46 protein-coding genes and 1 pseudogene are annotated in these 47837 nt (G+C 72.3%); 24 read left to right on the forward strand and 23 right to left on the reverse strand.

Annotation, left to right across the window (positions count from 1 at the left end; translation table 11 throughout):
• Nucleotides 1–351: 351 nt before the first annotated feature.
• From ABZ215_RS26770 to ABZ215_RS26830, 13 genes and pseudogenes are all read left to right on the forward strand, one after another.
• Nucleotides 352–3258 carry a glycosyl hydrolase gene (locus ABZ215_RS26770; RefSeq protein ID WP_354952509.1) on the forward strand — a complete coding sequence of 969 codons (2907 nt, stop codon included), beginning with the start codon at nt 352–354 and terminating at the stop codon, nt 3256–3258.
• Between the two features lie 216 nt (nt 3259–3474).
• Nucleotides 3475–5919, forward strand: coding sequence for a beta-L-arabinofuranosidase domain-containing protein (locus tag ABZ215_RS26775; protein ID WP_354952511.1), 2445 nt, complete (start codon nt 3475–3477; stop codon nt 5917–5919).
• Between the two features lie 54 nt (nt 5920–5973).
• Nucleotides 5974–6456, forward strand: coding sequence for a DUF1203 domain-containing protein (locus tag ABZ215_RS26780; protein ID WP_027936002.1), 483 nt, complete (start codon nt 5974–5976; stop codon nt 6454–6456).
• Nucleotides 6457–6495: 39 nt separating this feature from the next.
• On the forward strand, nt 6496–7290 hold the full coding sequence (locus tag ABZ215_RS26785) for an SDR family oxidoreductase (protein ID WP_354952513.1): 795 nt from the start codon (nt 6496–6498) through the stop codon (nt 7288–7290).
• An 18-nt stretch (nt 7291–7308) separates the two neighbouring features.
• Nucleotides 7309–8598 carry an NAD(P)/FAD-dependent oxidoreductase gene (locus ABZ215_RS26790; protein ID WP_354952515.1) on the forward strand — a complete coding sequence of 430 codons (1290 nt, stop codon included), beginning with the start codon at nt 7309–7311 and terminating at the stop codon, nt 8596–8598.
• 88 nt (nt 8599–8686) lie between these two features.
• A pseudogene (locus ABZ215_RS26795) lies at nt 8687–9353 on the forward strand (restriction endonuclease); the annotation flags it as partial.
• 179 nt (nt 9354–9532) lie between these two features.
• Nucleotides 9533–10042: a DoxX family protein gene (locus ABZ215_RS26800; RefSeq protein ID WP_354952517.1), complete on the forward strand. Its 510-nt coding sequence runs from the start codon at nt 9533–9535 to the stop codon at nt 10040–10042.
• Between the two features lie 3 nt (nt 10043–10045).
• The gene (locus tag ABZ215_RS26805; RefSeq protein WP_354952519.1) at nt 10046–11485 is read left to right on the forward strand and encodes an amidohydrolase family protein; all 1440 of its coding nucleotides are present in this window, start codon (nt 10046–10048) and stop codon (nt 11483–11485) included.
• Nucleotides 11486–11490: 5 nt separating this feature from the next.
• Nucleotides 11491–12633, forward strand: a complete 1143-nt coding sequence (locus ABZ215_RS26810) for a CaiB/BaiF CoA-transferase family protein (RefSeq protein ID WP_354952571.1) — start codon at nt 11491–11493, stop codon at nt 12631–12633.
• Nucleotides 12626–13420, forward strand: a complete 795-nt coding sequence (locus ABZ215_RS26815) for a citryl-CoA lyase (RefSeq protein ID WP_354952521.1) — start codon at nt 12626–12628, stop codon at nt 13418–13420. The genes ABZ215_RS26810 and ABZ215_RS26815 overlap by 8 nt, the downstream gene beginning before the upstream one ends.
• Nucleotides 13413–14273, forward strand: a complete 861-nt coding sequence (locus ABZ215_RS26820) for an extradiol ring-cleavage dioxygenase (protein ID WP_020418881.1) — start codon at nt 13413–13415, stop codon at nt 14271–14273. The genes ABZ215_RS26815 and ABZ215_RS26820 overlap by 8 nt, the downstream gene beginning before the upstream one ends.
• Entirely contained in the window at nt 14270–14629 is a 360-nt protein-coding gene (locus ABZ215_RS26825) for a hypothetical protein (protein ID WP_354952523.1), read from the forward strand. The genes ABZ215_RS26820 and ABZ215_RS26825 overlap by 4 nt, the downstream gene beginning before the upstream one ends.
• Before the next feature lie 134 nt (nt 14630–14763).
• Entirely contained in the window at nt 14764–15138 is a 375-nt protein-coding gene (locus ABZ215_RS26830) for a VOC family protein (RefSeq protein ID WP_237339106.1), read from the forward strand.
• Nucleotides 15139–15174: 36 nt separating this feature from the next.
• On the opposite strand, the gene ABZ215_RS26835 is transcribed toward ABZ215_RS26830, so the two are convergent.
• Nucleotides 15175–15972, reverse strand: a complete 798-nt coding sequence (locus ABZ215_RS26835) for an IclR family transcriptional regulator C-terminal domain-containing protein (RefSeq protein WP_020418884.1) — start codon at nt 15970–15972, stop codon at nt 15175–15177.
• Nucleotides 15973–16019: 47 nt separating this feature from the next.
• Between ABZ215_RS26835 and ABZ215_RS26840 the strand changes: the two genes are divergently transcribed.
• The gene (locus ABZ215_RS26840; RefSeq protein ID WP_027936003.1) at nt 16020–16634 is read left to right on the forward strand and encodes a class I SAM-dependent methyltransferase; all 615 of its coding nucleotides are present in this window, start codon (nt 16020–16022) and stop codon (nt 16632–16634) included.
• Here the strand turns inward: ABZ215_RS26840 and ABZ215_RS26845 are convergent.
• Nucleotides 16631–17506, reverse strand: coding sequence for an NAD-dependent protein deacetylase (locus tag ABZ215_RS26845; protein ID WP_354952526.1), 876 nt, complete (start codon nt 17504–17506; stop codon nt 16631–16633). The genes ABZ215_RS26840 and ABZ215_RS26845 overlap by 4 nt on opposite strands.
• Nucleotides 17507–17569: 63 nt before the next feature.
• Between ABZ215_RS26845 and ABZ215_RS26850 the strand changes: the two genes are divergently transcribed.
• A complete protein-coding gene (locus ABZ215_RS26850; RefSeq protein WP_354952528.1) occupies nt 17570–18076 on the forward strand; it encodes a DinB family protein in 507 nt (168 codons plus the stop codon).
• Here ABZ215_RS26850 and ABZ215_RS26855 read toward each other — a convergent pair.
• Complete coding sequence (locus ABZ215_RS26855) at nt 18058–18435, reverse strand: MerR family transcriptional regulator (protein ID WP_020418888.1); 378 nt, start codon at nt 18433–18435, stop codon at nt 18058–18060. The two genes, ABZ215_RS26850 and ABZ215_RS26855, sit on opposite strands and share 19 nt — an antisense overlap.
• 59 nt (nt 18436–18494) lie before the next feature.
• Here ABZ215_RS26855 and ABZ215_RS26860 point away from each other — a divergent pair, with 59 nt between their 5' ends.
• A complete protein-coding gene (locus ABZ215_RS26860; RefSeq protein WP_354952530.1) occupies nt 18495–19655 on the forward strand; it encodes an MFS transporter in 1161 nt (386 codons plus the stop codon).
• On the opposite strand, the gene ABZ215_RS26865 is transcribed toward ABZ215_RS26860, so the two are convergent.
• Nucleotides 19645–21513, reverse strand: coding sequence for an MFS transporter (locus tag ABZ215_RS26865; protein ID WP_354952532.1), 1869 nt, complete (start codon nt 21511–21513; stop codon nt 19645–19647). The two genes, ABZ215_RS26860 and ABZ215_RS26865, sit on opposite strands and share 11 nt — an antisense overlap.
• Before the next feature lie 177 nt (nt 21514–21690).
• Between ABZ215_RS26865 and ABZ215_RS26870 the strand changes: the two genes are divergently transcribed.
• Complete coding sequence (locus ABZ215_RS26870; protein ID WP_237339112.1) at nt 21691–23262, forward strand: SIR2 family protein; 1572 nt, start codon at nt 21691–21693, stop codon at nt 23260–23262.
• Here the strand turns inward: ABZ215_RS26870 and ABZ215_RS26875 are convergent.
• Both ABZ215_RS26875 and mftD read right to left on the reverse strand, forming a co-directional pair.
• Nucleotides 23259–23456 carry a hypothetical protein gene (locus ABZ215_RS26875; RefSeq protein ID WP_237339113.1) on the reverse strand — a complete coding sequence of 66 codons (198 nt, stop codon included), beginning with the start codon at nt 23454–23456 and terminating at the stop codon, nt 23259–23261. The genes ABZ215_RS26870 and ABZ215_RS26875 overlap by 4 nt on opposite strands.
• Nucleotides 23457–23686: 230 nt before the next feature.
• Nucleotides 23687–24868, reverse strand: a complete 1182-nt coding sequence (gene mftD, locus ABZ215_RS26880) for a pre-mycofactocin synthase MftD (protein WP_354952534.1) — start codon at nt 24866–24868, stop codon at nt 23687–23689.
• A gap of 123 nt (nt 24869–24991) precedes the next feature.
• Here mftD and ABZ215_RS26885 point away from each other — a divergent pair, with 123 nt between their 5' ends.
• A complete protein-coding gene (locus ABZ215_RS26885; protein ID WP_020418892.1) occupies nt 24992–25351 on the forward strand; it encodes an STAS domain-containing protein in 360 nt (119 codons plus the stop codon).
• On the opposite strand, the gene ABZ215_RS26890 is transcribed toward ABZ215_RS26885, so the two are convergent.
• Complete coding sequence (locus ABZ215_RS26890; protein WP_354952536.1) at nt 25320–25730, reverse strand: DUF6463 family protein; 411 nt, start codon at nt 25728–25730, stop codon at nt 25320–25322. The two genes, ABZ215_RS26885 and ABZ215_RS26890, sit on opposite strands and share 32 nt — an antisense overlap.
• The gene (locus tag ABZ215_RS26895; RefSeq protein WP_354952538.1) at nt 25715–26296 is read right to left on the reverse strand and encodes a DUF2867 domain-containing protein; all 582 of its coding nucleotides are present in this window, start codon (nt 26294–26296) and stop codon (nt 25715–25717) included. The genes ABZ215_RS26890 and ABZ215_RS26895 overlap by 16 nt, the downstream gene beginning before the upstream one ends.
• Before the next feature lie 166 nt (nt 26297–26462).
• Between ABZ215_RS26895 and ABZ215_RS26900 the strand changes: the two genes are divergently transcribed.
• A complete protein-coding gene (locus ABZ215_RS26900; RefSeq protein ID WP_354952540.1) occupies nt 26463–26915 on the forward strand; it encodes a TetR/AcrR family transcriptional regulator in 453 nt (150 codons plus the stop codon).
• Between the two features lie 257 nt (nt 26916–27172).
• Here the strand turns inward: ABZ215_RS26900 and ABZ215_RS26905 are convergent, their stop codons facing one another.
• The 3 genes from ABZ215_RS26905 to ABZ215_RS26915 are packed head-to-tail and all read right to left on the reverse strand — an operon-like array spanning nt 27173 to nt 28853.
• Nucleotides 27173–27463, reverse strand: coding sequence for a DUF6191 domain-containing protein (locus ABZ215_RS26905; protein WP_354952542.1), 291 nt, complete (start codon nt 27461–27463; stop codon nt 27173–27175).
• A gap of 27 nt (nt 27464–27490) precedes the next feature.
• A complete protein-coding gene (locus ABZ215_RS26910) occupies nt 27491–28375 on the reverse strand; it encodes a hypothetical protein (RefSeq protein ID WP_354952544.1) in 885 nt (294 codons plus the stop codon).
• Nucleotides 28368–28853: a hypothetical protein gene (locus tag ABZ215_RS26915; protein ID WP_237338576.1), complete on the reverse strand. Its 486-nt coding sequence runs from the start codon at nt 28851–28853 to the stop codon at nt 28368–28370. The genes ABZ215_RS26910 and ABZ215_RS26915 overlap by 8 nt, the downstream gene beginning before the upstream one ends.
• Nucleotides 28854–29125: 272 nt before the next feature.
• On the opposite strand from ABZ215_RS26915, the gene ABZ215_RS26920 reads away from it, so the two are divergent.
• The 3 genes from ABZ215_RS26920 to ABZ215_RS26930 are packed head-to-tail and all read left to right on the forward strand — an operon-like array spanning nt 29126 to nt 31486.
• Nucleotides 29126–29362 (forward strand): hypothetical protein, encoded by a 237-nt coding sequence (locus tag ABZ215_RS26920; RefSeq protein ID WP_354952546.1) that lies wholly within the window; start codon nt 29126–29128, stop codon nt 29360–29362.
• A gap of 43 nt (nt 29363–29405) precedes the next feature.
• Entirely contained in the window at nt 29406–30743 is a 1338-nt protein-coding gene (locus tag ABZ215_RS26925) for an MFS transporter (protein WP_354952548.1), read from the forward strand.
• Complete coding sequence (locus tag ABZ215_RS26930) at nt 30740–31486, forward strand: N-acyl homoserine lactonase family protein (protein WP_354708880.1); 747 nt, start codon at nt 30740–30742, stop codon at nt 31484–31486. Before ABZ215_RS26925 ends, ABZ215_RS26930 begins: the two co-directional genes overlap by 4 nt.
• A gap of 20 nt (nt 31487–31506) precedes the next feature.
• Here the strand turns inward: ABZ215_RS26930 and ABZ215_RS26935 are convergent, their stop codons facing one another.
• From ABZ215_RS26935 to ABZ215_RS26955, 5 genes are all read right to left on the reverse strand, one after another.
• The gene (locus ABZ215_RS26935; protein WP_354952550.1) at nt 31507–32682 is read right to left on the reverse strand and encodes an FAD-dependent oxidoreductase; all 1176 of its coding nucleotides are present in this window, start codon (nt 32680–32682) and stop codon (nt 31507–31509) included.
• 71 nt (nt 32683–32753) lie between these two features.
• Entirely contained in the window at nt 32754–33953 is a 1200-nt protein-coding gene (locus ABZ215_RS26940) for a cytochrome P450 (protein WP_354952552.1), read from the reverse strand.
• Nucleotides 33950–35113 carry a cytochrome P450 gene (locus ABZ215_RS26945; RefSeq protein WP_354952554.1) on the reverse strand — a complete coding sequence of 388 codons (1164 nt, stop codon included), beginning with the start codon at nt 35111–35113 and terminating at the stop codon, nt 33950–33952. Before ABZ215_RS26945 ends, ABZ215_RS26940 begins: the two co-directional genes overlap by 4 nt.
• Nucleotides 35110–36420 carry an MFS transporter gene (locus ABZ215_RS26950; RefSeq protein ID WP_354952556.1) on the reverse strand — a complete coding sequence of 437 codons (1311 nt, stop codon included), beginning with the start codon at nt 36418–36420 and terminating at the stop codon, nt 35110–35112. Before ABZ215_RS26950 ends, ABZ215_RS26945 begins: the two co-directional genes overlap by 4 nt.
• A gap of 82 nt (nt 36421–36502) precedes the next feature.
• Nucleotides 36503–37447 carry a PaaX family transcriptional regulator C-terminal domain-containing protein gene (locus tag ABZ215_RS26955; protein WP_237338584.1) on the reverse strand — a complete coding sequence of 315 codons (945 nt, stop codon included), beginning with the start codon at nt 37445–37447 and terminating at the stop codon, nt 36503–36505.
• 98 nt (nt 37448–37545) lie between these two features.
• Here ABZ215_RS26955 and ABZ215_RS26960 point away from each other — a divergent pair, with 98 nt between their 5' ends.
• Together ABZ215_RS26960 and ABZ215_RS26965 are read left to right on the forward strand one after the other, a co-directional pair.
• A complete protein-coding gene (locus ABZ215_RS26960) occupies nt 37546–38469 on the forward strand; it encodes an alpha/beta hydrolase (protein ID WP_020418922.1) in 924 nt (307 codons plus the stop codon).
• Nucleotides 38466–39788 (forward strand): hypothetical protein, encoded by a 1323-nt coding sequence (locus tag ABZ215_RS26965; protein WP_354952559.1) that lies wholly within the window; start codon nt 38466–38468, stop codon nt 39786–39788. Before ABZ215_RS26960 ends, ABZ215_RS26965 begins: the two co-directional genes overlap by 4 nt.
• Here ABZ215_RS26965 and ABZ215_RS26970 read toward each other — a convergent pair.
• The 7 genes from ABZ215_RS26970 to ABZ215_RS27000 form a co-directional block, all read right to left on the reverse strand.
• Nucleotides 39760–41205, reverse strand: a complete 1446-nt coding sequence (locus ABZ215_RS26970) for an MDR family MFS transporter (protein ID WP_354952561.1) — start codon at nt 41203–41205, stop codon at nt 39760–39762. The genes ABZ215_RS26965 and ABZ215_RS26970 overlap by 29 nt on opposite strands.
• Before the next feature lie 289 nt (nt 41206–41494).
• The gene (locus ABZ215_RS26975) at nt 41495–42724 is read right to left on the reverse strand and encodes a 2-hydroxyacyl-CoA dehydratase family protein (RefSeq protein WP_354952563.1); all 1230 of its coding nucleotides are present in this window, start codon (nt 42722–42724) and stop codon (nt 41495–41497) included.
• Complete coding sequence (locus ABZ215_RS26980) at nt 42721–43734, reverse strand: 2-hydroxyacyl-CoA dehydratase family protein (protein WP_354952565.1); 1014 nt, start codon at nt 43732–43734, stop codon at nt 42721–42723. Before ABZ215_RS26980 ends, ABZ215_RS26975 begins: the two co-directional genes overlap by 4 nt.
• Nucleotides 43734–44972 carry a CoA transferase gene (locus ABZ215_RS26985; protein WP_237338589.1) on the reverse strand — a complete coding sequence of 413 codons (1239 nt, stop codon included), beginning with the start codon at nt 44970–44972 and terminating at the stop codon, nt 43734–43736. Before ABZ215_RS26985 ends, ABZ215_RS26980 begins: the two co-directional genes overlap by 1 nt.
• Complete coding sequence (locus ABZ215_RS26990) at nt 44969–46108, reverse strand: CapA family protein (RefSeq protein WP_354952567.1); 1140 nt, start codon at nt 46106–46108, stop codon at nt 44969–44971. The genes ABZ215_RS26985 and ABZ215_RS26990 overlap by 4 nt, the downstream gene beginning before the upstream one ends.
• Nucleotides 46105–46890 (reverse strand): amino acid ABC transporter ATP-binding protein, encoded by a 786-nt coding sequence (locus ABZ215_RS26995; protein ID WP_354708894.1) that lies wholly within the window; start codon nt 46888–46890, stop codon nt 46105–46107. The genes ABZ215_RS26990 and ABZ215_RS26995 overlap by 4 nt, the downstream gene beginning before the upstream one ends.
• The gene (locus tag ABZ215_RS27000) at nt 46887–47747 is read right to left on the reverse strand and encodes an amino acid ABC transporter permease (protein ID WP_354952569.1); all 861 of its coding nucleotides are present in this window, start codon (nt 47745–47747) and stop codon (nt 46887–46889) included. Before ABZ215_RS27000 ends, ABZ215_RS26995 begins: the two co-directional genes overlap by 4 nt.
• Between the last annotated feature and the right edge of the window lie 90 nt (nt 47748–47837).

A 47837-nucleotide genomic window follows, 5' to 3' on the forward strand; every position in this document is an offset into this window, starting at 1 on the left:
CTCGACGGCCCCCTCGCCCATCGAGAACGCCAGCAGCTCCGCTTCGGTGGTGTTCGCCGTGTCCAGTTCCCGCACGCTGCGGCCATCCCGCAGCATCCCCATCCCCGGAGTCTCCCCAATGACCGTACTCAACCGCTGCACCTTTACCCAGTGGACGCCACACCGTTGAAGCCTGGCGAGAACACGATCCTGTCGCCTGGCCTGGCCGGCCCCTTGGTGCTGCGGCCGCAGGCCGTGGTGACCGCGCGCCTCGACCAGGGCCGCTGACCGGCTCGATCCACTGAACCGGTGCCGCCCTCGGCCGGGGGCGGCACCGGCGCCTCCTTCGATCCCCAACCCCCGGAGTTTCCCATGACCAGACTCACCCGCCGCACCTTCCTCGGCGCCAGCGCCGCCTTCGGGCTCGCCGCGGCGCTTCCTTCCATCCCGCCCGCGCTGGCCGCGCCCGGCAGACCCTTCGCGCAGCGCTTCGCCACTCCCGGCACCGACACCGCCGCCAAGTTCCGCTGGTGGTGGCCGCACGGCCTGGTCGATCTGCGCGAGATCGCCCGCGAGGTCGACCAGATCGCCGACGCCGGTTTCGGCGGCGTCGAGATCCAGGACGTGCACCACAGCGCCCGCGCGGACCTCGACCCCGCCGGCCACGGCTGGGGCACCCCGGCCTGGCTCGCCGCCGTGGAGACCGCCCTGCGCCGCGCCAAGGACCGCCACCTGCGCGTCGATCTGGCGCTCGGCCCGTGCTGGCCGACCGCCGTCCCCACAATCACCCCCGACGACCCCGCCGCCTGCAAGGAACTCGCCCACGGCGTGACCTACGCGCAGGGCGGCACCGTCTACTCCGGACCGCCGCCGGCCGCCGTCGAGCCGCCCGAGGAGGGCGTGCACAAGCAGGGCCTCCTCGCCGTCCAGGTCGCCAAGGTCATCGGATCCACCACGGCCGCCACCGTCACCCTCGACCCCGCGACCGTCCGCACCCTCGGCGACGGCGAGACCTGGACCGCGCCCGAGGGCACCTGGGCCGTCATCGCCTACTGGTTGCGGGGCTCCGCGCAGCAACCGGAAGCCGGCCCGCACACCGAGCCGGCGTCCTACGTCGTCGACCACTTCAGCCGCGCCGGCGTGCAGGCCGTGATCGACGTGTGGAACTCGGTCATCCTCACCCCGGCCATCCGCCGCCTGCTCCGCGAGACCGGCGGCGACCTGTTCGAGGACTCGCTGGAGATCGAGACCGAGGCGACCCCCTGGACGCCCGATCACCTCGCCGAGTTCCGCCGCCGCGCCGGCTACGACCTGCTGCCGTACCTGCCGGTCATCGTGCAGCGCAACGAGAAGTACCCGTTCACCTTCGACGCCGAGACGACCAACCACGTCCGCGACGACCACAACCAGGTCCTCTCCGACCTCTACCACGACAACCACCTGCTCCCGCTGCGCGACTTCGCGCACAGCCTCGGCATGACCCTGCGCGTGCAGCCCTACGGCCTGCCCACCGACGCGATCCGCAGCGCCGCGCTGCTCGACGTGCCGGAGAGCGAGTCGCTGGGCTTCAAGAACCTCGACGACTACCGCGTGCTCGCCTCCGGCCGCGACATGGGCGGGCGGCAGCTGCTGTCCTGCGAGTCCGCCGCCTACGCCAACGGCGCCTACAGCACCACCTGGGACAAGGTGCTGCAGACCATGGGCAGCGTCTTCGCCGGTGGCGTCAACCAGGCCGTCCTGCACGGGTTCTCCTACGCGTCCGCGCCCGGCGCGGCGTGGCCGGGCTTCGCGGCGTTCTCGCCGTACAACGGCAATGGCATCGGCTACGCCGAGGCGTGGGGGCCCCGCCAGCCGACGTGGGGCCACGTCCCCGACATCGCGGGCTGGTTCGCCCGCACGCAACTGGTGCTGCGCGCCGGTGTGCAGAAGACCGACATCGCGTTCTTCCGGCAGAAGGGCTGGACGTCCACCGGCATCGGCGCGCCGTGGGCGACCAACGACGGCATCCCCGTCGGCTGGACCCACGGCTTCCTCAGCGAGGCGATGCTCGACCTGCCCAGCGCGGTCGTGCGCGACGGCCGCCTCGCCCCCGACGGTCCCGCGTACAAGGCGCTGGTCCTCGACGGCGACATCTTCCGCAACAAGGAACACACCCTGTCCGTGCACGCCGCGCGGCGGTTGCTCGACCTCGCCCGCGCCGACCTGCCGATCGTGGTGGTCGGCAGCTGGACCGACGTGCACGCGGCCGGCATCGCCCTGCCCGGCGAGAACGACCAGCTCCGGACCCTGCTGGCCCAGCTCGCCGCCCTGCCGCGGGTGCGGGTGGCCGCGGACGCCAACGGCATTCCCGGCGCGCTCGCCGACCTCGGCGTGACCCGCGACGTCGAGTACGACCGGTCGACGATCATGACCGTGCACCGGGTCGAGGACGGCGTGGACTACTACTACGTCGCCAACGCCCGGCATGCCGAGAACCGCCGGATCACCGCCGTGGACCAGGACGTCTGGCTCACCTCCCGCGACCGCTCGGCGGTGCCGTACCTGCTCGACGCGTGGACGGGGCGCGTCGAGCGCATCGGCCGCTTCGAGCGCGCCGGAGACCGGGTGCGCGTGCGGGTCGCGCTCAACCCGGGGCAGTCGATGCTGGTCGGCTTCGGCCCGGGCGGCGCCCCGCACGCCACCGCCTCCGACGGCGACGTCCGGTTCGACGGCGGCAAGCTGGTCCTGCGCGCCACCGCGGCCGGCGCCTACTCGACCACGTTGTCCACCGGTCGTGTCGTCCGCACCACCGTGGACGCGGTGCCCGCGCCCGTGCCGCTCACCGCGTGGGACCTCGAGGTCGAGGACTGGCACCCCGGCGCGACGCCCACCGAGACGGTCAAGACGACGCACCGGCTCAGCCTGACCGCCCTGGCCCCGTGGACGGCGATCCCGGAACTGCAGGACGTCTCCGGCGTCGGCCGCTACCGCACGACGGTGGACCTGGGCTCGTGGCGTCCCGGCCTCGGCGCCTACCTCGAACTCGGCGAGGTGTTCGACACCTACCGCGTCAAGGTCAACGGCCGCGCCCTGCCGCCGGCCGACGTGCTCGACCCGGTGGTGGACGTCGGGCCGTGGTTGCGCCCCGGCCGCAACAGCATCGAGGTCGAGGTCGCCACGACGCTGCTCAACCGGCTGCGCGTGAGCAATCCCGCGGTGTTCGGCATCGCCACCCGCCAGGCCTACGGGCTGGTCGGGCCCGCCCGGCTCGTGCCGTACCGCCAGGAGGAAATCCGATGACGGGGTTCACCCGGCGTGGTGTGTTCGGGCTGGTTGCCGCGCTGTCACCCGCCACGGTGGTCGCGGACATCGCCTGGCTGGTGCCGTATCCCGGGGAGGAGATCCGATGACCGTGTTCACCCGGCGTGGTGTGTTCGGGCTGGTTGCGGGGCTGCCCTCCGCCGCCGCGGCCGCGCACACCGCCCGGCTGGTGCCGTATCCCGGGGAGGACATCCGATGACGGCCTTCACCCGGCGCGGTGTCTTCGGGCTGGTTGCGGCGGCGGGGCTGGTCGCGGCGCTGCCACCGGCCACCGCGGTCGCGGACACCGCCCGGCCGCGCCCGCTCGAACTCGGCCGCGTCCGCCTGCTCGACTCGCGCTACCGGCAGAACATGGAGCGGACCGTCGCGTACCTGCGGTTCGTCGACGCCGACCGGCTGCTGCACATGTTCCGGGTCACCGCGGGCCTGCCCAGCACGGCCGAACCCTGCGGCGGCTGGGAGGCGCCCGACATCCAGCTGCGCGGCCACACCACCGGCCACCTGCTGTCCGGTCTCGCGCTGGCGGCCGCCAACACCGGCGACACCGAGCTGGCCGCCAAGGGCGCGAGCATCGTCGCCGTGTTGGCCGAATGCCAGGCTGCCGCGCCCGCAGCCGGGTTCACCGAGGGCTACCTCTCGGCCTTCCCCGAGCGGGCCTTCGCCGATCTCGAAGCGGGCAAGGTGGTGTGGGCGCCCTACTACACGATCCACAAGATCATGGCCGGGCTGCTCGACCAGTACCGCCTGCTCGGCAACCGGCAGGCGCTCGACGTGCTGCTCGGCATGGCGCGGTGGGCCCGCGCCCGCATGGTGAACCTGACGCGCGAGGCGCAGCAGAAGGTGCTGCACACCGAGTTCGGCGGCATGAACGAGACCCTGGCTAGCCTCGCCCTCATCACCGGCGACCGGCAGCACCTGGAGACGGCGAAGCTGTTCGACCACGACGAGATCTTCGTGCCGCTGTCCCAGCGGCGGGACACGCTCGCCGGGCGGCACGCCAACACCGACATCGCCAAGATCGTCGGCGCCGCGGTCGAATGGGACGCCACCGGGGAGGAGTACTACCGCACGATCGCGACCTACTTCTGGGACCAGGTCGTGCACCACCACACCTACGTCATCGGCGGCAACGCCAACGCCGAGTTCTTCGGCCCGCCGGACCAGATCGTCAGCCAGCTCGGCGAGAACACCTGCGAGAACTGCAACAGCTACAACATGCTCAAGCTGAGCCGTCTGCTGTTCCTGCGGGATCCGTCGCGCACCGACTACCTGGACTACTCGGAGTGGACCCTGCTCAACCAGATGCTGGGGGAGCAGGACCCGGACTCCGCGCACGGGTTCGTCACCTACTACACCGGCCTCGTCCCCGGCGCGCAGCGCAAGGGCAAGGAAGGCGTGGTGTCGGACCCCGGCACGTACTCCAGTGACTACCGCAACTTCACCTGCGACCACGGCACCGGCCTGGAGACGCACGTGAAGTACGCCGAGAACATCTACTACGCCGCCGACGACGGACTGTGGGTCAACCAGTTCATACCGTCCGAAGTGGACTACGGCGGTGTCCGGATCCGGCTGGAGACCGAGTACCCCTACGACGAAACCGTGCGGCTGCACGTTTCCGGTGCCGGTGCTTTCGCGCTGCGGGTGCGGATCCCGTCCTGGGCGACGCACGCGAAGCTGTTCGTCAATGGCGAGGCGGTGCGCGCCGAGCCCGGCCGGTTCGCCGTGGTGCGGCGGCGGTGGCGCGACGGTGACGTGGTGGAGCTGCGGCTGCCGATGACCGTTCAATGGCGGCCGGCGCCGGACAACCCGGCCGTGCACGCCCTCACCTACGGCCCGCTGGTGCTCGCCGCCCGCCACGGCGACTCCGTGCCCGCGGTGATCCCCACGGTCGACCCGCGGTCGCTGCGGCGCGAGCCGGGGCGGGCGGAGTTCAGCGTGCAGGCCGGGGACCGGCGACTGCGGCTGAGCCCGTTCCCGGACGTGCACCACGAGCATTACAGCGTGTACTTCGCGCTGCCGCCGTCGCGTCCCGCGCCGCGGACGGTCGCCGTGTTCCCGCTGCGCGACGCGCGCGAGAGCACCGGCCGGTGGCCGGACGCGGAGCTCGCCGGCGGCGCGGTGTTCGGCGATCGCGGCGTGGAGCTCGACGGCGCCGGTGCGCACGTGCGGCTGCCGTCCGGGCTGCTGGCGAACCTCACCGCGGCGACGATCGCGATGTGGGTGCGGGCCGACACCATCGTGAACTCCACGCGCGTTTTCGACCTCGGGTTCAACGCCCAGTCCTACGCCTTCCTCACGCCGCGCACCGGCCTCGGTCGGGCCCGCTTCGCGATGAAGCTGGCCGGCATGGAGGGCGAGGACTTTGCAGACGCCGCGGTGCCCTTGACCGCCGGGGTGTGGACGCACGTCGCGGTGACGCTGGGCGAGCGGATCCGGCTGTACTTCGACGGCGAGCTGACCGGGGAGAACCCGGCGCCCCGCATGAGCCCGCTGCTGCTCGGCGCGACGCAGCTGAACTACCTGGGCCGCTCGCAGAACGTCAAACACCCCTACCTGGACGGCGCGGTCGCGGACTTCCGCCTGTACGGCCGCGAGCTGACCGCCGCCGAGATCCGGGAGGTGGCCGCGGCGAGCTGACGCGACGTCGGAAAACCGCCAGCCTGGCCGTTCCCGTGCGGCCAGGCTGGTGCCATGACCACTGCTGCTGTCCGGTTCCGGGTCCACCCGATCGACCCCGGCGAGCTGAACTGCGTGCGCGCCGGCGGACTCGACGTGTCGGGTCGCCCGGTCGAGCGAATCTACGCCGACGGCGGGGAACCGCTGCGGTGCTGCCTTCGCGACGCCAGGACGGGTGAACGCTGCCTGCTGTTCGGGTACGAGCCGCGGCTGCCCGGGAAAGCGAGCCCCTACCGCGAGATCGGCGCCGTGTTCGTGCACGCCAGGGATTGCGGCGGGCCCGCGCGCACGGACGAGTACCCGCGGGAGTGGCTGGGCCGGCCGCAGGTGCTGCGCGCGTACGACCACCGCGGCTGGATCCACCCCGCGACGACGGTGCACGACGGCACCGACCCGGTCGCCGCGCTCGGCGAGGTGCTGGCCGCGCCCGGGGTGGTCGAGGTGCACAGCCGCAACGTCGCTTACGGCTGCTTCATGTTCGCCGCGACCGCCGGGTGAAGCCCTGCGGCCCCGGCCCGCCGCCCATACCATCGCTGCATGCGTCTCGATCTGAGCGGGAAGACGGCACTGGTCACCGGTTCGACGCAGGGCATCGGTGCAGCGATCGCGCTCGGGCTGGCGCGGGCCGGCGCCCGGGTCGCCGTCAACGGCCGCAGCACGGACAAGGTGACGAAGGCGATCGAGCAGCTGACCGCGGAGGTGCCTGACGCCCAGGTGGTGCCGGTGGTCACCGACATCGCGAGCGAGCAGGGCGCGCGTGACGCGCTGGACCAGCTGCCGCGCGCCGACATCCTGGTCAACAATTTGGGCATCTTCGGGTCGGCCGATCCGCTGGAGATCAGCGACGACGAGTGGCGCCGGTACTTCGAGGTGAACGTGCTCGCCGCGGTGCGGCTCACCCGCGCCTATCTGCCCGGCATGACCGAGCGGGGCTGGGGCCGCGTCCAGTACATCGCGAGCGACTCGGCGATCGTCATCCCGGCCGAGATGATCCACTACGGCATGTCGAAAACGGCGCTGCTGGGCGTTTCCCGCGGTTTCGCGAAGGCCGCCGCGGGCACCGGGGTGACCGTGAACGCCGTGATCGCCGGGCCGACGCACACCGGCGGCGTGGAGGACTTCGTGTACCAGCTCGTCGACCGCGACCTGCCGTGGGACGAGGCGCAGAAGGAGTTCATGCGCGTGCACCGGCCGCAGTCGTTGCTGCAGCGCCTGATCGGGCCGGAGGAGATCGCGAACATGGTGGTCTACCTCAGCTCGCCGCAGGCGTCGGCGACGACCGGGGCGGCAGTGCGCGTGGACGGCGGATACGTGGATTCGATCGTGCCCTGACCGGACGGGGGAGGCGTCATGACCAAGCGCATCGTGATCGTCGGCGGCGGTTTCGCCGGCTTCTCGGCGGCCCGTGCACTGCTCAAGACCCTCCCGCCGGATTCCGGCACGGAGATCGTGCTGGTCAACTGCACCGACTACTTCCTGTACCTGCCGCTGCTGCCCGAGGTCGCGGCGGCGGTGATCGACCCGCGGCGCGTCACCGTGTCGCTGCCCGCCGCGCTGCCCGGGATCCGGCTCGCGCTCGGCGAGGTGACGGCGCTGGCGCTGGACGACCGCAAGCTGACGTACGTGGACCCGGAGGGCACGTCGCGTGGGCTCGAGTACGACCGCCTGATCATCGCGGTCGGCAGCGTCAACAAGCTGCTGCCGATCCCCGGCATCGCCGAGCACGCGCACGGGTTCCGCAGCGTGTCGGAGGCGTTGTTCCTGCGTGATCACGTGATCCGGCAGGTCGAGCTGGCGGCCGCGGCGGACGACCCGGCGGAGCGGGACGCGCGCTGCACGTTCGTCGTGGTCGGCGCCGGTTACACCGGGACCGAGGTGGCCGCGCAGGGACCGCTGTTCACCAGCGCCATCGCGCGGCACCACCGCGAGCTGGACGGGCAGCGGATGCGGTGGCTGCTGCTGGACCTGGCGCCCAAGGTGCTGCCCGAGCTGGACCGCAGGCTGTCGCGCGCCGCGGACCGCGTGCTGCGGCGGCGGGGTGTGGAGATCATGACGGAGACGTCGGTGAAGGAGGCGACGACCGACGGCGTGCTGTTGACTACCGGCGATTTCGTGCCCACCCGGACGCTCGCGTGGTGCGTCGGTGTGCGCCCCGACCCGCTGGTGGAGTCCGCGGGTGTCGCGACCCAGCGGGGGCGGCTCTGCGTCGAGCCCACGCTGGTCGTGCCCGGCCACCCGGAGGTGTTCGCCTGCGGGGACGCCGCGGCGGTGCCGGACCTGACCCGGCCGGGCGAGGTGACGGCGATGACGGCCCAGCACGCCACGCGGCAGGGCACGCTGGCCGGGCTCAACGTGGCGGCGACCCTCGGGTACGGCGAGGTGCGCCAGTACAAGCACCACGACCTCGGTTTCGTGGTCGACCTGGGCGGCGCCCAGGCGGCGGCCAACCCGTTGCACGTCCCGCTGTCGGGCCTGCCGGCGAAGGCGGTGACCCGCGGCTACCACCTGATGGCGATGCCGGGAAACCGCATCCGGACCGCGGTGGACTGGACCCTCGACGCGGCGATCGGCCGCCAGACGGTGCAGCTCGGGCTGGTGCGCTCGGACGAGGTGCCGCTGGAGACGTCGCAGGTGCGTTGACCGTCCGTTGCGGACTCTTGGACTCGGCCCCGGTCGACTGGGATTGCGGGCACCGGCAAACCGGACCATCAAAGTGCTGGTGAAAGCCAATGGCCAGGTCCAGGTGCTCATCGAGGTCAAGAAGATCAACGATCCCTTGCGCATCGAGCACGCACCGCAGCTCTTCCGGTACTTCGCGGTCACGAACGCGCGGATCGCCATCCTGACCAACGGTGAGGTCTACGAGTTCTACACCGACCTCGACGCGCCCAACCGCATGGACTCCAAGCCCTTCCTGGTGCTGAACTTCTCGGACATCGACGAGACCCTCCTGCCGGAGCTCGCCAAGCTGGCGCCGGTGAATCGAAGTACATCGGCCAGTTGAAGCGCGTGTCGGCGGCTCAGTTCAAACAGCCGGAAGACGAATGGGTGCGTTTCCTGACCACCCGGGTCTACGGCGGCTCCTTCACTCAGCGGGTCCGCGACCAGTTCGTGCCGTTGGTCGACAAGGCCATGCGGCAGTTCCTCAACGAGCAGGCGTCCTGCTCGACGACAACAACCGCAAGCCCATCGCGCGGCTCTGGTTCAACCGCAGCCAGAAGTACCTCGGCGTGTTCGACGAGAACAAGGTCGAGACGCGCATTCCCATCGAATCGTCCGAGGACATCTACCAGCACGCGGACCATCTGCGGACGACCGTGCGCCGATATCTGGGCCGCCCTGTGGCGGTTGTGGAGCCGGACGCCGGCGCCAGTCCGGTTCCCCTGCAGGCCTGAGAGCGGTTCGCAAGCACCTCCCCGCGGCGGTTCCCCGCTGCGCGCATCCGCGCGTATGCCGGTGTGCCTGAATGTGCACGCCCTCCAACCCGTTGACGCCCGCGCCCTTGACTTCCGCGCCACCCGGGACCAAGCTGTCCGTCAGACGGACACTGGTCCGAAAGTGAAGAGGTGCGGTGATGGACCTCGGTCTGGCGCTGCTGCGGCTCCTGCTCGCCGCGCTGCTGTTCGGCCACAGCACGCAGAAGCTGCTGGGCTGGTTCCACGGCGCCGGCCGCGCGGGCACCGCCCAGGTCTTCGAACAGTGGGGCTTCGTCCCGGGGCGCCGGCTCGTCGTCGTCGCGGCACTGGCCGAGCTCGCGGGCGCCGGGAGCTTCGCGCTGGGGCTGCTCACCCCCGGCGGCGCCGCGGCGATCATCGGGACCATGGCCGTCGCCGCGGTCGCCACCGCTCCCAACGGCTTCTGGGCGCAGCGGGGCGGCTGCGAGGTGCCCTTCTGCTACGGCGCGCTCGCCCTCGTCCTCGCATTCACCGGGCCCGGCGCCTGGTCCCTGGACCACGCCCTGAACCTGCACTTCGGCCCGTGGTGGGGCCTCGGCGCGCTCGCGCTCGGGCTGCTCGCCGCCGCCGTCCCCCTCACCGCCCGCGCCCGCGTGCTGCGCGCACGGGCCACGACCACCACGAGGTGACCCATGACCGGCCCCATACTGTTCCGCGACGCCACGATCCTGTCCATGGACCCGGCGATCGGCGACCTCGACGGCGGCGACCTCCTCGTCCGCGGCGACCGCATCGAGCAGGTCGGGCACAACCTGGAAGCACCGCCCGGAACAACCGTCGTCGACGCGCGAGGCGGCATCCTCCTGCCCGGCATGGTCGACACCCACCGGCACATGTGGCAGACCGCCCTGCGCGGCCTCGGCGCCGACTGGACGCTGTCCCAGTACTTCGTCTTCTACTACCTGAACTGGGGCAAGATCTTCCGCCCCGAGGACATCCACGCCGGCAACCTGCTGTCCGCCATCGAGGCACTCGACGCCGGCGTCACCACCACCGTCGACTGGTCCCACGGCCTGCAGACCCCAGAACACGGGGACGCCGCCGTCGAGGCACTGCGCGCGGTGCCCGGCCGCTTCGTCCTCGCCTACGGCAACCTCCTCGGCGCGCCCTGGGAATGGGCCAATTCCAAGGAGTTCCGCGCGTTCGTCGACCGCCACTTCACCTCCCGCGACGACATGCTCGGCCTGCAGCTGGCCTTCGACGTCACCGGCGACGCGGCGTTCCCCGAGAAGGGCGCCTTCGAGGCCGCCCGCGAACTCGACCTGCGCGTCACCACGCACGCCGGCGTCTGGGGCGCCACCGGCGACGACGGCATCCGCCTCATGTGGGACAACGGCTTCTGCACGCCCGGCGTCACCTACGTGCACGCGGCCACCCTGAGCGAGGACTCCTACCAGCGCATCGCGGCCTCCGGCGGCACCGCGTCGGTCTCCACCGAGAGCGAGCAGAGCGCCGGCCAGGGCTACCCGCCCACCTGGCAGCTGCGCCGCCACGGCATCCCCGTCTCCCTGTCGATGGACACCAGCGTGTGGTGGAGCGGCGACCTGTTCTCCGCCATGCGCGCGACCCTGTCCGCGGACCGGTCGCGCGAGCACCTCGAAGCCCACGCGGCGGGCGAAACCGTGGTGCACAACAAACTCCGCGCCCGCGACGTCGTCGAGTGGGCCACCATCGGCGGCGCCCGCGCCCTCGGCCTGGACGACCGGATCGGCTCGCTCACCCCGGGCAAGAAGGCCGACGTGGTGCTCGTCAAGAACGACCGCTCGCCGGTGATGTTCCCGCTCCTGCACCCCTACGGGCACGTCGTCTACCAGGCCGGGCGCGGCGACGTGCACACCGTGCTGGTCAACGGGACCGTCGTCAAACGCGACCACCAGCTCGTCGTCCCGGGCCTGGACCGGGCACGGGCCGCGGTCGAGGCGACCGTGTCCTACGCGCGGTCCACCATGGGCGAGGAGGCGTGGCAGCAGGCCCGCGAGCCGGAGATCCCGGCGACCGAGGTGATCCCCAACCCCTACACCTACACGGACTACACGGGCGACGGCGTCGCCGTGCAGCACGCGGACGCATGACGGACATGAGTCCGAACAGCGGCCCGCTCTCGGGTGTCCTGATCGCGGACTTCTCCCGGATCCTGGCGGGCCCGTACGCCACCATGCTCCTCGCCGACCTGGGCGCGGACGTGGTCAAGGTGGAGGGCCCGGCCGGGGACGACACGCGCTCGTGGATGCCGCCGGTGCGCGACGGTGTGTCGACTTATTACCTCGGCATCAACCGGGGCAAGCGGTCGATCGCGCTGGACCTCCGCGACGCGGCCGACGCCGGCGTGGCGCGGGAGCTGGCGCGCCGGGCCGACGTGCTGATCGAGAACTTCAAGCCGGGCGGGCTGGGCAAGTACGGCCTGGACTTCGAGGCCGTGCGGGAGGGCAACCCGGGCATCGTCTACGCCTCGATCAGCGGCTTCGGCTCCGGCGCCGGCCGGGACGTGCCGGGTTACGACCTGATGGTGCAGGCGATCTCCGGTCTGATGTCGCTGACCGGCGATCCGGACGGGCCGCCGTACCGCGCGGGCATCTCGGTGTTCGACGTGATGGCGGGCAACCACGCGGTGATCGGGATCCTGGCGGCGTTGCGACACCGGGAGGCGACCGGGAAGGGACAGCACGTCGAGGTGAACCTGTTGTCCTCGGCGCTGACCGGGCTGGTCAACCACAGTTCCGCGTACGTGGCGGGCGGCACCGTGCCGTACCGGATGGGCAACGCGCACCCGAGCGTGTTCCCGTACGAACCGCTGCCGACGGCGGACAACGACCTGATCGTGGCCGCGGGCAACGATGCCCAGTTCGTCAAGCTCTGCCAGGTCCTGGGCATCCCGGAGATCGCGGAGGACGAGAGGTTCGCCCGCAACGCCGACCGCACCGCCAACCGCGAGGAGCTGCGGCCGATCCTCGTGGACCGGCTCAAGCACCGGGGCGCGGTGGAGTGGTTCGACCTGCTGGTGGACGCCGGGGTGCCGTGCGGGCCGATCAACACCATCGACGGCGGGTTCGCGATGGCCGAGCGGTTCGAGCTGGACCCGGTCGTGACGGTCGGCGGCATCCCCACGACACGGCACCCGATCCGGTTCTCGCGGACGCCGGTGTCCTACCGCCTGCCGCCGCCGGAGCTGGACGAGCACGGCGCGGAGATCCGCAAGTGGCTGGAGGAGGAAGGTGCCTGAGTATCCGACAGCCCAGTACCCCACAGCACTGGGTGCGTCGTCGCTGGAGAAGATCACGTTGCTGGGCCAGGACCTGGCGCGGGACGTGATGGGCGAGGTCGGCTTCGGCGAGCTGGCGTTCTGGCTGGCCACCCAGCGGCGGCCCAGCAAGGGCGAGACGCGGGTGTTCGAGGCCGTGCTCGCCGCGCTGGCCGATCACGGGTTCACCCCGACCGCGATCGTGACGCGGCTGACGTATCTGTCGGCGCCCGATTCGATCCAGGGCGCGCTGGCCGCCGGACTGCTCGGCGGCGGCTCCCGGTTCCTCGGCGTGACCGAGGACTGCGGCCGGTTCCTGCACCACGCACTGTCCACAACAGACCGGCCGGTCGACGACGAGCTGGCGCTGGAGATCGTGCGGGCCGAGCGTGCGGCGGGCCGGTTCATCCCGGGGCTCGGCCACCACGTACACAAGAACGGCGATCCCCGCACCCCGCGGCTGTTCGAGATCGCCCGCGAGGAGGGCAAGTTCGGGCCGCACCTCGCGTTGTTCGAGGCCATTGGGCGCGTGCACCCGCAGGTGCTGGGGAAGACGTTGCCGCTCAACGGAGCCGGCGCGTGCGGCGCGGCGCTGGCCGACCTCGGGCTGCCGCTGGAACTGCTGCGTGGGTTCGCCCTGCTGGCCCGCGCCGCGGGGCTCATCGGGCAGCTCGCCGAGGAACTGCGCACGCCCGTCGCGAACGAGATCTTCCTGTCCGTCGACCTCAACAACCGGCCCGTCCCACCGGCAGGAGGCAACCATGGCTGAACTGGTCGCGGTGATCGCGTCCACGCACCACCCGTTCTACTACCGGGCCAGCACGGCCACCGGCGCGGACCGCCCGGACTTCGCGGACGAGTGGGTCCGCAAGGTCGAGGCGTTCCGCGAGACCCTGACCCGGGCCCGGCCGGACGTGCTCGTGATGGTCGGCTCGGACCACTTCCACCAGCTGTGGCTGGACAACATGCCGCAGTTCCTGGTCGGCAAGGCGCCCTTCTACGACGCGAACTTCTACAACGAGGAACGCGAGTTCGGGCTGCCGCGGATGCTGTTGAAGGGGCAGGAGGACCTGTCCGCGTACGTGCTGCGGGAAGGTCTCGACGCCGGTTTCGACCTCGCGTTCTCCAACGAACTGCGCATCGACCACTCGATCACGTGCCCGATCATCACGCTGCGGCCGCAGAACGACCTGCCGATCGTCCCGATCTACACCAACATCTTCGCGCCGCCGCTGCCGCAGCCGAAGCGGTTCGTCCAACTGGGACGGACGATCCGGCAGCTGATCGAGTCGTGGCCGTCGGACCAGCGGGTCGCCGTCATCGGCACCGGGCACCTCTCGCTCGAACTGGGCGGTCCGCGGCAGTTCGGGCCGCACGGGCCGGATCCGGAGTTCGACCGCAAGGCCGTCGACTGGATCGCCAACGGCGACATCGAGAAGTGCCTGGGCGAGGTCACGCTGGAAAGCCTGCACCTGCCCGGCAACGCCACCCACGGGTTCATGGACTTCATGCTGATGATGGGTGTGGCGGGGGAGGGGCAGCGGGTCGACTACGTCGACACCTACGACCTGTTCCACACGATGGAGGCCTACTTCACCTGGTACCCGGGAGGTCCGCGGTGAGCAAGTACCTGCTGGACAAGTTCCTGTTCACCGTCGACCGCGACCCGGAGCTGGTCGAGCGCTACCGCGAGGACCCGGCCGGGACGGTCGCGTGGTGGGAGGAGACGCAGGCGAACCGGATCCTGAACTGCGTGGGCGCGGAATCCTCGACGTGGCTGGCGTTCGAGGAGGAGGAGCGCGCGGCGCTGGCCGGGCACGACTACGTCAAGCTCTTCGAGCTGGGCGCGCACCCGTTCCTGACGCTGACGCTGTTCATCGGGATGTTCGAGCGGGACCACGGGCCGCTGGAGTTCCAGAAGGAGTACGCGCGGCGGCTGGCGCACTTCTCGTTGCCATATCCGGACATCAGCACGTAGGCTGACGACGTGATCACCGGAACGGCCTCGCGCCACACACGGGAAGGCGATCCGGTGACGGTCTGATCGGCGCGCGTGGACCGCCGGGAGCATCCGCTTCCGCGCTGTCCACCCAACCGATCGAAAGGACTTCCTTGACCGTCACCTTCAACCACACCATCATCGCCGCCAAGGACCGCCACGAGTCGGCCCGCTTCTTCCGTGAACTGCTGGAAGTCGCCGAGGCCCCGTCGTGGGGGCCGTTCGTCAACGTCATGCTCGACGGGGGCGTGCTGCTGCAGTTCGCCGAACCGCCGGTCGATATCCAGATGCAGCACTACGCCTTCCTCGTCGACGACGAGCTGTTCGACCGCGCCTACGCGCGGCTCGTCGAGCGGGGCATCGAGCACTGGGCGGATCCGCAGACCACGCGGCCCGGCGAGATCAACCACGGGCACGGCGGCCGTGGGGTCTACTTCAAGGACCCCGCGGGGCACGCGATCGAGCTGATCACGCGGCCCTACCTGTAGTCGATGTGCTGTGGCGGCTTGCTCGGCGAACGTCGACTAGGAAACCGTCTTGATGGGGCGGGCGTGCCAGGCGTCCCAGTCGGAGCCGATCGCACCCGCCGTCTTCAGCAGCAGCGGCAGGTGGTGGCCGATCAGCGTGTCCATCGTCGTCTCGGCGGCGTGCGCGTTCACGTTGACCGCGGCCACCACCCGGCCGTCCCCGTCGCGGATGGGCGCCGCCACCGAGCGGATGCCCAGCGCCAGCTGCTGATCGGTGGCCGCCCAGCCCTTCGTGCGCACGTCGCGCAGCAGGGCGTCGATCTCGTCGCGGCCCGGCTGCCAGCGGGGTTCGACGCCGGACCGGCTCGGCTCGGCCAGCACCCGGTCCAGCTCGTCCGGCGTCAGCGCGGCGAGCAGGACCTTGCCCAGCGACGTCTGCACGGCAGGGAACCGCGTGCCGATCGTGACGGCCAGCGCGACCAGCTTCGGCACCGCCACCCGCGCCACGTACACGATGTCGGACCCGTCGAGCTGCGCGATCGAGCACGACTCGTTCGTCCGGGCGACCAGGTCCTCCAGGTGCGGGCGGGCGAGGTCCCACAGGTTCGCCGAACCGATGTAGGCCATGCCGAGGTCGAGCACGCGCGGGGTGAGCGAGAAGCCGCGCTCGCCGCCGCGCACGTAACCGAGCTGTTCGAGGGTGATGAGGATGCGCCGCGCGGTCGGGCGGGCCAGCCCGGTCGCGGTGGCGACCTCGGACAGCGTCATCACCGGGCGGCCGGGCCGGAAGGCGCACAGGACGTCCAGGCCGCGGGCCAGGGCCTCGATGAAGTCCGGATTGCCGTCTCGACGCATACCAGCAGGTTAGCCGCCACGGCCCCGCGTCGCGGACAATGGCGTCCATGGGCGTCTACGCGAACCGCATCCGGCCACGGCTCGTCAACGCTGCCTGCGGGGCCGCGCAGGCGCACCCGCACCGGGAACGCACCTGCGCCGGGCTGCGCGGCCGGGTGCTGGAGATCGGCTTCGGCTCCGGCCTGAACGTGCCCTTCTACCCGGCGGCGGTCACGGAGGTCGTCGCCATCGAGCCGTCGGACGCGGCCTGGCGGCTGGCGCGCGGACGGCTGGCCGCGTCCGCCGTGCCGGTCGAGCGCGCCGGCCTGGACGGGCAGTCGCTGCCGGTGCCCGCGGACAGCTGCGACACCGCGCTGACGACCTGGACGCTGTGCGCCATCCCGGACCCCGCCGCCGCGGTGCGGGAGATCCGGCGGGTCCTCAAACCCGGCGGCACGCTGCACTTCGCCGAGCACGGGCTCGCGCCGGACGCGGGCGTCCGGCGGTGGCAGCGCCGGCTGAACCCGCTGCAGCGCGCGGTGTTCGGCTGCCGCCTCACCAACCCCGTCGCGGATCTGCTGACCGCGGCCGGGTTCGCCATCCGGGAGCTCGACGTGTTCTACGAGGCCGGCGCGCCGCGGCCGTTCGGCGCGCAGTCGGTCGGGGTCGCCGTCGCGCCCTAGACAGCCAGGCGCGCGACCAGCTCGGTGAGCGCGCGGCCCAGCGGCAGGTCCACCCGCACGTCCGCGTACTTGTCGCCGCGGGTGGGGCCCTGGTTGATGATCGCCACCGGCTTGCCCGCCTCGGCCGCGCGGCGGACGAACCGCAGCCCGGACATGACCGTCAGGGACGAGCCGAGCACCAGCAGCGCGGACGCCTCGTCCACCAGCCGGAAGCAACGGTCCACACGGGACGGTTCGACGTTCTCGCCGAAGAACACCACGTCCGGCTTCAGCACACCCGCGCAGGCGGTGCACGGCACGACGCGGAAGCCCCGCACGTCGTCGTCGGCCAGTTCCACGTCGCCGTCCGGGTTGACGCGCGTCGCGGTCGCCGTGAAGTGCGGGTTCGCCTCGCGCAGGCGGCGGTCCAGCTCCTCGCGGGGTGACAACGTGCGACAGGACAGGCACACGACCCGGTCCAGGCTGCCGTGCAACTCGACCGCGTCCGGCGTGCCCGCCGCCTGGTGCAAGCCGTCGACGTTCTGCGTGATCACGCCGCCGACCACGCCCGCGGCCCGCAGCGCCGTCACCGCGCGGTGGCCGTCGTTGGGGCGCGCCCGCGCGATCGTGCGCCAGCCGAGGTGGCTGCGCGCCCAGTACCGGCGCCGCGCGTGCTCGGCCGCCACGAACTCCTGGTACGTCATCGGCGTGTGGCGCCGCAGGCTGCCGGTCGCGCCCCGGTAGTCCGGGATCCCCGATTCGGTCGACAGCCCGGCGCCGCTCAGCACGACAACGCCGCCCCCGTCGGCGATGCGGACCACCTCGTCCAGGCTGGTCGTCCGGGGCAGCGGCTCACCGGCCGGCGTCCAGCTCAGGGTCGGTCGCGTCCGCACCCCACGAGTGTACGTGCGGAAATCCGGTTGGCCGCCGGGCACGGGCGCTGCGATCATCCGGCCGTGTCCCTCCTGCGCTGGCAGTTCGACCTGACCTGGTCGCTGGCCGACCTCCACCTGAGCGCCCTCACCCCGGCGGACTTCCGCTGGGAGCCGGGCCCGCTGACCTGGCACGTCCGTGAGGCCGGGGACGGCTGGACGATCGACTGGGCGGACGCCGAGCCGGACCCGGTGCCGGTGCCCACCATCGCCTGGATCGCCTGGCACGTCGGCTGGTGGTGGAGCGTCACGCTGGACCACGCGCACGGCCGCCGGCCCCGCGAGCGCGAGTCGGTCGGCTGGCCCGGCGACGAGAACGCCGTGGCCTGGCTGCGCGAGCTGGCCGCCGACTGGGGCGGCGTCCTCGACCGACTGTCCGATCCGGACGCCCCCGCCGCCTTCCCGTGGCCGGCCGAGGCCGGGCTCACGGTGGCGCACCAGGCCGCCTGGGTGAACGCGGAGCTGATGAAGAACGCGGCCGAGATCGGGCAGCTGCGCCTGCTGCGGGCGGCTCAGGCCACGTCGGGCTGAAGGCCCTGCCGCACGATGTCCAGGTACTCGCTGATCGCGTCCCGGTTGCGGGTGAGGCAGTCGATGCGCCGCGTCATCCGGTCGCGCTCGCGTTCCAGCGTCGCCAGCATCTCCGGCGTGGCGTCGGGGAAGTAGATCGTGCGCGGCTTGTCCAGGCACGGCAGGATCTGCTTGATGATGCGCGTGGGCAGGCCCGCGTCGAGCAGGCCGCGGATCTGCAGCACCCGGTCGACGTTGTACTCGTCGTAGTCGCGGTAGCCGTTGGGCAGGCGCCGGGACACGATGAGCCCCTGCTCCTCGTAGTAGCGCAGCAGGCGGCGGGGCGTTTCGGTGCGTTCCGACAGCTCCCCGATGCGCATGTGGTCCCCCTCACAGCGGTTTGACCTTCACATCTGTGTGATGGTTTCAGCATAACGCCGTGATCGATGTGCTGACCCCTCCCAGACTCCGGCTGCGGTCCCTGCTCGCGTTGACGACCGCGGCGTTCATCACCGTCCTCACCGAAGCCCTGCCCGCCGGCGTGCTGCCCGCGATGAGCGCCGACCTGCGCGTCGGCGAGTCCGCGATGGGGCAGGCCGTCACGATCTACGCGATCGGCACCGCGCTCGCGGCGATCCCGCTGTCCGCGGCGACCGCGGGCTGGCGCCGCAAGCGCCTGCTGCTCGCCGGGGTGGCCGGCTTCGCCGTCGCCAACACCGTCACCGCGGTGTCCGGCGCCTACGTGCTGACCATGGTCGGCCGGTTCGCCGCAGGCGTGGCGGCCGGCGTGGTGTGGGCGCTGCTCGCGGGGTACGCGCGGCGGCTGGCGCCGGAACACCTGCAGGGCAAGGCGATCGCGGTCGTGATGGCCGGCATCCCGCTCGCGTTGTCGCTCGGCGTCCCGGCGGGCACCTTCCTCGGCGAGGTCGTCGGGTGGCGCGTGACGTTCGGCGTGATGTCGGTGATCGCCGTCGTGCTGATCGCCTGGATCGTCGCGGCCGTGCCGGACCAGCCGGGGCAGCGCGACGGCGGCCGGATCCCGGTGCGGCGCGCGGTCGCCGTCCCGGGCGTCGCGCCGGTCCTGGTCGTCACGCTCGTCTTCGTGCTGGCCCACAACGTCCTCTACACCTACCTGGCCACGTTCCTGCACGGCGTCCGCATCGACGTGGTGCTGCTGGTGTTCGGCGTCGCGTCGGTGCTGAGCATCGCGATCGTCGGCGCGCGCATCGACCGGCAGCTGCGGGCGCTGACCGTCGTCGCGACGCTGCTGGTCGCCGTGGCCGCGGTGATCCTGGCCGTGCTGTCCGGCAACGCGGTGCTCGTCTACGCCGGGGCCGCGCTGTGGGGGCTGGGCTGGGGCGGGGTGCCGACGCTGCTGCAGACAGCCGCCGGGAAGGCGGGCGGCGAGGCGGCGGACCCCGCGCAGGCCGCGCTGGTGACGTTGTGGAACGCGGCCATGGCGGGCGGCGGCGTGGTCGGCGGGGTCCTGCTCGACGCGTTCGGGCCCGGCGTGTTCCCGTGGACCGTGCTGGTGCTGCTCGTGCCGGTGCTGGCCGTCGTGCTCGGCGCACGGCGGCACGGCTTCCCGGCTAGTTCGTGACCGTGGCGTCCTCCCGGACGAGGACGACCTCGCAGCGCACCGGGCCGTCGCCGACCCGCACCGGAACGGCGGCGGTCCGGTAGCCGTGCCTGGCCACGGCGAGCGCGTAGCGGCCGGGGAGCAGGCCGGGCAGCTGGAACGAGCCGTCTGCGCGGGAGGTGACGCTGCCCGAGACCTCGCCGCGCTCGTCGGTGGCGATCAGCAGCGCGCCGCCCACCCCGACGGTGCCGGTGATGGCGCCGGTGGCCGAGAGCGTGAAGTCCACTTCGCCCGGACCGCTCACCGGCGCCGCCTCCGGCTGGAAGCCGGCCGCGGAGCAGACCAGGACGTGCTCGCCGTCCGGGACGTTCAACGAGTACCGGCCGCTCGCGTCGGTCGCGGTGGTGCCGGTCTGCTGCCCGTCCTTGCCGATCAGGGTCACCACCGCGCCTTCGAGCACGCCGCGCGGCGAGCGCACGACGCCCAGCAGCAGGGTCTCCGCCGGGCGCGCGCGGCTGGGGATGAAGAACGCGACGAGCAGCGCGACCACGCAGGCGGCGCAGCCGATCAGGAACGTCGTGCGGAACCCGTCCAGGCTGGGCACCGGGGTGCCGCCGAAGTCGATCGTCATGCCGGCGAGCACCATGCCGACCACGGCGCTCGACGACGACGTGCCGATCGAGCGCATCAGCGTGTTGAGGCCGTTGGCCGCGGCGGTCTCGGTGGCCGGGACCGCGCTCATGATCAGGCTGGGCATGGCGGCGTAGGCGAGCCCGACGCCCGCGCCCGCCATCGCCGAGAAGATCGCCATCTGCCAGCCGGCGCCCATCAGCGTCAGCCCGAGCCCGTAACCGGCGCCGAGCACCGTGATGCCGCACAGCAGCGAGACCTTCGGGCCGCGGGCGGCGATCAGGCGGGCCGCGAGCGGGGACATCGCCATCATCAGCAGCCCCGACGGCGCGACGCACAACCCGGCGACGACCATCGACAGCCCGAGCCCGTAGCCGGTCGCGGACGGCAGCTGCAGCAGCTGCGGCGGCACCAGCTGCGTCGCGTACAAGGCGAAGCCGACCATGATCGAGGTCAGGTTGGTGAGCAGGACCGGCCTGCGGGCGGTGGTGCGCAGGTCGACCAGCGGTTCGGCGGTGCGCAGCTGCAGGAACCCCCACGCCACGAACAGCACCACCGCCGCGCCGCCGAAGCCGAGGGTGCGGGTGCTGCCCCAGCCCCAGTCGCCGCCCTTGGAGATCGCCAGCAGCAGGCACACCAGCGCCGCGGACAGCCCGATCGCGCCGGGCAGGTCGAAGCGGCCGGGGGAGCGGACCGCGGACTCGGGCACCACGAGCACGATCAGCACCAGGCTGACGAGCCCGAGCGCGGCCGCGCCGAGGAACAGGATGTGCCAGTTGAAGTGCTCGGCCACCAGCGCGGCGACCGGGAGCGCGAAGGCGCCGCCGATGCCCAGCGACGAGCTCATCAGGCCGACCGCGCCGCCGAGGCGTTCCGGCGGCAGCTCGTCGCGCATGATGCTGATGCCCAGCGGGATCGCGCCGATGGCGAAGCCCTGCAGCCCGCGGCCGATCATCATCGGCAGCAGCGCGGTCGTCAAGCCGCACACCAGGGACCCCGCGACCTGCGACGACAGCGCGACGAGCATCATGCGGCGCTTGCCGTACATGTCGCCGAGGCGGCCCAGCACCGGGGTGGCGACCGCGCCGGTGAGCAGGGTGATCGTGATGACCCAGGCGGTGTCGGAGCTGTCGCTGTGCAGCAGCGACGGCAGGTCGGCCAGCAGCGGCACCATGAGGGTCTGCATGACGGCGACGACGACACCGGCCAGCGCGAGAACCGCCGTGAGGCGGCCGGGAGACGAGGACATGCGGCTCCGGAGTTCGTGCACGGATGGTTGCCTTGTGAAAGTACCTTCCGGAACGTCCGGTGCCGAGTGAGTTGTCCCGAAGCTCACTGCGTCCGGACGCGGTGTAACGCAGTTCAAGAAGCGGGCGACTCGTCGGGAAAGGTGTGCGGAGGTGCACGGATGGAGCCCGACGGCAGGATGCCCGGACGAAGCCGCGAGCCGTTCTTCCACCAGCCCCGGACCATCCGGTTGATCGAGGAGATCGCCGCGTCGGAACACCTGGTGATCTACGTCGGCGCCGGTGTCACGATCACCGAGAGCGGCCACAGCTGGAGCAGCATGGTCAAGCTGCTGTTCGGAGAGCTGGGAGAGCGGTCCGAACCGAGTGCAGCCATCGCAGAGACCTTCGACCTGCCGAAACAAGCTTCCATCGCCAACGAGTACTTCCAGCGCGCCGAGCCGGACGCGGCGTCGCGGGTGGTCGCGAACCTCCTGCGCCGGGCGCTCTACCAGGAGGCGCGCTGGCGGGGCGGCGACTACACCGCGGCGATCGGGCAGTTCTGCAAGGAGAAGCTCGCCTCCGGTCACGAAGTCGCCATCGTGACCACCAACTACGACCAGTACCTCGAAAACGGCCTGCGCGACGCGAGCAGCGACTCCGCGACGGCCGAACTGGTCCAGTCACGTGTGCTGCCACTGGACCACGCGCTCGACGAGCAGGCGGTGAGTCGTCTCCTGGAGGAGATCCGCGGCGTCCTGCCGGTGGTGCACCTGCACGGGGTGATCCTGCCGGAGCGCAACGCCGCGGTGGCCGAGGACATCGTGCTCGACGAGGTGGACTACCTCCGGACAGAGGCGGGCAGCAGCGCGGTCCTCACCGGCATGCTGGAGCGCAACGATCTGCTGATCCTCGGATCCAGCCTGGAGGACGCCCCGCTCATGCGGGCACTGTGGAAGACGAAGGCGGCGGGACACCGGCGGTGGGCGCTCTTCCCACGCCAGAACTACCGGGGCTCGCCCGGGGCGTACGGCAACCACCCGCAGACCTACGACGACCTCATCTACGCGCAGCGGCGCCGGTGCGAACTGTTCCGCGTCCAGGTGGTGGCGCCGGACTTCTACTCGCAGGCGCCGCAGTTCGTCAAGGAACTCGCCATCGCCAGTGAGTGCGCCCGCGGCGGGCACGAGGACGCCGCCTACCAGCTGTCCCAGTACGGCATCCGGCTCGCCGACTGGTGGAAGCGCTGGATCGGCGACCGCTCGAACGCCTCCGGTAAGCCGACCGTGAACGCCCAGCGCAAGGATCACAACGAGCTCAAACGCGCTCTGGACCGGATACAGAAGACCGCGGCCGTCATGATCGGGGCCAGGGAGCGGCTCAAGCTCGAACTGTGGGTGCGCTGGAAGCCTTCGTCGCACTGCCGGGGACTTCAGCTGTGGGCGTCCTCGACCGGCACCTGGCTCGACCACCAGACGATGCGGAACGAGGAGATCGACGTCGACAGCGAGTTCCTCGCCGTTCGGGCCTTCTGCAACGGCGTCGTCGAGCTGCAGTCCGGGCCGAACGGCCCGCGGGACCGGTGGAAGAAATCACTGGCGGTGCCGATCCGGGTGGGGTCGGAGTCGCGGAAGTTCCAGGCCGGGGTCATCGTTCTCTCGACCAATGTGCAGGGCCAGGGCTCGATCATCGACGAGCACGACGACGAGCGGATGAACACGCTGATCCGGTTGCTGACCGGCACCGGCCGGGAACGGCTGGAAGCCGGTTAGCCCTCGCCCTGTTCCTGCGCCAGCCGCTTGCTCTCGATGTCGCTGATCCACTTGCGGAGGTCCTTGCCCGCGTTCGGGGGGAGCTCCCGTTGCACTTGGTCGAGGCGGTACCGCCGGTACTCGGCGCGGTCGGCCGGAGCGGCGATCGGCACCTCACGGACGGCGTCGGAACCCTTGTCGATGGAAGAGCTCATCGGTGATCCATCCTCGATTCCCCTGTCCGGTGAAAGTACCGGCAACGCGTCGCGGAACCGCGAGTGCCGACCGGTGTGTCGCGGATCCAGGCTAAGCCCGGGTTTCCTCCGGGCGATGCGGCTGAACGGGTACGTCCGGTAGTCGCGGGCGCGCTCGTTCCGTTACCGGCCGCCGTCGTTGGAAACCCCGGCGGCGGGCTCGTCCGCTCGAAGCCCGCCGCCGGGGTGGCTCAGCTCTTCGGCACGCCGAGGGCGCGCTCGAAGCCCGGCGGAATCACCACGTCGTCGCGGGTGAGGTCGTGGATCGACGTCTTGCCGAGGCCCAGGACGGCCGAGTCGATGCCGCCGCGGAGGATGTCCAGCACGTTCTCCACCCCGGCCTGCCCGTTGGCCGCCAGGCCCCACAGGTACGCGCGCCCGATGAGCACGGCCTTCGCGCCGAGGGCGATCGCCTTGACGACGTCGCTGCCGCGCCGGATGCCGCCGTCCAGCAGCACCTCGACGTCGCCGCCCACGGCGTCCGCGATCGCGGGCAGCGCGCGGATCGGGGCCGGGGTGCCGTCGAGGTTGTTGCCGCCGTGGTTGGACACCGAGATCGCGGTGACGCCGGCGTCCACGGCCCGCTTGGCGTCGTCCACCCGCATGACGCCCTTGAGCATGAACGGCCCGCCCCACTGCTCCCGCAGCCACGCGACGTCCTCCCACGTCGGCAGCGGCGTCTGCATCCACTCGCCGTAGGCGCCGAAGAACGTCGGGGCCGTGCCGCCGGGCGGGGTCAGGTTCGGGGTGGTCAGGTCGGGCAGCCTGCGTGTCTTCGCGAAGTCCCACAGCCACTTCGGCCGCGTGATGCCTTCCGGCGCGAACCGCATCATCGCCTTCAGGTCCAGCTTCTCCGGGATGACCGGGCTGCCCCAGTCGCGGCCGGTGGAGAACGACCAGTCCAGCGTCATGATCAGCCCGACCGCGCCGGCGGCCCTGGCGCGCTCCATGCGCTGCACGAGCACGTCCCGGCTGCCGACCCAGTACATCTGGAAGAAGGTCTGCGGGTTGGCCGCCGCGACCTCCTCGATGGACTTGCTGGCGAACGAGCTCAGGCCCATCGCGGTGCCGCGCGCGGCCGCGGCGCGGGCGACGGCCACCTCGCCGTCGGGGTGCACGGCTTGGACGCCGGTGGGGGAGATGACGACGGGCAGCGAGATCGGCTGGCCCATCACGGTGGTGCCCAGTTCGCGCTTGTCGGACAGCCCGGCGACGTGCGGGGCGAAGCCGAGTTCGGCGAACGCCGCGATGTTGTCGTCGACCGTGATCCCGCGTTCGGAACCCGCCACCAGTGCGCCGTAGACCGACTTCGGCAGCCGTTTCCTGGCCCGCCGCTGAGCTTCGGCCACCGTCTCGAACCAACCGTTGGACATCTCGCCACTCCGCCTCGCCGATGAGGGACACCATTTTGGCACTTGATGCCATATTAGGCCACACGGGTTCGCCGGACGCAAGACCGGCTTTGCGCGGTCGGCCGGTCGCGGTTAGATCGAACGGTGTCCTCCTTCCAGCCGAACGAGCCCGTCGCGCACGTGGACGTGCACGTGGAGCACCTGCCCGGCGCGACGCTGGTGCGCGTCGCAGGCGAACTCGATCACCTGACGGCGCCCGCGTTCGAGGCCGTCGCCCTGCCCGCGGCGCGCGCGTGCCCGCGGCGCCTGGTGATCGACCTGAGCGAGGTGAGCTTCCTGGCCTCGGCGGGGATCGCGGTCGTGCTGGCCGCGGGCACCGAGGCGCCGGGGAAGGTGCACGTGGTGGTCGGATCGGGCTTCACCCGGCGGCCGCTGGAGATCACCGGGGCCGACGCGATCGTGCGGCTCTGCACTACGCGCGAGGAGGCCCTGGCTGAGGGGTGACGTCGCGCGCCGCCGCGACGATGAGCGCGCCCGCGACGACTCCGGCGACGAACGGCGACGGCACGAGCAGCAGCCCGCCGACCGCGCACCAGGCCGCGACGGCCCAGCCTAGCCAGGCGGGTGGCGGTGTCCCCCGGCCGGCCAGGTGCCAGGTCAGGCAACCGAGGAGCATCAGCGGGACGCCGAAACTCCCGGGGCCGGCCCAGAAGGCGAGGCCGTTCCGGGTCTCGTCCAGCAGCGGGACGGCCGCCCACACCCCGCGGTCCACCCAGCCGGCGAAGTCGGTCCAGGCGAGGGTTCCGATGAGGGCCAGGTGCCCCGCGCCGAGGGCGACCATGATCCCGCTCGCCCAGCGCAGGCGCGTCACCGAGCCAGCCACGCGCGCTCCCACTGCCGCGTCAGCGCCGGGTAGACCACGAGGTACCGGAACGGCGCGATCACGGTCAGGTAGAGCCGGCCGAACCAGCCGTTGGGCTTGACGAGCACCGCCATCCGCAGCTCGTGGTCGCCGTTCCCGCCGCGGGTCCAGGCGAGGTGCATCACCGTGTGGACGGTCTTGTTCGCCAGCTCGCGCGCGGCTTCCGTGCCCGTCTCGTAGACCGCCTTGAGCGGCATCCCGTCGCTGTCCGGGCCGCGCGGGGCGTCGCGGAGGTCGGCGGGCAGGCGGTCGCGCAGCGAGGCGACGCGGCGGCCGACTCCCGCGGCGGGCGTGTCCCAGCCCAGGAGCGCGCCGATCCGCCAGCGCAGGGCGAACAGGAACCGCACCGCTCGCGGCTGGTGCGTGAGGCTGCCCGCGGTGCGCATCGCGGCGAGCATCGCCGGGAAGTCGTCCGGGCCGGCGCCGGGGGTGCGGAACGACCACACGTCCTCGACCGCGAAGTCGCTGGTGAACTCGTGGATCCGCCATGGGTGCCCGGTGTGGGCGGATTCGGCCAGTCGGGGCATGGGCCACCTCTTTTGTACGGTGCCGTATGGTTCATTTGTACGGTACCGTACACGAAAACACTGGAGGTGCCAGATTCCCGCCGTCGCCCGCACGACCCGTGCCCGCTGGATCGAGGCCGGCCTGGAAGCGCTTTCCGAGGGCGGGCCGGACGCGGTCCGCGTCGAGGTGCTGGCCGCCCGGCTCGGCGTGACGAAGGGCGGGTTCTACGGCCACTTCGACGGCCGTCCCGCGTTGCTGGCCGAGATGCTCGACGAGTGGGAACGCCGGTGCACCGGGGAAATCCTCGCCGCGGTGGCGGGTGAGGACGTGGTCGAGCAGTTCCGGCGGGTGGGGCAGCTGAGCTTCAGCGAGGACCTGCACCGGATCGACCTGGCGGTGCGCGCGTGGGCCCGCCACGACGCCGCGGTCGCCGAGCGGCTGCGGCGGATCGACAACGAGCGGATGGACTTCCTGCGCGGGGTGTTCGGCAGTTTCCTGACCGACCCGGACGAGATCGAGGCGCGTAGCACGCTCGCGTTCGCGCTCGCCATCGGCAGGCACTTCATCGCCGCCGACCACCCGGGCCGCACGAAGCGCGAGGCGATCCACCTGGCGGGCGAACACCTCCTGCGGCGGTGATCCCCAGTCCCGCGGTGGCGAGCCCCAGTCCCGCGGCGCTGAGCCCTAGTCCCGCGGTAGCGAGCTCCAGTTCCGCCGCGGCCAGCCCCGGTCCCGGCGGCGGTGAGCGCCAGTCCCGCGGTAGCGAGCTCCCAGTCCCGCGGTAGCGAGCTCCCAGTCCCGTGGCGGTGAGCCCTAGCCCCGCGGTCGCGAGCTCCTGTCCCGCCGTGGTGCGCGCCAGTCCCGCCGTGGTGAGCCCAGTCCCGCGGCGGTGAGCCCTAGTCCCGCCGCAGGCGGATGACACCCCGCTCGAGGTCGAGCGCCGGGGGCGCGCCCTGGGCGTCCTCCTCACGCATCATCGACATCGAGTCGCGGTGCTCCAGTTCGAGGCGCTTGGTGCCGTAGAACATGGCCGTCACCTCATCGGCGTACGTGGCAGCCAGCGGGGTGCCCGTCCGCTTGCCCCGCTTCTTGCGGATCAGCTCCACGGTCCCCACGGCGACCAGCAGCAACGTCCCGCCGGGAATCCCCCACGCGATCACGGTCTCGACCGGGTCCACGAGGCCCACAACGAGCGACCACGCGACGCGGTTCCGTCAGCAGCCGGCGGCGGGGGTGCCCGGCGGGCTGAACTCCAGCCACACCGTGTTCGTTCGGGGGAGCAGGTACGTGGCGTCCTCGGGGCGGCGCCAGCCGTCCGGGACCAGGACGTACTGGCCGCCCGACTGGAGCAGTAGCTTCAGCCCGGGGTAGCGGTACTGGAACGCGCCGTCCGGGGCGGGGCAGTGCACTTCGCCCGGGAGGTTGAGCCGCTGGGTGCTGAAGAGGACCACCGCCGGGCGGGCGGGCAGCGCCTGCTCCGTTTCGAAGGCGCGGCGGACGCCGACCTGGCCCGCGTAGTCGGCGACCGCCCAGAACAGGCCGAACGTCACCAGCGCGTAGGCCACCAGCCACTCCGCCACCCCGAGCGCGCTGCCTGCGGGCGCGGTCCACCGGCGCCACGCGAAGATCAGCAGCACCACGGCGAGCGCGAAACCCAGGCCGGGCAACGCGGTGAACCGCCGGTAGGGCACCGGGTCCAGCGCGATCGCGAACGTCACCGCGAGCAGCGCCGCCCCCAGCACCGCGGCCACCGGCGTCGCCCGGCGCAGGAGGGTCTGCCACGCCCGCCGGGACAGCCGGAACCGCAGGAAGCGGATCACGCCCAGCACCAGGAACACGGCCGCGGCGATCTCGGCTATCGGCAGCAACAGGCCGTCCACGCCGCGCGCCAGGATCTCCGGCGTGGTCTGGCCGAGCAGCGTGTAGTGCACGCGGAAGTAGCTGAAGAACACCTGTGTGGTCAGGAAACCGAAGTAGTACAGCAGGCCGGTCAGCAGCGTCGCGTTCGCGGCCAGGGTGCCGACGACCCGCAGCGCTCTGGCCGGTCCGGTCTGCGGCGGTGTCCGGGGGCGGGGTGGCGACAGCCGGGTCCTAGCCACCGGTGGTGTCCGAAGTGGACTGCTCCGAAGAGGACTCCTCGGTGGACTCCTCGGTGGTGGTTTCCTCCGTGGTCTCACAGGGTTTCGCCGTGATGGTGATCGTCCCGCCCGGGTACACCGGGTCCGGCGAGATGTCCGTCGCGCAGTCGCCGGAACCGACGATCCGCACCCGCACACCACATCGGTCCGGCCCGCAGAACTCCGCTAGCTCGCGGAGGATCGCGCCCTGCGCGCTGGTCGGCCCGGCCGCGCGCACCGTGCTGTCGTAGTTGATCGGGCTGCCCGGCACCCCGGGCGGATCGCTCTTCTTCGACGTCCGCGTGCGCTCGGTGGTGTCCGTCGTGCCGGTGGTCGTCTCGCTCGCCGTGGTGCTCTCGGGCGGGCTGTCCGCGGTCTGCTCGCCGGGGATCGGCGACCCGCCCGCGCACCCCGCGAGAGCCGCGCCGATCAGCAACGCTGCTGCCTGATACCTCCGCATGGTTCACCGTCCCGGAGGGAGTTCTTGCTTACAGGACGCACCCGAGGCGCGACCTGATACAGCAGTTGACTAGTCCCTTCGGGTGAATCGGCGTGGTTGCGGTGAGGTGCGCGCCGCCCAGTTCGATTTCGCAGCCTTCGGCGTAGGTCGCGAACACCCGCCCGGCCGGCCGCCGGGGCTCCGGCGAGCCCGGCCAGCAGCGGGACGTAGATCCAGAACGACCGGACGTCGTCCGCGTTCTCGTCGTCCAGGGTGCGGACGCGAGCGGGGTCGTGAACAACCAGTTCCTGTTCGTAGACCTTGAAGCGCTGGGCGGTGCTGAGTTTGATCACCGCGGCGTCGCGGGATCGCCGGTCCGAACCGGCGACCGTGAAGACCAGCAACCCGGCGCACACCACCGCGACGGCCGCCGCTCGCCAAACCGGGCCACGCAGCCGCGCCACATGATCCCGAGTTGCCGGCGCATCTGTGACCGGAGCCACTTTGACAACCCCGTCGCGGCTACCTGAGTATCTGCAATTAACCATCTGGTCCATTGAGAAGGAGCACGACGTGGTGGCTCAGCCGGGTGCCGACAGGGCGCGCTCGCGGAAGGCGGCACTCGCCGCCTGGGTCGGCAGCGCTCTCGAGTACTACGACTTCTTCATCTACGGCACGGCCGCCGCGCTCGTGTTCGGCAAGATCTTCTTCCCGGCTTCGGACCCGGCGACCGGCACGTTGCTGGCCCTGTCCACGTTCGGCGTCGGCTACGTCTCGCGCCCGCTCGGCGCCATCCTGCTCGGCCACCTCGGCGACCGGTTCGGGCGCAAGCGCGTGCTCGTCCTCACCCTGCTCCTGATGGGCGTCTCGACGGTGCTCGTCGGCTGTCTGCCCAGCTACCAGACCGCCGGGGTCGCCGCCCCGATCATGCTCGTCGCGCTCCGGCTGCTGCAGGGGCTGTCCGCGGGCGGCGAGCAGGCGAGCGCCAACTCGATGTCGCTGGAGCATGCGCCGGAGAACCAGCGCGCCTACTACACCAGCTTCACCCTCAGCGGCACCCAGGCCGGGCAGATCGTCGCCACCGCCGTGTTCCTCCCGGTCGCCGCGCTGCCGCAGGACGCACTCCTGTCCTGGGGCTGGCGCGTGCCGTTCTGGGGCAGCGCGCTGATGGTCCTCGTCGGCTACCTGGTGCGCCGCACGGTCGAGGAGACCCCGGTGTTCGAGCAGGAGGTCCGCGTCGGCGAGGTCACCAAGCTGCCGCTGGTCGTGCTGCTCCGCGAGCACTGGGCCGACGTGCTCCGGGTGATCGTCGCCGCGCTGATCGCCTCCGTCAGCACCATCTTCACCGTCTACGCCCTGTCCTACGCGGTCAACACCGTAGGCCTGAGCAAGACACCGATGCTGTGGGTCGGGGTCCTCGCCAACGTCGCCGCCGTCGTCTCGATCCCGCTGTGGGCGAAGCTCGCCGACCGCGTCGGGCGCAAACCGCTGTTCATCGCCGGGTCGCTGGGCTGCGCGGTGCTGATCTTCGCCTACCTCGGCGCCATCGCGGCGGGCAGCTGGGTGCTGATCTTCGCCGTCGGCGTCGTCCTGTTCGGCGTCGTCTACACCGCCACCAGCGCCGTCTGGCCCGCCTTCTACGGCGAGATGTTCCCGGCGCGGGTGCGGTTGTCCGGCACCGCGATCGGCACCCAGATCGGCTTTGCCATCAGCGGGTTCCTGCCGACGGTCGCCGCCGCGGTCGCCGGTGACGGGGCAGGCGCGTGGCTCGGTGTGTCGATCTTCACCGCGGGGCTGTGCCTGGTCAACGTGATCGCGGTGGCCACCGCGCGCGAGACTTACAGCGTGCCGACCGCGCGGCTCGGCCTCAAGGAAACCGCCGCGCCGGAGCCGGTGGGCGCCGCGCGGTGAGCCGGTACGAGGTCCACGCCCTCTGCTACGGCCGCCGCGAGGGCACCCGGGGACAGCACTTCCTCGGGTGCGCCGCGGGGGAGGCCGACCAGCCGCACCCGACCGCGTACTACGTGTGGCTGGCCCGGTCGGCGCAGCACACTGTCCTGATCGACGCCGGCATCCACCCGACGCGAGTGCCGCCCGGCCTCGACTACCGGCGTCCGGCCGAGCTGCTGGACTCGATCGGCGTCGCGGCCGGGGACGTGGACCTCGTGGTGCTCACGCACCTGCACTACGACCACGCCGGGACGGTCGCGGACTTCCCCGGCGCCCGCTACGTGGTGCAGCGCGCGGAACTGGCCTACTGGACGGGACCGTGGGCGAAGCGCATCCGGCGCGAGCACTGGCTGCTCGACGAGGACGCGCTCGGCCACGTCCGCGGTGACCGGCTGTCCGAAGTGGACGGCGACGTGGAGGTCCTGCCCGGGCTGAGCGTCCACCTCGTGGGCGGGCACACGGCCGGGATGCAGATCGTCCGCGTCGCGACCGCTGCCGGGCCGGTCGTGGTGGCCTCGGACGCCAGCCACTTCTACGAAAACCTCGACGACGACCGCCCGGCGCCGCTGCTGCACTCGATGCCCGGCGTCTACGGCGCGTTCGACCGGATCCGCGAGCTGGGCGGCATCGTGCTGCCCGGCCACGACCCGGAGGTGCTGGAGCGGTACCCGGCCGCGGGACGGGACGTCGTCCGCGTCGCCTGAGCCGGGCACCGCTTCCCGCGTCAAGCCGCCCGGTCCGTGACGGCCGGCGCCTGGTCCCGCACCAGTTCGCGGCGCTTCTCGTCCTTGGCCCACCACTGCCGCTTGCCCGGGTGGCGCGCCTCGTAGCCCAGCTGCCACACGATGCTCCGGCAGATGACCTCCTTCACCAGCGCGCCGAGCCTGCCGCCGATGAAGTTCGCCTTCGCGGTGTCGTCCTTCGTCGAGAACTGGAAGATGCCGTGCCGGCGGCCGAGGCTGATGCACATCCCGGCGAACCCGACGTCGATCGGCGCGGGCTCCTCGCCCGCGATCCGGGCCAGGACCGTCCGCGCGGCCTGCGGGCCGACCTGGACGGCGGCCTGGCAGCTCATCCGCACCGGCAGTCCGGACGGCGCCGCCGAATCCCCGGCCGCGACGATGCGCTCGTCGTCCACGCTGGTCAGGGTCTCGTCGGTGAGCAGGCGGCCCAGCGCGTCGGTGGTCAGGCCGCTGCGGGCGGCGAGGTCGGGCACGCCGAACCCGGCGGTCCAGATGGTCACCCCGGACAGCAGCGCGCGGCCGTCGCTGAGTTCGACGGCGTCCCGCGTCGCGGCCGTCACCGTGGGCCCGTCGAGCACGGTCACGCCCAGCTTTTCCAGGCGCCGGGCGACCGAGCGCCGCCCCTTCGGGTGCAGGTACGGGCCGAGTTCACCGCCGCAGACCAGCGTCACGGCGCGACCCCGCCCGGCCAGCTCGGCGGCGGTTTCGATGCCGGTCGGCCCGCCTCCCACGATCGTCACGGTCGACGCCGCGTCGAGGAGTGGCCGCACGCGCTCGGCTTCCTCCAGGGAGGCGATGGGGTGGGCGAATTCGGCCGCGCCGGGCACGCCCGGGTCCGCGCTGCCGCTGCCCACCGCGTAGACCAGGTAGTCGTAGCCGAGGGTGTCGCCGCCGGCCAGCGTCACGCGCCGCGCGGCGGCGTCGATGCGGGTGGCGGTGTCCACCACCAGTCGCACGCCCGCGGCCAGCACTTTCCGGTAGTCCACGACCGCCGGGCCGGTGCCGCCGGCCAGCTGGTGCAGGCGGATCCGGTCGACGAACTCCGGGCGCGGGTTGACCAGGGTGACGGTCACGTCGCCGCGCTGCGTCAGCCGGTTCGCCGCCATGACTCCGGCGTAACCGCCGCCGATCACGATCACTTCGGTGTTGCCGCTCATGGTGTCTCCTTCGCAGAGGGTCGACCATCTGACAAAGCGGCTCCCCGGGGCGTGACAACGCGTGACCCGGATCACTCCCGCGCGGTGAACGCCAGCGGCACCGACCGGGTGCCCCACTCCGCCCAGCGGGCCATCAGGATCTCGCCGGCGACCGAGAAGTCCGTGGTGGCGGCGAGGAGTTCCTCGAGCGTGAGCACCAGCATCATGCGGGCCAGTGGCGCCCCGGGACAGGCGTGGATCCCGGCGCCGAACGGGATCGCCTCACGCAGGTTCGGGCGGTCCAGCATGAAGTTCTCGCCGTCGGGGAACACCGTCTCGTCCCGGTTCGCGGAGGTGTAGACGAGCGCGATCGGCTCGTCCTTGCGGATGAGCCGCCCGCCGATGACCACGTCCCGCTTCGGCGTGCGCGACATGCCGCGGTAGGGGGTGTAGAGCCGCAGGTACTCCTCGACGGCGGCCGGGATCCGCGACGGCGCCGCCCGCAGCATCGCCTGCAGGTCTTTGTCCGACGCCAGGTGCGCCAGCATCGTGCCGATGAACACGCTCGGCGCCACCATGCCGGTGACCAGCAGCTGCCGCACGCAGCCGAGCACCATCTCGTCCGGGAACGGCTCCCCGGCCGGACGGGCCGCGAGCAGGGCGGTGGTCAGGTCGTCGTCGAGCGGAGCCGACCGGCGCTGCTCGATCACGTCCGCCGCGATGCCGTAGAGCACCCGGCTGCCGCGCTTGACCTCCTCGTCGTCCACCACCTGGATCGCCCGCACGTACTCGGCGCTGATCTGCTCGATCCGCTCGGCCAGCTCGACAGGCAGGTGGAAGAACTCGGCGAACACATGCGCGGGGAACACGCGCGCGTACTCGGCCGCCACATCGGCTTCGCCCCGCGTGACCAGCCCGGTCAGCAGCGTGCGGGCGTGCGCGCGCACGGCGGGTTCCAGCTCGGCCATCTTGCCGCGCGTGAAGAACCGGTTGATGACGCGGCGGTAGTCGGTGTGCTCGGGCGGGTCGAGGTGCAGCGGCGGGCGCCGCCCGGTGAAGGCGAACTTCGGCACCACGTTCTGCACGCTGGTGGTGAACGTGTCGCTGTCGGCCAGCACGGCCCGCACGTCCTCGTGCCGGAACAGCGCCCAGAACCCGCCGTAGGTCGAGCTGCGGGCGACCGGGCAGCGCGAGCGCATCTCCCGGTACTGCTCGTGTGCGCTGGTGAAGGTCTCGGGCGCGAGCGGGTCGAAGTCGTGCTCCTCCGGGCGCGCGGGAACCGGTTCGCTCATCGGGCGACCACCCGCAGCGGCAGCGACCGCGGGCCGAACTCCGGCCAGCGCGTCATCCCGATCGGACCGTCCACTGTGAACAGACGCGTCCTGGCGAGCAGTTCCCGCAGGGTCACGGTGATCTCCATCCTGCCGAGGCCCGCGCCGGCGCACCGGTGCGGGCCCGAGCCGAAGACGATGTTGTCGCCGGAGGGCCGTCCGGCGTGGAACCGGTCGGGCTCCGGGAACACGGCCGGGTCCCGGTTCGCCGCGGTGAACACGAGCGCGATCGGTTCCCCGGCCCGGATCCGCTGCCCGCCCAGCTCGACGTCCCGCACCGCGGTGCGGGCGAAACCCCGGTACGGCGAGTAGAGCCGCAGCAGCTCGGGGATCGCGGCCGGGATCTCGTCCGGGTTGCGGCGCAGGTGCTCCTGCAGCGCGGTGTCGCTGGCCAGGTGCGCGATGCAGCTCGCGATCGTGACGCTGGCGCCGATCATCGACGCGGGCAACAGCTGCCGGATGGTGCCAACGACCAGCTCGTCCGGCAGCGGTTCGCCCCCGTCGCGGGCGGCGAGCAGGGCCGACGGCGGGTCTTCGTCCGGGTCCAGCGGATCCGCCCGCCGCCGCGCGACGAGCGTCCGCGCGATCTCGTACAGCTCGCCGCTGCTGCGGCGCAGGCCGTCGTCGTCGCCCTCCTGGAAGGCGCGGTTGTAGGCGTCGGCGGTGTCCCGGACCGCCCCGATCTCGGCGTCCGGGATGTTCATCCACCGGGCCACCGTGAAGCTGGGCACCCGGTAGGTCAGCTCGCAGGCGTCGAACCGGCCGCGCGCGACGAGGTCCGCGACGAGGTCGCCGACCAGCGCGCGCACCGGGGGCTCCAGCGCCGCCGTGCGCTCGCTGCGGAACAGCGGCGCCAGCGCGCGCCGGTAGACGGTGTGCTCGGGCGGGTCGAGGTGCAGCGGCGGGCGGCGGCCCGCGGCGCGCACCTTCGGCACCACGTTCTGCACGGAGTTGATGAACAGCGCGGGATCGCTGAGCACCTGGCGGACCTCGCGGTGCGCGAGCACGGCCCAGAACCCGCCGAACTCGGGGCTGTGCACGACCGGCGAGGCCGCGCGCAGGCGGTGGTAGTGGTCGTGGATGGCGAACAGGTCGTGCTCGGCGAGCGGATCGAGCCTCACGCGTCCACCTTCCGCGCGGCTACGGCGGGCGCGGCGGTGGTGGTCGGCAGCAGGCGGCGGCCGATCGTGCAGGCGGTGATCGCCGCTGCGGCGAGCAGCGTGACGTACGCGGCGACCATCCACCCGCTTCCGGCCGCCTGCACCAGCAGGCCGGCGACCAGGGGAGTGGTGCCGCCGAGGATGGCGTCGCTGGTCTTGAAGCTGAACCCGGCGCCGGTGACCCGGTCGGCGGGGCGGAACAGCAGCACGTAGATCGGCACCGAGGAGATCACCATGCCGTTGACGGCGATCTGACCCAGCGACAGGGCGAGCACGATGAGCGCCGCGTTGCCGCTGTCCAGCGCGGCGAACAGCACCCACGCCAGCACGCCCAGCGCCGCCGCGCTGACCCGGTAGAGGCGGCCCAGCCCGATCCGGTCGACGCGGGGGAGCAGCAGGATCGCCGCGACCACGGCGAGGATCTGCGCGCTCGTGGAGAACGTCAGCATGGTCGAGCGGCTGATCCCGGCGTGCGCCACCGCGTAGGACAGCGTGTAGGTGTTGAGCAGGTAGATGCCGGACACCGCGGCCCCGGCGATGAAGAACACCAGCGCCATCTGCCGCCCGTTGCGCCGCACCACGCCGGACAGGCTGGGCCGGGCCGCGGGGGCGACCTCCCGGCGGAACACCGGCGACTCGTCCACGCCGAGCCGGATCCACAGCCCCGCGCCCACGATCAGCGCGCTGACCAGGAACGGGACCCGCCAGCCCCACGACGCGAAGGCCGCGTCGGACAGGGCGGCGGACAGCGGCAGCACGGTCAGCGCGGCCAGGATCGACCCGATCGGGCCGCCGACACCGACCGCGCCACCCCAGAAGCCGCGCTTGTGCTCGGGCGCGTGCTCCACCGCCAGGGTCGCCGCACCGCCCCATTCGCCGCCGACGGCCAGTCCCTGCGCCAGGCGGAGCACGGTGAGCAGCACGGGGGCGGTGACGCCGATCGCCGCGTAGGTCGGCAGCAGTCCGATGCAGACGGTCGCGACGCCCATCAGCAGCAGCGCGGACACGACCACCGTGCGGCGGCCGAAGCGGTCGCCGATGCGGCCGAAGATCAAGCCGCCCAGCGGTTTCGCGATGAACCCGGCGGCGAACGTGCCGTAGGCGGCCAGCGTGCCGGCGGCCGGGCTCAGCGACGGGAAGAAGACCTTGTTGAGCACCAGCGCGGACATGGTGCCGTAGATGCCGAAGTCGTAGTTGGCCAGGCAGGCGCCCATCGGGCCGGCGAGCAGCGCCCGCTTGCCCGCCGGGTGGGGGACGTCAGGGGACACGATGCCTCCACGCTGAGGACGGGGAAGAAGCTCCGTGTCGAAACGCTACACAGCGACGTCCGATAGGGCAACAACGTGTTGTCTATGGTTCGCCGAGGGGTCCTGCCCACGTCAGGTCGTCGTCCGCGGGGAAGGCCTCGGGCGCCGCGCCCCGGGTGATGTCGCCGCCGGTGCGGTGGGCGGCCAGTTCGGCCAGCTCGGGCGCGTGCGGGGCGACGATCTGGCGGAACCGCTGCTCGGCGACCGGGCCCAGGGTGTCGTAGATGTCCAGGAAGCACCGGCGTGCCGTGGCGCGCGGCCAGTCCGCGGGCAGCAGTTCGCCGGGCAGGTCCGGGTCGGCGTCCGGGAAGGTGCGCCACTCGGTCATCACCCTGGTGCGGACGACGAGCGCCTCCGCCGGGCCGACCTCACCGGCGGCGACCCGCTTCCGCAGTCCGGACCAGCGGTCGAGGAAGTCCGCGTAGGACTGGCGCAGCTCGTCGAGGTCCCAGGCGCGCAACGGGTTCCCGGCCGCCGGGACGTCCGCGCTGACCTCCGCGCGGGCCACCGTCGCGGTGCCGACGCCGAGTGCGGCGAGGACCTGCAGGGCGTCCGCGGCGCGGTCCCACGGCGAGACCCACACGCCGTCGTAGAGCGGCCCGAAACCCAGCCACCGCAGCCGGCCGCGCAGGGTGCGGCGGTCCTCCCGCTGCGGCTCCGGCACCGAGAACATCGCGAACGTCCAGCGGCCGTCCCACTCGCGGTCCTCCGCGCCGAACTCCAGCAGGCGGCGCAGGTGGTTGATGATCAGCCGGTGGGTGCGGTCCGGGACGCCGTACGCGGTCCGGCGGCCGGCCTTCGACGTGGTGACCAGGCGACGGGCCGCCGCGCGCTGGATCGCCGCGCGGGCCGCCGGCTCGGTCAGGCCGAACTCGCGCAGCAGGTCCACGAGCGCGGCCGAGGGCAGGTGCTCGCGCCGCCAGAACCAGTAGTCGCCGAGCAGGGTGCCCAGCAGGCGCTGTGAGTGCTGCGGGGCGGGTCCGGTCATGGCCGGAGTCTAGAGGCCTTCCACTGAGTGACAGTGCCGTTGACGGTCGTCGTGCTAAATGACCACAGTGAGGGCCCCCAACGAAGGGAAGGCGTCCTGTGAAGCAGTTCGTGTGGAAGGTCCTGGCGGCCGCCGCGGCGGCCGTGGCCCTCACCGGTGTGACGGTGGGCCTGGCATCGGGAACGACTCCGGAGACGGCGAACCGGCCGGCGATGGAGCAGTTCCACCCCGTCGTCCGCGAGGCGGCCGCGAACACGCGGGGCCTGGCCGTCGAGTACACGGTGTACCGGCCGGCGGACCTGGACGAGATCCACGGCAGGCTGCCCGTGGTCGTCATCGGCAACGGCGCGTGCCGCCACCTCGGCAACAACGAGCTGCTCGCCACGGAGATGCTGGTGGCCGCACACGGTTTCGTCGTGGTCGCGGTCGGCGCGGTCGACCAGCCGGCGAACGACGAGAACGGCACCCCGCGCCCGGAGGTCATCACCGACGGCATCACCTGGGCCGAGCGGGAGAACGACCGCAAGGGCAGCGACCTGCGCAACCGGCTCGACCTGAACCGCGTGGCGGTGGCCGGGCACTCCTGCGGCGGGCTCGAAGCACTGGTCGCGGGCGCGGATCCGCGGGTGAAGTCGGTGGCCTCGCTCGACAGCGGCTTCTTCGCCGACGGGCGGTACGGGTACGGCCGGGAGGAGCTGGCGAAGCTGCACACCCCGGCGTTGTTCCTCGACGGCGGACCGTCCGACGTGGCCCACGAGAACAGCCTCGCCAACTACGACCTGGCGACCGTGCCCGCCGTGCGGGCGACCAACCCGGGTGCCGGCCACAGCGGGTTCTGGTACGGCCTGCGCGACGGGCAGGTCGACGCCGCCATGCGTGAGGAGGCCGTTTCGGTGCTGGTGAACTGGCTGGACTTCACCCTCAACGGCAACCCGGTGGCCCGCGACTACTTCCTCGGCTCGTGCACGCTGTGCGCGACGCCGGGGTGGGAGGTCGCCGCGAAGAACTTCCCGGTCCGATGAGGCGGCTCGCGCGTGCCCTGGTGGCCGCACTCCTGCTCACCGCCGGGACCGCGGTGCCCGCGTCGGCGGCGGACCAGTGCCTCACCGGCGCGTCCTGTCTCGACGGCCGCCTCGCCGACGGCACGCCGTACCTGTTCGTCAAGCCGGACCACTGGCAGGGCACGGTGATCGTCGGGCTCGACTTCGCCTCCAGCGGGCTCGCCGATCCGCTGACCGCCCGGCTCGTGGACCGCGGGATCGCCGTCGGCGGGACCACCCGCACGGTCACCGGGTGGAACATCGCGCGGGCGATCGACAACCAGGCCGAGGCGTTGTCCCGCTTCGAGGCGGCGTCCGGCCCCGCGAAGTGGGCCATCGCGTCCGGCGAGTCCATGGGCGGGTTCGTCTCCGCCGGGGCGGCGCAGGTGCACCCGGAGGTGTTCGACGCCGCGGTGCCGTTCTGCGGTGGCCTCGGCGGCGCGGTCGGGCAGTGGAACCAGAAGCTGGACACCGTGTTCACGCTGAAGACGCTGCTGTTCCCGGACCGCGACCTGCCGGTGACCGGGATCCCCGCGGACGTGCCGGGCACGCAGCAGGCGTGGATCTCGGCGCTCGCCGGGGCGCAGGCGACGCCGGAGGGCCGGGCGCGGATCGCCCTCGCCGGGGCGATCGGGCAGCTCCCGGAGTGGGGTCTCGCGGCCGACGGCTCCGAGACGCCGCTGCCCCGCACCGTGACCGAGCGCCAGGAGGGCACGTACCTCGCGCTGGCCGGCGGGCCGTTGCCCTACATCGGACAGGCGATGAGCAGCCGCAGGCAGATCGAGCAGCTGGCCGGTGGCAACCCGTCGTGGAACACCGGGGTGGATTACGCCCGGCAGCTCGGCGACGACCCGGCGGTGCGGGAGCTGTACCGGCGGGCCGGGCTGGACCTCGGCGCGGACCTCGCGCGGCTGGCGGCGGCGCCGCGCATCGCCGCCGACCCGTCCGCGGTGGCCTACCTCAGCCGCGGCATCGTGTTCGACGGCGAGCTGGACATCCCGGTGCTGACCGTCAACGCGACCGGCGACCAGATTTCGACGGTGGCGCAGCAGCAGTCCTACGGCGCGGTGGTGCGGTCGGCGGGCAACGGCCCGCTGCTGCGGCAGACGTACGTGCAGACCGCGGGGCACTGCACGTTCACCGCGGACGAGCAGGTGAGGGCCATCGAGGTGATGCTGGACCGGTTGCGGACCGGGCACTGGCCGTCCACCTCGCCGCAGGTGATGGGCGGCCGGTACGTGCCGTTCACGCCGCCGGTGTTCAACCGGCCGTTCACCGCAACGGTGTCTCCCGGACGGTGACGACCGCGGCGAAGGCCAGCAGCGCCAACGGGATCGCGGCGAGGAACGCGAGCCGCAGCCCGCTGGTGTAGGTCAGGTGCACTGTCTCCGCCAAGGCGGCCGGGAGCCGGGCGATCTGTTCGGGAGTGCCGAGCAGATCGCCCGGCAGCCCCTCGCGGAGGTGGGACGCGATGACCGAGCCGAAGGCCGCCACGCCGACCGCCCCGCCGAGGGAGCGGGCGAACGTGGCGGCCGAACCGGCCACCCCCAGGTCACCGGGACCGACCGCGTTCTGCGCCGCCAGCACCAGGACCTGTTGCGCCATCCCGGTTCCCGCGCCGAGGACCGCCATCGCGGCGGCGAGCCACCACGGGGAGGTGGCGGGCGTCAGCGGGGCGAGCATCACCAGGCCCACCACCAGCAACGCGCAGCCCGCCGCGGGGAACACCTTCCAGCGGCCGGACGCGACGATCCGCCGCCCGGTCAGCACGGAGGCCGCGATCATGGTGCCGATCTGGGGCAGCATCAACAGGCCGGCGCGCACCGCGTCGTGCCCGCGCACCACCTGCAGGTACTGCGGCAGGTAGATGATGCCGCCGAACATCACCGCGCCCAACAGAAAACTCGCGCCGACCGCCGCGGCGAACGACGGCACGCGGAACAGCCGGGGCGGCAGGATCGGATCCGCGGCCCGCAGCTCCCTGGCGAGGGCCGCGATACCCAGGCCCACGACCACCAGGCCCAGCACGAGGTTCGGCCAGGACAGCCACGGCCACGCCGTGCCCGCGGCGGACAGCAGCAGCACCAGGCCGCCGAGCGCACCCGTGAGCAGTGCGGCGCCCGCGTAATCCACGGGGGCGCGGGATGTCGGTGGCTGCCGGTGGGGCGCCAGCCGCACGAGAACCGCCGCCACCGCGGCGATCGGCACCACGCCGAGGAAGCACCACCGCCAGCCCCACGCGCCGACCACCAATCCACCGGCCAGCGGCCCCGCGACCGACGCGACGCCGAACGACATGCCGAACCAGCCGGTGTACCGGCCGCGCTCGCGTGCCGGGACCAGCCCGGCCACCAGGGCGTTCGACAGCGCCAGGATCCCGCCCGCGCCGGCGCCCTGCACCGCGCGGCCGGTGATCAGCCAGCCCATCGCCGAGGCCGTGCCCGCGATCAGTGAACCGGCCACGAACACCGCGATCGCCGCCAGCAGCAGCGGCCGCGGGCCCCGCCGGTCGGCGCCCTTGCCCCACAACGGGGTCGCGGCCGTCATGGTCAGCAGCGCGGCGCTCGCCACCCACGCCACTTTGTCCTGCCCGCCCAGCTCCCCGGCGATCGTCGGCAGCGCGATGCCGGCGACGGTGTTGGTCAGCGACGCGGCGAACAAGGCGACCAGCGCGCCACCGAGCACGGCGGGCATCGACGGGGGTTCAGGGTTCACCATTCACGCACCAGTGAGCTGATCGCTTCGGGCGACGGCTGCCGCGGGTCGCCGTGGGCGTCGGGGGTGGTTCAGCCCGTCGCGCCCGCCGCGCGCCTGGGGCGCCGCCCGCTGCGCGTCGCCGAGCGCCGTGGGTGTCGAGGGTGGTTCGGCACACGTCACGGTTCCGCCCCTCGCGCGCGCTGTTCGCCTGGGGCGGCGGCTGCCGCATGTCGCCGAGCGCCGTGGACATTGGAGGTTGTGCTGATCGCCTCCGGCGACCGCTGCCGAGCACTGCGGGTATCGGGCTCGTTCAGCACACCTCACGGTCCAGCCAGTCGCGCACCACGGCGCTGATCGTCTCGGGCGAGGCCTGCCGTGCGTCGACGTTGTCCGCGTGCAGCTCCAGCACCGGGATCCCCGCCGCCCGCAGGGCGCGTGTCGTGAAGTAGCCGCCGCGCGCGTCGTCGGAGACCAAGTGCACCACGCCGTCCACGCCGTGGTTGCGGGCCTCCTTCACGTACCACTCGGCCGACCACGGCGGCGTGTACAACTGGTCGGAGAACGCGGCGAAACGCGCCGCCAGTGCCCGCAACGAATCGTCGCCGTAGCGCAGGTACCCGTCCGCCGCGATCGCGAGGTACATCGACCACACGAACACCGCGCCGTGGCTCTCCTGGAACCGGCGGTAGAAATCCAGGTCGAACCACAACCCCCGGCCGATCCACATGAGACGGACGCGCTCGTCCTCGCACACCGCCGCGCCCGCGTCGATGCGCGCCGCGACCTCGTCGTGGAAGGCCCGCGCCGCGTCCCGCGCCCATTCCGTCCCGCGATGCCACTGCGGCACCATGACGCTCGGGATGCTGTCGGTGACCGCGAGCGGGCACGGCCGCGCCGCCGCGATCAGGTCCCTGGTGCGCCGATTCCACTCCTGTTGCTCGTTGACCAGCGCCATCACCTCCCGGAAGCGGGTCTCGGAGAACACCCGCCCGGTGGTCTGCTCCAGGAACCGGATCAGCCCCTCCAGCTCGCCCACCATCAGGTCGAGCCGGTCGCTGCCGATCGCCTCCTCCCAGCGCCGCGGCATCAGCTCCCACCAGCGCACCGGCACGTCGTCCGCGGCCGCGCTCTCCAGCGGGTAGAACGTGATGCCCGGCTGAGCGTCCCAGACGTCGAAGATCTTGCGCGATGCGTCCCCGGTGGTCTCGGCGAGCACGATCGACGGCCGCGGCAGGCCACCCCACGGCGCGTTCGCCGGATCGGGGTCGAACAGCGAGGCCAGCGACGTCGAGCTGTACTGCTCCACGTAGTCCGGGTAGCCGCGCTCCCGCAGCAGCGCGAGGTAGTCCTGGGTGCGCCGCTTCGCCGCGACGATCGAGGCCCACCACTGGTTCACCACGTACGGGATGCCCATGGCGCGGAAGATCTCCTGCGGCGCGTCGGCGTTGACCAGCGCCAGCGGCCCGTCCTGGGCACGCAGGCCGGCGAACCACTCCTTCTGGTAGGCGGTGGCGGCGGACGCGGAGGCGAGGCGGGTCACGGCAGTTCCTTGATCGCGGTGCGGGCTTCGGGGGTGAGGCCGCCGTACGGCTGCCGTTCCAGCAGGACCGCGGGCAACCCGGTGGCTTCGCGCTGGGCCGGGTAGTCCCACGGCGGCGCGTCGTCGTGCTCGCGGACGTAGGAGATCAGCGCTTCGGCTCCGCACGCCCGCGCCGCGGCGGCCGTGTGTGCGGCCCGGGCGCGGATCGACGCGCGCGGGGCGGACGGCCCGTTGTGCTGGTAGCGCTCGGCCAGCGCCAGCTCGGTCGGCGCGCCGACCGGCCGCTGCCACAGCAGATCACCCCAGTCGTGGTCCTCGCCGACGATCAGCAATCCCGCCTCCTCCAGCGCCTCGTACACCTCCGGGCCGTCGTGCCCGCTGCCGGTGAGGAACACCCGCAGCCCCGGCACCGGGGCGTGATCCTCCTCGAGTACCGACTCCACCAGCTCGATCGCCGCGGGCACCGGCAACGCGGTCGTCCGGGCCACAATGGACAGTGCTCGCGTCCCGCTCAGCCGTGCGCGCCGGCGCAGGGCCGCCATCTCACCGAGCAGCGCCCGCAGCCGGTCGTGCGCGGTGATCGCGTCGGCAAGTGCCGCGTCGGTGATCACGGAGCCCGTCCACGATTCCAGCGTCGCCCGCAGCTGCCGGACCTTCGCCAGCACGTACCGCGTCGTCGTGCGGTGCGGCAGGTGCAGCACGTCGACCAGGTGCACCGGCGGCAGCGCCACCGCCGGCTCCACCCGCCGCAGCTCGCGCAGCGCGTAGAACAACCGCAACGACGCTTCGCAGTCGCGGGACACCACGAGCCCGTCCAGCCTGCCGAACTCCCCGGCCAGCAACCGGGACAGCAGCGACCGCGCCGCCGGGTCGAGGCCGCGGCCGAGGTACTTCTCGCCCAGCGTCCGGTCCGCGTCCGGCCGCCCGGCCAGCCGCACGGGACGCGCCCCGGCCGCGGTGATCAGCTCCACCGGGACGTCCGCGCCCACGTATCCGATCACCGCGGCCATCAGATCACCGCGTCGGCGGCCAGTTCCGCGAGCTGTTCGGCGCTGTACCCCAGCCGCTCGCGGTACACCTGGTCGTTGTGCTCGCCGAGCGCGGGCGCCGGGCGGTCGAAACCCGCGCGGGCGCCGGAGAACCGGATGGGGATGCCGGTCGCGGACAGGTCGGCGACCGCGCCGTGCCGGGGGTGCGCGAGCGGCACCACTTCCTCGCGCTGCCGCACGAGCGGATCGCGCACGGCCTCCCGCGGTTCCCGCACCGGCGCCGCGGGCACCCCGTGCGCGGCGAACGCGTCGACCACCTCGGCCACCGGGCGCGACGCGCACCACTCGCGGATCAGGTCGTGCAGCTCGTCGGCGTGCCGGACGCGCTGGTCCCGGCTGTGGAACCGGTCGTCCTCGACCAGGTCCGCGCGTCCCATCGCACGCAGCACGCCGTGCGCGAACGCGTCGGTCGGCGCGCACAGGGCGACGTGACCGTCGGCGGCAGGCAGGATCCCGAAGGGCGCCAGCCGCGGCACCATCGACCCGGTGCGCTGCGGCAGCCCGACCGCCTCGAAGGCGTCGAACGGCTCGCACGCCACCAGCGAGGTCAGCGCGCCGAGCATCGACACGTCGACGTGCTGCCCCTCGCCGGTGTGCTCGGCCTGCATCAGCGCCGACACGGTCCCGATCACCGCGAACAGCGGCGCCAGCATGTCGCCGACCGGCAGCCCGAACCGCACCGGGCCTTCGTCCGGCTCGCCCGCGGTCATCATCACGCCGCTCAGCGCTTGGATGATGGAGTCCATCGCCTTGCCAGAGCCGGGACCGCCCTGCGCGCCGAACCCGCTGATCGAGGTGTAGACCAGGCGCGGGTTCAGCTCCCGCACCGCCGGGTAGTCGATGCCGAGCCGGTGCGTCACGCCCGGGCTGTAGTTCTCCACCAGCACGTCGGCGTCGCGCACCAGGTCGGCGAAGACCGCCTTGGCGCGCGGGTTCTTCAGGTTCAGGGTGACGCTGAGCTTGTTGCGGCCGCGGACGAGCATCGACACCGACATGTCGTCGTCGCCGCGCCGCGTCAGGGAGAGCCCGTCGCGGCCGAGGTAGGGCGCGTTGTTGCGGGAGGAGTCCCCGCCGGTGAACGGGTTCTCCACCTTGATGACCGTGGCGCCGAGCCCGGCGAGCAGGAGCGTCGCGTACGGGCCGGCCAGCGCGGTGGTCAGGTCGATGACGGTGCGCCCGGCGAGCGGCTGGTCGGTCATGACGTCCTTTCGATGTCGGCCAGCAGGACCCGGTCGCCGCGCGGCGTGAACCGCCCGTTCAGCCCGGCCCTGCGGGTGATGTCGTCGATGTAGCCGGTCACCCGGTCGCCGTCGGGCGTGCCGCCGCACGGCACCGGCGCGCCGCGCTCGTCGATCCAGCACGGCACGAACCCGGCTTCGGCGAGCCCGTCGCGGTCGAAGCCGAGCCAGGCGATCGCGGTGTTGCGGCTTTCCGGGTGGAACGGGTAGGCGGGCATCCGCGGGTCGGGCGCGAACCCGTACAGCTCCTTGCGCCGCCGCGACCACGCCTCCAGTTCCGCGCTGGAGTCCGAGCCGGTGCCCGGGGTGAGCGCGTGGGTGACGGTGACGAAGTTGCCGAGCCCGTGGAAGATCGGCTTCCCCCGGTGGGTTTCGATGCCGCGCATGATGTGCGCGTGGTGCCCGAACACCGCGTCGGCGCCCGCGTCGATCGCCGCGCGGGCCACCGGCTTCTCGTACATCGCGACCGCGGCCGGGGTGTGGCCGACGCCCTTGTGCAGCGACACCAGCACGATGTCGGCGTCCGCGCGCAGCGCCCGGATGTCGTCGGCCATCGCGTCCAGGCTGTCCGGGTCGGCGAAGGTGTAGATCTTCGGCGGCCCGCCGGGGCTCGCGTGGTCCAGCTCGTAGTGGGTGAGCACGTGCACGTAGGCGCAGCCGGGCTTCTTCGACGTGGCCCAGGATTCCCGCGGGCCGACGCAGTTGTAGGACAGCACGCCGATCCGCAGCCCGTCGCGCTCGACAATTGCGGGCTTGCGCGCCTCGTCCAGGTTCGGCCCGGCGCCCGTCGGCAGGAGCCCGGCTTCCCGGGAGTGCCTGATGGTGTCGGCCACGCCGACGTCACCGGCGTCGCAGATGTGGTTGCCCGCCAGGGTGACGATGTCGAAACCCGCCTGAGCAAGCGCCTTCAGCGCCGCGGGGTCGGCGGGCGGTGCGGGCACGTCGGTGCTCTGCGAGACCGTCGTCGTGGAGTGCGGGACCTCGACGTGCCCGATCGTCACGTCGGCCGAGCGCAGCAGGTCCGCGGACGGGGCGAGGAACGACGCCGGGTCCGGCTCGTCGAGGATCAGGTCCCCGACCGAGGCGATGGTGATCACGAAACACCCTCCATCGTCGCGTTGTGGCGGGCCAGGAATGCCCGCAGCCGCGGGGTTTTCGGGTCGCCGAACAGCTCCGCGGGCGGCCCGGACTCGACGATCCGGCCCGCCTCCATGAACACGCAGCGGTCGGCGACCTCGCGGGCGAAGGCCATCTCGTGGGTCACCACGACCATGGTCATGCCGTTCGCGGCGAGGTCCCGCATCACGCCGAGCACCTCGCCGACCAGCTCGGGGTCGAGCGCGCTGGTGGGCTCGTCGAACAGCGTGATCCGCGGGTGGGTGGCGACCGCGCGGGCGATCGCCACGCGCTGCTGCTGGCCGCCGGAGAGCTGCCGCGGGTAGTGCCCGGTGCGGTCGCTCAGACCGACCTGCGCCAGCAGCTCCAGCGCCTCCGCCCTGGCCTCGGCGCGGTCCCGGCCGTGCACGCGCACCGGCGCTTCGGTGACGTTGCGCAGCACGGTCATGTGGGGGAGGAGGTTGAACTGCTGGAACACCATGCTCATCCGCCGCCGCTGGGCCGCGACGCGCCGCTCGGGCAGCGGGCGCAGCCGGGAACCGCGGCGCTCGTAGCCGAGCAGCTCGTCGTCGAGGTAGATCGCGCCGCCGTCGATGCTCTCCAGCTGGTGCACGCACCGCACCAGGGTCGACTTGCCCGACCCGGACGGGCCGATCACCACCACCACCTCGCCCTCGTGCACGTCCAGGCTGACGTCGTCGAGCGCGGTGTGGTCGCCGAAGGACTTGCGCACGTTGCGCACGCGCAGCACCGGATCGCTCATTTCTTCACCCCGTGTCCCCGGCTGAAGTGCCGTTCCAGGCGGCGCTGGCCGATCGTCAGCAACGTGACCACCGCCAGGTACCACAGGCACGCGACGATCAGCATCGGCACGATCTGGTAGGTGCGGTTGTAGATGACCTGGACCGAGTGCAGCAGGTCGGCCATCGCGATCACCGACACCAGCGCGGTGCCCTTGAGCACGCTGATGAACTGGCTGCCCGCGGGCGGGATGATCGTGCGCATCGCCTGCGGCAGCACCACGCGCACGAACGTCTGGCCGGGCGTGAAACCCATCGCCCTGGCCGCGTCGCGCTGCCCGCTGTCCACGCCGAGCAGCCCGGCGCGGATGATCTCGGCCAGGTAGGCCGACTCCACCAGCGACAGGCCGATGATCGCCGCGGTGAGCGGGGTGATCACCAGGTTGGCGTCCCAGGAGGCGAACACCGGGCCGAACGGGATGCCGATCGACAGCCGCGGCAGCAGGTAGGCCAGGTTGAACCAGAAGATCAGCTGCACCAGCGGCGGGATGCCGCGGAACACTCCGATGTAGACGGTCGCGGCCCAGCGCAGCGGCGGGAAGTCGCTCAGCTGCGCCGCGGCGAGCAGCCCGCCGACCAGCGAGCCGATCACCATCGCCACCACCGCGAGCAGGACGGTGGTGCCGAGCCCGGCGAGCACGGTCGGGTCGAACAGGTACTCGGCCACGACGTCCCACTGGAAGCGGGAGTTGCCGATGAGGAACCAGGCGAGCTGGGCGGTGACGACCGCCAGGACGATCCCGGCCACCCAGCGCCACGGCCGGAACCGGTGGCGCGCGGTGGCGACGTCGTCGGGCGGCGCCGCGGTGAGGGTTGTCATGGGTTCTCCATAAGATTGTTGATGTTCAGGACGGGATGTTCTGGATGCCCAGGGCGATGGGGTGTGGCTGATGGGTTCTTGCCCCGTTGG

The organism is Amycolatopsis sp. NPDC006131, from assembly GCF_040614175.1.
GTDB lineage: Bacteria > Actinomycetota > Actinomycetes > Mycobacteriales > Pseudonocardiaceae > Amycolatopsis_E > Amycolatopsis_E tucumanensis.

Coding starts and splice junctions, on each gene's coding strand:
- ABZ215_RS26785 (WP_354952513.1), top strand. CDS start 6,496: ATGCGTCTCGATCTGAGCGGGAAGACGGCACTGGTCACCGGTTCGACG.
- ABZ215_RS26855 (WP_020418888.1), bottom strand. CDS start 18,435: ATGCGCATCGGGGAGCTGTCGGAACGCACCGAAACGCCCCGCCGCCTG.
- ABZ215_RS26970 (WP_354952561.1), bottom strand. CDS start 41,205: ATGGTGAACCCTGAACCCCCGTCGATGCCCGCCGTGCTCGGTGGCGCG.
- ABZ215_RS26965 (WP_354952559.1), top strand. CDS start 38,466: ATGAGGCGGCTCGCGCGTGCCCTGGTGGCCGCACTCCTGCTCACCGCC.
- ABZ215_RS26955 (WP_237338584.1), bottom strand. CDS start 37,447: ATGACCGGACCCGCCCCGCAGCACTCACAGCGCCTGCTGGGCACCCTG.
- ABZ215_RS26895 (WP_354952538.1), bottom strand. CDS start 26,296: ATGCCCCGACTGGCCGAATCCGCCCACACCGGGCACCCATGGCGGATC.
- ABZ215_RS26940 (WP_354952552.1), bottom strand. CDS start 33,953: ATGAGCGAACCGGTTCCCGCGCGCCCGGAGGAGCACGACTTCGACCCG.
- ABZ215_RS26770 (WP_354952509.1), top strand. CDS start 352: ATGACCAGACTCACCCGCCGCACCTTCCTCGGCGCCAGCGCCGCCTTC.
- mftD (WP_354952534.1), bottom strand. CDS start 24,868: ATGTCCAACGGTTGGTTCGAGACGGTGGCCGAAGCTCAGCGGCGGGCC.
- ABZ215_RS26835 (WP_020418884.1), bottom strand. CDS start 15,972: ATGCGTCGAGACGGCAATCCGGACTTCATCGAGGCCCTGGCCCGCGGC.
- ABZ215_RS26820 (WP_020418881.1), top strand. CDS start 13,413: ATGGCTGAACTGGTCGCGGTGATCGCGTCCACGCACCACCCGTTCTAC.
- ABZ215_RS26875 (WP_237339113.1), bottom strand. CDS start 23,456: ATGAGCTCTTCCATCGACAAGGGTTCCGACGCCGTCCGTGAGGTGCCG.
- ABZ215_RS26935 (WP_354952550.1), bottom strand. CDS start 32,682: ATGAGCGGCAACACCGAAGTGATCGTGATCGGCGGCGGTTACGCCGGA.
- ABZ215_RS26790 (WP_354952515.1), top strand. CDS start 7,309: ATGACCAAGCGCATCGTGATCGTCGGCGGCGGTTTCGCCGGCTTCTCG.
- ABZ215_RS26840 (WP_027936003.1), top strand. CDS start 16,020: ATGGGCGTCTACGCGAACCGCATCCGGCCACGGCTCGTCAACGCTGCC.
- ABZ215_RS26800 (WP_354952517.1), top strand. CDS start 9,533: ATGGACCTCGGTCTGGCGCTGCTGCGGCTCCTGCTCGCCGCGCTGCTG.
- ABZ215_RS26810 (WP_354952571.1), top strand. CDS start 11,491: ATGAGTCCGAACAGCGGCCCGCTCTCGGGTGTCCTGATCGCGGACTTC.
- ABZ215_RS26780 (WP_027936002.1), top strand. CDS start 5,974: ATGACCACTGCTGCTGTCCGGTTCCGGGTCCACCCGATCGACCCCGGC.
- ABZ215_RS26865 (WP_354952532.1), bottom strand. CDS start 21,513: ATGTCCTCGTCTCCCGGCCGCCTCACGGCGGTTCTCGCGCTGGCCGGT.
- ABZ215_RS26870 (WP_237339112.1), top strand. CDS start 21,691: ATGCCCGGACGAAGCCGCGAGCCGTTCTTCCACCAGCCCCGGACCATC.
- ABZ215_RS26915 (WP_237338576.1), bottom strand. CDS start 28,853: ATGCGGAGGTATCAGGCAGCAGCGTTGCTGATCGGCGCGGCTCTCGCG.
- ABZ215_RS26995 (WP_354708894.1), bottom strand. CDS start 46,890: ATGAGCGATCCGGTGCTGCGCGTGCGCAACGTGCGCAAGTCCTTCGGC.
- ABZ215_RS27000 (WP_354952569.1), bottom strand. CDS start 47,747: ATGACAACCCTCACCGCGGCGCCGCCCGACGACGTCGCCACCGCGCGC.
- ABZ215_RS26985 (WP_237338589.1), bottom strand. CDS start 44,972: ATGACCGACCAGCCGCTCGCCGGGCGCACCGTCATCGACCTGACCACC.
- ABZ215_RS26775 (WP_354952511.1), top strand. CDS start 3,475: ATGACGGCCTTCACCCGGCGCGGTGTCTTCGGGCTGGTTGCGGCGGCG.
- ABZ215_RS26980 (WP_354952565.1), bottom strand. CDS start 43,734: ATGGCCGCGGTGATCGGATACGTGGGCGCGGACGTCCCGGTGGAGCTG.
- ABZ215_RS26805 (WP_354952519.1), top strand. CDS start 10,046: ATGACCGGCCCCATACTGTTCCGCGACGCCACGATCCTGTCCATGGAC.